This window comes from Arthrobacter sp. TJ-170 (assembly GCF_058269305.1).
The window spans coordinates 172,390-226,132 of record NZ_JBZCNL010000007.1; the positions used below are offsets into that span (position 1 = coordinate 172,390).

Sequence of the window (53,743 nt, forward strand, 5' to 3'; positions counted from 1 at the left end):
CGGATTCTGTCCCCACCGCGCCGTCCTCCCGCCCTTCTCCGGATGAAACCCCGTCGGCGGCATTCACGACGGAAGGAACGACGGCGGCGCCTCCTGAGGAGGTCACGGCGTCAGCGGCACCGACGGCGGCCCGTACGGTTCGCCGCGGTCTTCCCCGGGTTCCCGGAGGCGAGCCATGGCCCCCCGCCGGCCGTCTGCGTGCGACCCTTCCGCCAGCGTCGGCTGGGGACCCCGTTCCCCAGGCCAAGAGTGCACCTGCTCCGGCAGCCGAGCCCGTCGATCGCCCCGAGGTACCTGCCGCTGCTGCATCCACGACTGAACCGACACCAGCATCCGACTCCTCCAGCGCTGCTCCTGCCGCAGCAAGGGTAGGGGCGGGCTCCACGCGGCTGCTGCGTCGCGGACTGCCCCGCGTCCCGGGTGGCGAAGCCTGGCCGGCGGAGGCGGCTGTCGTCGTCGAACCGGCACCCGAATCCGCAGGACCCGCTCCCGCTGCCGCGGCAAGCGTGCCGGCGGGCCCCACGGGGAGCGCCGCATCAACTGAACCGGCGCCTGCTGTATCCGCTCCAACCGAACCTGTGCGTGCTGAACCCGAGGCGGTCGAACCCACGCCAATCGAACCCGCCCCTGCAGCAACCCAAGCCCAGCCGGCACCGAAACCGCCGGTCCGCGATGACCGGACTAAAGTCGCGCGGTCGCGCCGTGCGCCGAGCTGCACAGCCAAACTGCTTCTCGGAGCAGGAGGACTCCTGGTGGTTGCGCTGGCGGCGGTGTTCTTTACCCGGTGGCTCGTCACTCTCGGCTTCATACAGGACTTCCTGGCGACGTATCCAGGTGAAACGCCCCTGCCTGTCGGCACTGAGCCCGGTTTCCCGGCGTGGGTGCAGTGGCAGCACTTCTTCAACTTCTTCCTGATTGTCCTCATCATCCGATCCGGCCTGCAGGTCCGCAGGGAAACACGGCCGCCGGGATACTGGACGCCGAAGTGGTCCAAGGGCGGCGATGGAAAGATCAGCATCAATCTCTGGTTCCATCAGGCGCTCGACATCCTGTGGCTCCTGAATGGGCTGATATTCGTGGTGCTGCTGTTTATTACCGGCCACTGGGCGCGGCTGGTGCCCACCACCTGGGAGGTGTTCCCCAACGCCCTATCGGCGTTGATCCAGTACCTTTCGCTGGACTGGCCCACCGAGAACGGCTGGGTGAATTACAACAGCCTCCAGATGCTCGCGTACTTCGTCATCATCTTCGTTGCAGCGCCGCTCGCCGCGATTAGCGGCGTGCGCATGTCAGGCGCCTGGCCGAAGGACGCCAAGACCCTGAACCGGCTCTACCCGGTCGAGTGGGCGAGGGCAATCCATTTCCCAACGATGCTCTTTTTCGTGGCCTTCATCATCGCCCACGTGGCACTGGTATTCGCCACAGGTGCACTACGCAACCTCAACCACATGTATGGCGGACAGGATGCCGTGAACTGGGCAGGTTTCTGGATCTTCTTTGTGTCATTGCTGCTCGTGATCGGTGCCTGGGTCGCAGCCCGACCGGTTGTGCTGGCGCCGATTGCCGGACTGTTCGGGCGGGTCAGCTCGCGCTGATGCGGCCCGGGTGAAATGCCTAGCCCCGCGACCGGAACGTCTTGATCTGGCGGAACCTCCGCACCAGACTGTCGCGGCGCGAAGCCCCGGATTCCGACGACGGGTCAGCCGTGAGCTCGATGTGCCGTTCGCCGTAGTTCCAGAGCAGCACGTCGTCCAGCAGGCGGTCTGGGCCGGGCGAATAGCGGTGATCGAGAGCGCGCCGAACGGACGTGATGGTGTCGGCCTGCAGCAGGGAGGCGAGGGCCGTCGTCGTTGTCAGGCCGTGGGCGGACAGCAGCTCGGCGGCCCAGCGCCAGTCATCGTCGGATTTGCGGTCCACGTGAGGCAGCAGCGTCTGCCACACCTCACGAATTCGGTCCGGTGACAGCTCCACGCCTCCCTCGCGCTCCGGATCCCAGAACCCCGTGACCTTTTGATACCGCGAATGCAGATCCGCAAAGGTTGATTCGACGCTCTCCAGCATGGCCGCCGTGGCGGTGAACTGCCGGTCGAAATAGGGGCTCCATGCCTTCGGGTTGAACGACTTGAAGCGGATGTCATGCTCAATCTCGGACCAGGCGTGGGCCAGGACCGTGCGGATCTGCGTCTCGAACAGGTAGCTGCCGGAATCGGAACCAAGCAGCTGCTGGTAGGCGCGGACGGCGTCGTTCTGGATGGTCCGCAGGATCAGGTGTCGACTGGAGTAACCGTAGGTACCCGACTCAATGGAGCCGATGTCCTTTTCACGGTCACCGCGGCAGTCGAACTCGTGCCGCTGGCGCTTGACGAGGTTGGCGGCGATGTCCACCTCATGGGGCAGCGTGGTGATGACGCGGACGCCGACGAGGTCCGTCAGGTTCCGCAGCGGGTCCGGGAAAACCAGGCTGGGCGGCCCGTCACTATCCACCAGCATCCGCGAAGCCTTGTCCCGGAACGACTCGACGCTCTTGGTGCGCGCCGTGACGAACAGCGGCCGGAGGTCCGTGCCGGTGAAGATGCCCTCGATTCTTTCCCGGGCATCCGCCGCAACAGCCTCAAGCGCAGGCCGGACACGCTGATACTCCCGAACGCTCTCCTCGACGGCCGGCCGCAGCCGCTCGTCCAACTCATCCCATGCACTCACCAACCCATCTAAACACCCGCCGCGGACACCGGCTACGCTGTCGAGGATGATCGGCCTCCCGCGACGCGCAGTCCTCGGCGCGGCACTGCTGGGCGCGACCGCCGTCGCGGGTTGCGATTCCGGGCGCTCAGCGGGTCCAGGAGAGGACACCAAGGAAGCCATGGCACCCAAGCGCTACACGTATGGCACAGACCCCAGCCAGTTCGCCGAGCTTTACCTGCCGGCCGGGCAGGCACGGGACGGCGTCGTCGTCATTATCCACGGCGGGTTCTGGCGCAGCCGGTACACGCTGGACCTCGGCGCCCCGCTCGCCGAAGACCTCAGCTCGCGCGGTTTCGCCTGCTGGAACCTCGAGTACCGGCGCGTGAGTAACGGCGGTGGCTGGCCGCAGACCTTCGAGGATGTCGCCGCTGGCATCGACCTGCTCGCTGCCGCCGCACAGGAGCACAGCCTCAACACCAGCACGACGACGGCGCTCGGCCACTCCGCGGGAGGCCACCTTGCGGTGTGGGCGGCCGGGCGGTCGTCGCTGCCGGGGGACGCACCGGGAGGCGGCGTGCCGGCGGTGCCGATCACCGGCGTCGTCAGTCAGTCCGGGGTGTTGAACCTGCAGCGGGCCCACGAGGAGAAGCTGGGCAACGGAGCCGTGCGGGATTTTCTTGGTGAACCGGACGGAGAGAAGTACCGCCTGGCGGATCCGATGACGGCACTTCCGCTTCCGGTGCCGGTGCTTGCCCTTCACGGGGAGGAGGACACCACTGTTCCGCTCAGCCAGTCACAGTCGTACGTCGAGGCCGCGCAGGCAGTTGGGGCGCGGGCGGAACTCGAGCAGATCCCCGGAGACCATTACGCGATGATCACCCCGGGCACGGATGCGTGGGCGCGCGTTACGGCCGCCGTTGAGCGTCTCACATAGCCGTGTTAATGGGGATTTCACGGAAGTGTGAAATCCTGCACCAATGAGCGAGCGATCCCGCTTCCATCGGGTAGCCCACCGCACCGGCCTCGAAATCATCGGCTGGACCCTTGTCGTGCTCGGAATCGCCGCTTTGGTGCTGCCAGGACCGGGCCTGTTGATGCTGGTCGGCGGCCTGGCAGTCCTGTCGCAGCAGTATGTCTGGGCTGAGCGTAAGCTGCACCCGGTCAAGAAACAGGCCTTCAAGGCGGCCAGGATCGGTGTGAAAACCTGGCCCCGGATAGCCGTCAGTGCGCTGGGAGCCCTGGGGTTCATGAGCCTCGGGATAATCTGGATGCTTCAGCCGCCCATACCCGACTGGTGGCCGTTCAACGGAGACTTGTGGTTGTTCGGCGGGTGGGGCACAGGGCTGAGTCTCGTGTTGTCCGCCATCATTGCGCTGACGCTGCTCGGCTACAGCATCCACCGCTTCCGGTAACACACTTCAACCCGTCCCCGGTGGCGCAAAATGCTAGGTTGAGACGTGCTCACAGTAATCGGCGAAGCCCTTATCGACGAAGTCATCAGCGACACCGCCCCACCGCGTGCCCACGTCGGAGGGAGCCCACTCAACGTAGCCGTGGGGTTGTCCCGGCTCGGCCACCCAACCCAGTTCCTCGGCCGGTTCGGGGACGACGAATTCGGCCGCCGGATACATCAGCACCTCTCCGACAATTCCGTCCTTGCACCGCTGCCGCCGGACCCCCACCCGACCAGCGTGGCATCAGCGAGGCTCGACCCCGTTGGAGGAGCCAATTACACCTTCAAACTAACGTGGGAATTGCCGGACCTGACCGCCCGGAATGAAATTTTCAACGGAACCACCCTTGTACACACGGGGTCCATCGCCTCCATGCTGGCTCCCGGCGCGCATGATGTCCTGACCGCTATCCAGTACGCTCGGCCCTTCGCAACGGTCACCTATGACCCGAACTGCCGGCCGAGCATCATCAAGGACGCAACCTACGCCCGGGAGCAGGCGGAGAAGTTCGTCGCCCTGGCGGATGTGGTCAAAGCTTCCGATGAGGATCTCGAGTGGTTGTATCCGGGACAGGACCACCGCGAATCGGCGCGCCGGTGGCTGGGGCTCGGCCCCGCCGTCGTCGTGGTCACGCGCGGTTCCAAAGGTCCGTGGGCGGTTGTTGACCGCGGGGAGTGTGAGGTTTCGGCGGCGGCGACATCCGTGGTGGACACGGTAGGCGCCGGTGACTCCTTCATGGCGGCGCTGCTCAGCGCTATCGTGGACCGGGAGTTGGATGGGGCCCAGCGACGGAATGAGCTGCGCGAGCTGTCCGTTGAGCAGATGCGAGGCGTCCTTGCGTTCGCCGCTGCGGCTGCGGCAGTGACGGTGTCACGCGCGGGTGCCAACCCGCCCACGAGAGATGAACTGAGAGCACAAGGAGTGTACGCATGACCCGCGATCCTTACGCAGATCTTCCCGACGTTCCGTCGTTCGAGCTTACGAGCAGCGACATAGCGCACAACCAGCCCCTGGACATCAAGCATGCGTCGGGGCGCATGGGCGCCGGCGGTCAGGACATCTCACCGCAACTGAGCTGGAGCGGGTTTCCGGAGGAAACCAAGAGCTTCGCCGTCACGGTCTATGATCCGCATGCGCCGACGGCCAGCGGCTTCTGGCACTGGGCCGTATCCAACATTCCTGTCAGCACCACATCCCTGCCCTCCGGTGCCGGCACAGAGGACGGCGCTGCGCTGCCTGTGGGGGCTGTCCAGTTGAAGAACGACGCCGGCTTCCCCGGCTTTGTGGGCGCGGCACCTCCGCCCGGGCATGGTCCGCACCACTATCACGTAGTCGTTCACGCGGTCGACATTGAACAGCTCGATGTGCCCGCCGAGGCCTCGAATGCCTACCTCGGCTTCAATCTTTTCTCCCACACCCTCGGACGCGCGCGTATCGTGGGCACCTACGAGCACTAGGATCGCCAAGGCCCTCGGGAGGAACGTCATGTTGATTCTGTTTGGATTCAAGACCGCTGTGAAGGAACTTTTCCGCCGGCAGGCTGTCTGTCCGAACTGCGGCCAGAACGCGTCCCAGCGCGTTGATGAGCGCGCCTCGAAGTTCACCGTCTTCTTCATCCCGGTCTTCACTACCAGTCGTCGTTACTCGCGGACCTGCGCGTACTGCGGCATCACCTCAGAGGTATCCAGGGGCGAGAAGAACGCTCTGGCTTCATCCGGCGCGCGCTGACCCGGTGCCGCTTGGGTAGGCTGGATACCTACCCAAGCAAGGAGTTTGCGCATGCGTTTGGTCGCCAGCGACATGGACGGCACCATCATCGGGCACGACGGGCGGATTTCTGACCGGACAGTGCGTGCGTTCGAGGCATGTCTGGCTGCCGGCATCGAGGTGGTGTTCGTGACCGGACGTCCGCCGCGCTGGCTCAAGCCCCTACGGGACCTCGGCTTCAAGGGAACTGTCATCTGCTCCAACGGCGCGCTGACCTACGACCTCGGCCGGGAGGAAGTCGTCGCGTCGCACCTGCTTGACGATCAGAGCATCTTCGAGGCCCAGGACATCATCCGGAAGCTCTACCCGGCAGTACGGTTCGCCGCCGAAACCGTGGACAACTTCCTGATCGAGCCCGGTTTCGCGGAGCCAGGGTCCGTTGAGCTGCTCGGTGCCGCTGAGCCGCGGCCGCTGCGTGAGTCCCTCAGCGGCTCCGGTGTGATCAAGTTCCTGGCCCGTGAGCGGGACATCACTCCGGATGAGTTCCTGCACGGGGTGGCGCCCGCCGTTGAACACCTCGTCGCTACAACGCACTCGGCGCCGAGCGTGCCCCTCCTGGAGATGAGTTTGCCGGGAATCAACAAGTCCGTCACGCTCGCCAAGTATGCTGCCGAACTGGGCGTCGACCAGGCGGACGTCATCGCCTTCGGTGACATGCCCAATGACATCCAGATGCTTGGGTGGGCGGGCCACGGCTACGCCATGTCTTCCGGCCACCCCGATGCACTCGCCGCGGCAAATCTTCGCGCACCCGCGTTCGATGACGACGGCGTGGCGCAGGTCCTTGAGGAACGGCTCGCTGCGCTGAAGTCGGCCTGAATCTCCGTGGGCAAGCCGTACCTGGAGAATGCAGGCCCTATTGCCTTCTCACATCGCGGCTTTTCACTGGACGGCCGGGAGAACACCCTGTCCGCCATGGAGGCGGCCCTGGAGCTGGGCTTTCGTTATCTGGAGATAGACGTGAGGACCACCCGTGACGGCGTCGTCATGGTCTTCCACGACGAGCGCCTTGAGCGCGTCACCGACGGCGCCGGCCGGCTCGCTGACCACTCCCTGGCGGAACTGGACTCCGTGCGAGTTCGCGGGAATGAGCGCATTCCCACCCTTGCCGAGGTACTTGAGCGGTGGCCGTATGCGCGGTTGAACGTGGATATCAAGGACGGTTCCTCCGTGCAGCCGTTTGTTGATGTGATTGAGGCGGCCGGAGCTCATGACCGGGTGCTGGTTGCCTCGTTTTCCGACCGCCGTCGTCTGCGGGTACTGAAGCGGCTGAGCCGGCCGACGGCGTCGTCCGCTGGTATGGCCGTGAACGCGGTAATCAAGGTGCTGTCCGTGCCCGGCCTCATCCGCTGGGTAGCTCGGGTGGCCCGTGTCGACTGCCTGCAGGTTCCGCGGTACTACCGCGGACTTCCGGTGGTGACCAGCGGCTTCATCAGGCGATGCAAGGCTGCGGGGATTCCGGTTCACGTGTGGACGATCAATGAGCGGTCCGTGATGGAAACCCTGTTGGAACAGGGCGTGGGTGGTCTGGTGTCCGATCGTGCGGACACACTGGCTGCCGTGATGCGCGCGCTGGGGCACTGGCCAGCCGATTGTTAGTGCACTAACGTTTGCCGTTATGCTTTGCGGTGGGTGATTTGATGACCATCGCGGGAGGCTTGGAAAAATGACGGGCAAAAAACCGTTGTCACATCGGTTTATGAGCGCCACGGGTAAACTGCGGATGTTCTTCGGACCCGCAGACCAGGGCGGATTGGACGGACCGATCAAATACGCCGACGGTGCCGCTCATCAACAGCGCCAGCAGGAACTGAAGCAGTGGGATGTTGTCCGAAACGCTGATGGCTCCACGTACCTGGTGAAGCGCGATGGAGGGCGGGAGTGACGGCCTCTCGGGAGTTTCTCGGGGAGGCTTCCCAGGAAATTTCTGAGGGGGAGGACCTGCTCCTTGAACGGCAGTTGTGCTTCGCCCTGTCAGTGGCCTCACGGAGCGTTATCGGCGCTTACCGGCCGGTGCTGGAGCAGCTCAACCTCACCCATCCGCAATATCTCGTGATGCTCGCCCTGTGGGAGAACAGTCCCCGGACTGTCCGTGAGCTCAGCGACACGCTCGCCATGGAGCCGGCTACTCTCTCGCCGATGCTCAAGCGGCTCGAAGCCAGCGGTCTGGTTACCCGCGAACGGGTCGTCGGCAATGAGCGTGCACTCGCCGTCGGCCTCACCGCTGAGGGAGGCGCACTGCGCAAACGAGCGCTGTCTGTACCGGGGACCATGTTGGCGAAGCTGGGCCTCTCCCGCGAGCAGGCGGAGGAGCTTAACCTGATGATGCGTGAAGTGATTGCCGCTGCGCAGCGCGCCTGAGGGTGCTAGAGAACCGGTTGCGTGACCGTCTGCAGGTATCCGAGGGCGTGTGGGCCGTACTCGCGCATGGACTGGTCATCGGCGTGTATCAGCAGACGCAGCCAGGAGGCGTACCTGTTGAGGCGGCCGAGCTGTAGTGCCGGTTCCAGGGCCTCGCGGAGCCGGGGCAGCGGTGCGTAGCCCGTCCACCGCTCAAGGTAGGCGGTGAGCACCCTTCGGATGCGGGCGTCCTCAGGGCCTGCATCCCAGTTCTCCATCATGACGCCGAGCGGAACGTAGAGAGAGCTGAACGGATGGGCCCAGTAGGAGTCACCGAAGTCGAAGAACCGCAACGGGTCCGTACTCGAACCCGGTATGAAGGCGTTGTTCGGGTGGAGGTCGTTGTGCTCGAGGGACAGCGGCACGCCGAGGGCATTCAGCTGCGCGGCTGCGTTCTCGATCGCGGGCACGCCGCCGTAGATCCCGTCCGCCTGCTCGGCATTGAGGTGCAGCGGGTGCTCCTCCGGCAGGCCCGTATGGAGGAGGAGCTGGTTGCTGACGAAGTTGCCCGCGATGCCGGGCTTCAGAGATGCCAGCCCCGCCTCCATCAGCTTCTTGCCGTGCGGAGCTACTTGCTGTTGCAGCTCAGCGAAATCAGTCACCACCCGGGCCCACAGGGCGTAATCCGTTGACTTGAGGGTGGCGAGGGTGGCTCCGTGATCCGGCGAGATCATCCAGCCCCTGGTCGGCTCGATGGCCAGCGGCGGAACGACATACTCCGGGGCGATCCCGGCCAGAGCCGCCACGATCGACGCCTCCTGGAACTGCCCCGGGTTGTTCTCCTTGAACCAGAGCCGTCCGTGGTCTGTGGGAACGGTGAGCTGTACCGACCAGAACCGGATCCTCGGCTCACTCACAGGTCCCGTCTGCTCAATGTTGACAGTCCCCAGGACCTGCGAGACCCAGGATTGCACCTGCGATTGCCAGGCAGGGCTTTTCCATAGTTCGGTGGGATGAAGGGCGGGGGAGGTCACCGGATCATTCTGTCACCGTCATCTTGCGCGTTCCGGATTGCCCAACTCTCGGCCTGTTGTGTCTGGCTTTGTGCCGGGTAGCGGCTGTCCGTGCTGGTCCCAGAGCGGTAACCTCCCGTAGAGCCCGTGCAAAACCGGCACGCGTTATGGCCCTGTAGTGATCTTTTCAGCCGCAGGGCTTCCACGTCTTGCCGCCGGGCGCGTAGCAGCGTGGTCCGTTATAACCGGGATACGGGTTTTGTTCAGCGGGCGGGACCGGCGCCGGCGCTGGTGGCACGTACGGAGCGGGCGCTGGAGCTGGAGGTACGTAGGGCGCCGGGGCGGGAAGATTCCGTATTCTCTCTGCTTCAGCCCTGGCTGCTGCTTCAGCGGCCAGTCTTGCCGCCTCCGCTTGTGCGGCCGCTTCGGCGGCGACCCGGCGTGCTTCTGCTTCTGCTTCAGCTGCCACACGCTCCGCTGCTTCATTCTCAGCTTTTCGCTCCGCCGCTTCTTTCAAGGCTGCATCCTCCGCGGCCTTGAGGCGCGATGCATCCTGTTTCACCTTGTCCAGCGCTCCGCGACCAATGTCGATGGACGTCATGAGTCTGGCAGCGAGGGAAGAGGTTGCCGCCGTCCCCAGGGCGGCCCAGCGAACCGAGTCTTCCCCTGCTTCCACTGACGCATGCAGCGCTTCGGCCGTTGCCAGAGCTGCAGCAATTGCGGCTGCGCTTGCGGCCGCACCAGCAGAAGTTGAGGCGACTGGTTGTTCGAGAGCGGCCGTCACCGAGTCAACCGTCGCAGCCACCTCTGCGGGGAGTGTGCATTCAGCCTCAGCGCTGAATACCCCCAGTTCTGCTTCCTGTGCTTTGCTTTGAGCGGCTTTGACAGTGTCGTAGTACTTTTTGTTCGGCTCGAAGATGACTGCCGACCCCAGGCCTTGGCGGGCGATCTCGGCGTTGACCAGCGTCCGGTCCTCCAAAAATACGGCAGCAAGTGTTCGGCCGTATTGATCTTCCCGCTCGATGTCGAAATCCAGCCCCACTTCGGTGCCTGGCGGAAGCGTGTCCTCAAGGAAGGCGGTCGCCTCCGGCCCGAAGCACTCTATCGCCTCGTCAGGGTGCTTGGTTTCCGGGGTGTCGATGTTGAGCAGGCGGACAGTGGTCTGGACGTCTGCAATGCTCACGACCAACGTATCGCCGTCGACAACGCGCACTACGCGACCAGTAGTCGCATCTGCAGATGGGCTACACGCTGTGACGGACAACGCGCCGATGGCAGCAGCGATTGCACACCATTTGTTGCCAACCGGTGTGAACACGGTTCCCCCAATAGTTCAAGTTTCAAGTACGAGTTCCTCGATCATACGGGCAGTCGCGAGCCGTTGGATCCTTCGGGACCTCACTCTGCCAGGGCAGCGTCGACCGCAGCCCGCGCGTGGATCGACGTCGTTGGGTAGAGGGGGATGTCCGCATCTGACTGCGAGATCAACAGTTCTATTTCCGTACAGCCGAGGATGACGCCCCCGGCGCCGCGGGATGCAAGTTCGGCGATGATGCGCCGGTGTTCCTTCCGAGAATCGTCCGAGACGATACCGATGCACAGTTCTTCGTAGATGATCCGGTGAACCGTGGCGCGGTCTTCGGCATTCGGGATAAGCACCTTCAGCCCGTGGGCGGACAGTCCGTCGCGGTAGAAGTCCTGCTCCATAGTGAAAGCCGTCCCGAGCAGGCCCACCGTCGTCGTACCGGCCGCCGTTACCGCGGCGGCCGTCGCGTCGATGAGGTTGATGAAGGGGATGGTCACGGACCGCTCGATTGCGGGCGCTACCTTATGCATGGTGTTGGTGCACAGCACGAGAAGCTCGGCGCCGCCGCGTTCAAGTTCGACGGCGGCGGACGCCAGCGCGGCACCGGCCTCCTCCCAGTCCCCTCGTGTCTGTAATTCCTCGATCGATGCGAAGTCGATCGACCTGAGCAGACAGTCCGCTGAGTGGAGGCCACCGAGGCGGTCCCTGACCATCTCATTGACCAGGCGGTAGTACGCGGCTGTGCTCTCCCAGCTCATACCTCCCAGCATTCCAATGCGCAACATGGCCCCATCATGGCAGTCTCCCGGAGCGGTGTCAGTCCCCACTCACACAAACGGCCCACCTCCCGCGAGGGAGATGGGCCGGCTGCCTGGAACGCGAGTTGCTAGTTAGCGTCCATCACGGATGCCGTCGACGTCATCCGTGTCGATCTGCTCCTTGCGGACTTCCTCGGTGACGGTCTGCTGCTCGGTGACGGTTTCCTTGTCCAGACGGACCCGCTCGACCGGCACAGTTTCCTTGTCCACGACTGCGCGCTCCTCATGGAGGACGACCTCGTGCTCTTCCTCGCTGATGTCGGGGCCGGCGAGGGCTTCATCCCGGTTGGCGTCGGTGATCGGTTCACGCTCGATGCGGACCTCTTCGCGCTGGACCGGGACCGTCTTGGTGACATTCTCCGTGACGACGAACTTGCGCAGCCGGGCGCGGCCGGCTTCACGGCGTTCGGTGCCCACGCGGAGCTGCTCTTCCGAGCGGGTCATTGAATCGTCCGTGGTCGGGCCGGAGGTGTCATGGCCGACCGTGGCGCGGTCCGAGTCATAGTCACCGGTGGTTCCGGTGCTGTAATCGGCCGTGTCGGCGTCGTAGGTCCCGGTCGAAAGGCCGTAGTAGCGGTAAAGCTCCGCCTCTTCCTGCTCACTCAAGTGACCGTCAGGAGCAACATTGGGAGCGTCCTTGATCTTGGCCTTGGAGTATCCGACGCGGACGTCGTTGCCCTCAAGTGTTGCGCCTTCGAGCGGTGCGAAGGACTCGCTGGAACCGAAGAGCCCGGTGTTGACGGTGACCCAGCTGGGGTTGCCGGTGTGATCGTCGACGTAGATCTGGCCGACGGAGCCGACCTTGTCGCCGTCGTTATCGATGACCTTGCCGCCGGATTCGAGGATCTGGGAAATGTTGTCCTGGGAAATCATGGTGTTCTCCTTTATCAGTTGTGGTGCATTTCGTACTGGATGGGAGTGCTTGGGTCAGACGCGGTGTGCGCCGGATTCGGTTGAATCGGTCCTGGCTTTCGCCTGCTCAGCCACACCCTTGAGCTGCTGTGATGCAGACGGTGAGTTTTGCGCTTCGGCCTTGACCCGGGGAGCTTCCTCTTCAGCTTTATTGAGGTAGGTCTCCCAGCGCTGGGACATGGGCTTGATCAGCCCGCCGCCAACACCGACGATGATGACTCCGACGATCGCTGAGAGCACGGCAATCAGGATCGGGGTGGTCACCGTAGTGGCGATTTCCACCTGGTTCAGGGCTGCGATGATGCCGATGCCGAGGATGAAGATGCTCGCGATGTTGGCGAGGATCTTGCCGTAGGAAAGTCCGCCGAGGGCGTTCTGGATCAGGCTCTTGACCGCAGCGGCGATTGCTGCGGCGATGATCACGATGATGATCGCGACGATGATCTTCGGCAGGAATGCGATGATGCCGCGCAGGAGGTCGCTGACCGGGTTAGGTCCAAAGACTCCGAAGGCGAACTGCAGCACGAAGAGGACGAGGGTGTAGTAGAGGATCTTCGCGATGATGTCGCTCGCATCGAGAGATGACTTCGCCAACGCCTTCTTCACTCCGCCGCGCTCTACGGCCCGATCGAAGCCAACCCGCTCCAGAAGCTTGGACAGCGCCTTCGAGATTGCTTTCGCGATGATCACGCCGACAATCAGGATGACCAAAAACAGCAGCAACTTCGGAATGAATTCGACGACGGTGGCTAGGCCACTTCTGAGGGTTTCTTCCATCTATGCCTCCGAGCTGATGAGCTTTAGCGAGCGTTGTGCTCCTCGCCGAGTTGGTGTGCACTCACCTTAACCACAAATCCACTCAAATAGGAAGCATGCTTATTACTAGGGTGCCGTCATAGATGATTGGTTTACACGCTGCGCCGGTAGTGCTCGAATGGATACGAGCGGTCATGGTCCGGTTCAGCAGCTAGCCGGTTATGTTGCTCATCACCGGAACAGGTGTTGCTGCCGGCTACCTGCGTGCGAAAGGCATGGGGGAACCCCGCGACGCTGATTGCGCATCTGTAAGGGTGCGGAGCCGCGGCGATATGGTGTTCCGACCGGAGCCGGCGGCCAGATCGAGTAGTGTGCCAACACATGTTCTGGCCGTCGGTTCTCTCGCCTCAAGAGGCCTTGGTCACCGGTGGTTCGGCGCAGACAGCGTGGAGGATGGGTACTTGAATCACCCGAGCTTCGATGGGCGGCTTCCGTGGTCTTCGGCCTCAAGCTCATCGGGGCCGGCCACGTGCTCGCTGCCGCGAAGCCGCGCGATTCCGCTCATTCCGTGGAAAATTATGAGCGCCGCAGCCGTGCCCAGGGCAATCCCCTCGAAGGTCAGGGCGCCAACGGTCCAGGTGAAGTTTGCAATGCCCACCACGAGGGCGACGCCCGCTGTCGAGAGGTTGATCGGGTTGGAAAAATCGACCTTGTTCTGCACCCAGATACGCACCCCGAGGATGCCGATCATGCCATAGAGAACGACGCCGGCACCGCCCAGTACCCCTGCGGGAACCGTAGCGATCAGTGCACCAAACTTCGGGAAGAGGCTGAGGAGAACAGCGATTACGGCGGCCACCCAGTAGGCAGCGGTCGAGTAAACCCTGGAGGCGGCCATAACGCCGATGTTCTCGGCATAGGTCGTTGTACCGGAGCCTCCGCCAGAACCTGCAAGGACGGTGGCCAGGCCGTCAGCCATGAGAGCGCGCCCTGTGACGGGGTCGAGGTCCCGGTTAGTGATGGCAGCAACTGACTTCACATGGCCGATGTTTTCGGCCACCAACACGAGAACCACCGGCACGAACAAGCCCACGACGGAAAGATGAAACACCGGCGCCATGAACGGCGGCAGTCCGAACCAGGCGGCGTCGTTGATGGCGGTGAAGTCCACCTCGCCCCGCAGCACTGCCACGAGGTATCCGACGAGGACGCCGATAAGGATGGACAGGCGTCCCAGGATCCCCTTGAAGAGCACCGTGGCCAGCAGGATTGACACCACGGTAACGAGCGCAGTCAGGGGAGCCTGTTCGAAGCTAGTTCTAGCGGTCGGGGCGAGGTTCAGGCCGATCAGGGCAACGATCGCACCGGTGACGATCGGCGGCATCAAGACCTGGATCCACCGCGCGCCTGCCGAGTGCACCACCAGACCGATCAGCGCCAGCACGGCGCCGGCCATGATAACGCCACCCAGTGCCCCCGGAGGGCCGTGCTGGCTTTGCGCAGCGGCAATCGGCGCGATGAACGCGAAGCTTGATCCCAGGTAACTGGGCACCCGACCCGCCGTAATGATGAGGAAGAGCATGGTGCCGAGCCCGGAGAAAAGCAGGGTGGTGGACGGCGGGAAGCCGGTCAGCAGCGGGACGAGGAACGTGGCGCCGAACATCGCAACCACGTGCTGTGCACCAATGCCCACGGTACGGGGCCAGCTCAGCCTCTCATCCGGTGCCACGAAGCGCCCCGGCCGGACGTTCCGCCCGTCTCCGTGCAGCGTCCAGTTCGTTCCGATTCTGCTCATGGCGGGGCCTTCCAGAGATGGTGGGATCTCCGGAAATCTTACCCTGCACTTTTTGTCGCCAATCTGCTGCTAAACGCCGATGAGACAGCAGATAGGCGACAAAAACTTCGGCGGACTAGGCGATGACTCCGTCCACCAGAGCTTTTGCTTCTTCCTGCACACGCTTGAGGTGCTCCGCACCGAGGAACGATTCGGCGTAGATCTTGTAGACGTCCTCGGTTCCGGATGGGCGTGCGGCGAACCACGCGTTCTCGGTGGTGACCTTGAGGCCGCCGATCGGTGCACCGTTGCCGGGCGCTTCCGTCAGGCGCGCGGTGATATCTTCGCCCGCCAGCGTGGTGGCTGTGACGTCCGACGGCGACAGCTTGCCGAGCGCGGATTTCTGCTCCCGGGTGGCAGCGGCGTCGATACGCGCGTAGACCGGAGCTCCGAACCGCTGGGTGAGACCCTCGTAATGCTGGGATGGTGTGCGTCCCGAGACGGCGGTGATTTCGGACGCGAGGAGCGCGAGGAGAATGCCGTCCTTGTCGGTGCTCCAGGCGGATCCGTCGTGCCGGAGGAAGGACGCCCCGGCAGATTCTTCTCCGCCGAACGCAACCTGCCCCGATAAGAGCCCTGGTACGAACCACTTGAAGCCGACGGGAACTTCTTCGAGCACCCGGCCAAGGTCCGTCGCCACCCGGTCAATGATCGACGACGACACGAGGGTCTTGCCGACCATCGCGTCGGAGCGCCACTGCGGACGGTTCCGGTAGAGGTAATCGATTGCGACGGCGAGATAGTGATTGGGATTCATCAGGCCGGCATCCGGGGTGACGATGCCGTGCCGGTCGGCGTCGGCGTCGTTGCCTGTGGAGATGTCGTAGTCACCCGCGCGCGCAATCAGCGACGCCATGGCGTGCGGTGAAGAGCAGTCCATGCGGATCTTCTCGTCCCAGTCCAGCGTCATGAACGCCCACTGCGGATCGACGGCGGGGTTGACGACGGTGAGGTCGAGGTTGTGCCGCTCCCCGATCGCACCCCAGTAATCAACTGACGCCCCGCCCATCGGGTCAGCGCCGATACGCACGCCGGCGCTCCGGATGGCCTCGAGGTTCAGCACGTTGGGGAGGTCCTCGACGTAGTGCTGAAGGAAGTCGTAGGCGCTGATGGAATCGGCCTGTTGCGCCTGGGCAGTGGGGATTCTCTTGACGTCGCGGAGGTCGTTCTCAAGCAGTTCGTTAGCGCGGGCGGCGATCCAGTTGGTGGCGTCAGAGTCCGCAGGACCACCGTGGGGAGGGTTGTATTTGAAGCCGCCGTCAGCAGGGGGATTGTGCGACGGCGTGATGACGATGCCGTCCGACTGGTCCGTCCGTGACCCGTTGTAGGCCAGGATGGCGTGCGAGAGTGCCGGAGTGGGCGTGTAGGCACCGCGGGCGTCAATCCGCACCGCCACGTTGTTCGCCGCGAGTACTTCAAGGGCGGTGTTCTGTGCGGGTTCGGACAAGGCATGCGTGTCCTTGCCCATGAAGAGCGGTCCGGTGATGCCCTGACCGGCCCGATACTCGACGATCGCCTGCGTGATCGCGGCGATGTGCCCCTCGTTGAAGGACGACTTCAGCGACGATCCGCGATGACCGGAAGTGCCGAAAGCCACTCGCTGCGCCGGGTCCGACAGGTCGGGTTTGGAATCGAAATACGCGTCCAGAAGGGCGCTTACATCAACAAGGTCGCTGGATTGGGCAACGGTGCCTGCTCGATTAGCCATGGGTCCAGCATGCCATCACGTCCGACAAGTCAGCAGAAATGACTGGAAATTTCGCCGAACCGAGCAATTTCTGTTGATTGAATCGGGATACGACGGCTCAAAGTTCGTTCCATGATGCACATGATGCACATAATGCAGAGATGGCAGGCAAAGCAGGCGACGATCCTTCCGGCCACCCGGTCCCTACGCTTTGGCGGTTTCTGGACGAGCTCCTGCTGCAGGCGAATGAACCGGTGTCGTGGTCCGGGCCTCGTTGGTGGTGGGCCGGGCCACTGGATGTGGAGGGACTCGCGCTCGCCTCCGTGCAGGCGGTCGCCACGGCCCTTGCCTATGGTTCATCGTCCAACGGGCGCCGGCTCGAAGTTTCGTTCACGTCATCGGGGGTCAGTGCCTGGTTCGATTCCTTTACTCACCTCCGAATAGCAGGTTCACCGATCCAGGGGTTCGGGCCGCTGTCCGGGTTCCGCCGGGCTGCCGACGGGTGGGTTCGCATCCACGGGAACTATCCGCACCATGAGCGTGCACTTCTGGATGTGCTCGGTGTGGTCGCGGCCGCTGATGTCGACGCCGCCTTGCGGGAGCTACCGGTCGGCGTCATAGAGGACGCCGTCACCGCTCGAGGGGGGACTGGCCTCGGCTGTCAGGACGCCACAGGAGTGGAGTGCGACCCCGGCAGGGCAAGCCGTTGCCGGCGAGCCGTGGATGGGACTCTCGGTCGCGGCCAGCCCTGAAGTGCCGCGCGGTGTACGGGCTGGGATCTTCGGTGGTGACGGAGGGCTGATGGAAGGCCTTCGCGTCCTGGACCTCACGCGAGTTATCGCCGGTCCCTCAGCGAGCCGACTCCTCGGTGCACTGGGTGCGGACGTTCTGCGGGTGGACCCGCCGGCGTTCCCCGAATTGGAACACCAGCACGTGGAGACCGGCTTCGCCAAGCGAAGTGCCGTGGCCGACCTGAATAACCCGGAGGCCCTCGCACGCTTGCGGGCCCTCTTGCCCGCGACGGACATAGTGCTTAGCGCGTACCGCGGTGGGGCGCTGGCCCGGTACGGGTTGGATGTCGCAGCGTTACGGCAGGACTTCCGCGGGCTCGCTGTTGTTTCCCTCGATGCCTGGGGAGAACACGGGCCGTGGTCTGACCGGAGAGGATTCGACAGCATCGTTCAAGCCGCAACCGGCATCGCCCACGTCTACGGGACCGGCTCCGGGCCGGAATTCAAGCCGGGAGCCCTCCCGGTTCAGGCGCTCGATTACGCAACCGGGCTCGGGATGGCGGCCGCCGCCGTCGCACTTGTCTCTGCCCGCCGTCGAGGGCTGTGCGGTTCCGCGCATCTTTCTTTGGCGCACACGGCAGCTGAACTGCTACAGATCCCGACGCCGGACCATGCGCAGTCGGTGGAGCTGGAGCCGATGCTGCGGCGGGCAGCCAGTGATTATGGCGAGCTGGTCTACGTTCCACCACCGCTGGTGGTCAACGGAAGGCAGCTTGAGTACCCGCACCCTCCCCAGCGCTACGGGGGAGCTGCTCTTCATTGGCTCTAGTCAGGTGATCACGGAACTGTGAGGACGACGGGCCCTGCCTCACCGGGCCCGCCGCACTCCTCGGATCCGCCGACGCGACGCCATTCCAGCGCGAACTCTTCCTCGGTGAGGACCTCACCAGCCGTATCGAGAGCCCGCACCGTAACGTTCTCCGGAGCCGTCATGCCGACGTCGATTCTCCAGCGGTCACTCTCTATGCGGGTTGAAAGGAAGGGCCCGATTGTTCGCCCGGTGGCGTCCGGAGCAGCACCCGGGGAACCGCCTTGTTCCCCGCCCGTCCCACCTTTGGCATCAGGGGTAAGGGAACCAGCTGGAGGAGTGGGCCCTTTCACGGGTTGCGGTGCCGGACTCGAACAGACGCCGTCAACACAAGCCTGCACTTCCCCAACACGGGAGTGGTTTCCCTTTAGCTCGACGAGCAATATGTTCGACCAGCCGATCGCCGGGCATGCAATGTGTGCACTGCATGCCGCTATGACCAGGGTGAACGCAAGTGCCAGGACGAGTCCGTATTTCCCCACAGGCCCAGTGTGGCACCGCCCCGCCCTAGTGCACACGCCTGGCGGGCGGTACGTTTGAAAAACCCGTCAACGAAAGGTTGTGTCATGAGCGATAACCCCACAAGCGACGAAATCGACGAAGCAGACGACGAAAAATTGGAGCGGGACGCGGACAAGGCTGCCGACGCTCTGGATGAATCCGGTTACGGCGGGCCCGGACCGGAGAATGAAACCGGCAAGAGCAAAGACGGCTCCTAGGCCCAGCACAAGCCAAACGACGACGGCGCTCCCCGAAAGAACCGCGCCGTCATCGTTCCTGGAAAAAGGGTGCGCTCAAGCAGTTAGGTTCGTCGGTTTTGCCCGAGGTGGTCTTCGAGCTGGGCCGAAACGGTGAGAAGTTCTGCTTCAGCGCTGGGCCGGCCGATGAGCTGAATGCTCATGGAGAGTCCGCTGGCCGTGGTGAATACGGGTACCGAGATGGCGGGCAGGCCACACACGTTAACCATGGACGTGTACGGGGAGTACTGGCACTGGCGCATGTAGTCGGTGTCCGCATCGGCGTCGGTGTACCAGCCGATCGGGCGGGGCGTCATGCCGAGCGCGGGCGTTACGATGAGATCAAACGCGGAGTACTGCTGGATCGTGTCCTGTTCAAATTGCCGGAGGATGTCGACGGCGGTCGCCAGATCGGTTGCCGACTTGCGTTGCGCGCGGCGCCGCAGGGTGCGGGCCAGCGTTGTGAGGTCCCCTTCCCGGGCGGACGGAATGCGCGCGACGGCAAGCCCGGCCGTCCACACCGATTGAAAAGCCTCGTGGTACCGCGGGTCGTATCGGAGGTCCGCCTCGACGACGTCGTGCCCCACCGCGCTGAGCGCCTGGATGCCCGCCTCGAAGCTCAGCTTCGCGTCGTCGTCGAGTTCGATGGGAAAAGCTTCAGCGAAGGGAGAAACGGTGCTCACGCCGATCCTGAACCGTCCTTCCGCCCGGACTGCCGCGTCAAGGAAGGGGCCGTGTGCGGCCGCGCTGGTTGCGTGGTAATTCGGTTCGTCCACCATGGCGTCGAGCAGCAGGGCGGCGTCCGCCGTCGTCCGTGCAAGCGGCCCGGCCACCACAAACTGGCCGAGGTCGCTCTGTCCCGAACCGGAGGGGACCCTGCCGCGGTTCGGCTTGAGGCCGATGAGCCCGGTGGCGGCAGCCGGTATCCGGACTGAGCCGCCGCCGTCCGTACCCGGTGCGAACGGAATCAGTCCAGCCGCAACGGCTGCGGCGCTGCCACCGGAGGAGCCGCCCGAACTCAGCGCGGGATTCAACGGATTGCGCGACGGCGGCGCGATCAGGTTCTCGCTGTAACAGCTAAGCCCGAACTCGGGCACCTGTGTCTTTCCCACACTGACCGCTCCTGCACGGCGAAGAACGGCCACGAGCGGTGAGTCCGCGGCGGCCACCGTATGCTGCAGCGCGGCGCTGCCGTGCGTAGTCACAACGCCAACGACGTCGGTCAGGTCCTTGTGAGCCAGCGGCAGCCCGTGAAGCATTGGCAGATTCCCACCGGATGCTTGCCGCTGGTCCGCGTCCTCCGCTTCCGCCATTGCGGCATCGGCGGTCACCGCAATGAAGGCGCCCAGCTCCGGATTCCGGGTCTCGATCCGCTGCAGGTAGTGCGAGGTGAGCTCCCGCGAGCTCAATTCGCCGTTCCGGAGCCGGTCCCGCTGGTCAAGGGCAGTCAGCTCATGCAGGGAGCTCATAAGGATGCCTTCCGCACTGATGGGTTGAGTCCGGTCCCCACTATAGGCTTGGTTCAAGTTGGGGAATCGAACGAAGAATATGAACGGGACTGGCAATGAGCAACAGTGAAAACGTGTCCATTGAGGCGATCGGCGAGGACACCGCCGTACTGGACGTACGCGAGGACTATGAGTGGGAAGCGGGGCATATTGAGGGTGCCCTGCACATTCCCGTGGACCAGATCCCGGCCCGGCTCGATGAACTGGATCCGGATGAGGACCTGCACGTCATCTGCCGCACCGGTGGCCGCTCTTTCCGGGTAACCGAATGGCTGGTGGCCAACGGATACTCGGCCGTGAACGTCAGCGGCGGGATGGATGCCTGGGTCGAGGCGTCGAAGCCGATGGTCTCCGAAACCGACGCCGAGCCCCGCGTCCTATGACTGCATACGCGTACCTGGGCCCCGAGGGCACCTTCACCGAAGCTGCCCTCCTCCAGGTCCCCGGGGCCGAGCACGCCGACCGGGTACCTGCAACCACGGTGAATTCGGCGCTCAATATGGTGCGGGAGGGCCGGGTGGAAGCTGCCATGGTTCCGATCGAGAACTCGGTCGAAGGCGGCGTGTCAGCCACTCTCGACGCGATCGCAAACGGGGAACCGCTGCGCATCATCCGCGAGGTGCTTGTCCCTATTTCCTTTGTGCTGGTCGCCCGCGTCGGCGTGGAACTGAACGATATCCGGTTCGTGGGGACGCACGGCCACGCCTGGGCGCAGTGCCGGGGGTGGACGGAGCAGAACATTCCATCTGCGGAATATGTGCCGACCTCTTCCACTGCAGCCGCCGCCCACGAGCTGCTTGACGACGGCGCCGGCCACGACGCTGCAATTTGTTCTCCGCTGGTCGCCAACCGGCTCGGCCTCCGCGTACTTGCCGAGCACATCGGCGACGTTGGTGATGCGGTGACGCGATTCATCCTGGTCAGCAAGCCGGATTCCCTGCCGGAGCGGACGGGTGCGGACAAGACCACGCTGGTGATCCCCCTCCCTGAGGACCATCCCGGCGCCCTGATGGAAATCCTGGACCAGTTCGCAGCACGGGGGGTCAACCTCAGCAGGATCGAATCCCGCCCCACCGGCCTGTTTCTCGGCGACTATTTCTTTAGTATCGACGCCGACGGGCACGTCGCCGATGCGCGGGTCGCTGACGCACTGCAGGGGTTGCACCGGATCAGTCCCGGCTTGCGCTTCCTCGGCTCATACGCTCGTGCCGACCGGCGCGAATACGAAGTAGCCCGGCACACCTCGGACCAGGCATTCCGGGCGGCGCAGGAGTGGGTTGACTCCCTGCTGCATTCCCCCACGCCGGACGCCGGGGACATAGGCTAGTCTTCCCCCGCCGGGGCCGATCAGAGGAGGCGGCGTGCCGCGACTGAGACGCAGTGACAGCAACAAGCCCGGATATGCGCGTCGCCGCCATGGAAAAGGTTTCAGCTACCGCAATCAGTCCGGCGAGCCCCTGGAATCGGACGAGATCGAGCGGATCAGGGAACTCGTGATCCCGCCTGCCTGGCGTGATGTCTGGATCAGTCCATACCCGAACGGGCATATACAGGCAGTAGGCACGGACGACGCCGGGCGCCGCCAATACATCTATCACCCTGCCTGGCGGGAGAAGAAGGACCGCGAGAAATTCGACCGCGCACTGGAGTTCGGCGAAAGGCTGCCCGGCGCCCGGCGGGTCATCACCCAGCATCTGCGCAGCAACGGCAGCGGCAAGGAACGTGCCCTCGCTGCGGCACTGCGAATTGTGGACACCGGCGCGCTACGCATCGGCTCGGCTCAGTACGCTGCGGAAAACGGCTCCTTCGGGGTAACGACACTCCGCACGGACCATGTCACGATCAACGGGCCGATGGTCACGCTCCGGTTCCCGGGCAAGAGCGGGCAGCAGTGGGACACCACAATCGAGGATCAGGACCTCGCTGCGGCCCTGCGCCCGATGGTGCGCAGGGAGGACGCGGGGACCATGTTGGCGTACCGGACGCCGGACGGGTCCTGGCACTCTGTGGATGCAGCTCAACTCAATGAGTTCCTCCGTCAGGTCACAGGTGGAGGGTTCACCGCGAAAGACTTCCGCACCTGGCAGGCCACCGTCGTGGCATCCATGGAGCTCGCCCGAATGGACCTGAAAGCGACCAGCCGAACGGCGCGGCAGAAGGCAGTCGCTGCGACCATGCGATCCGTCGCCGAGCACCTGGGCAACACTCCGGCGATCGCCCGCAGTTCCTACGTGGACCCGCGCGTGGTTGATCGCTTCATGTCCGGGGAGGTCATTCCGGTGGCGGGCTACTCAGCGTCGGAGAAGGCTGTTCGCGAGCTGCTTAAAGACTAGGAATCCTTTCCTCGGGCTCTACTGCTAAGTAGGCTGATAGAGAGCGCCCGGCCAGTGGCGCGACCCTTGATGAAAGGCAGGCACCATGAGCGAGCAGCCAGACAACAGTGAGGTCAACCCGAATAAGGGTGACGGATCAACGTCGGACCCAAACTGGCACGGCGACGCTGGAGACCAGGCCAATGACCTGCGCTTCGCAGAGGAGCAGCAGCTGATCAACAGCCAGGCGCAGAACGAGGACACTGAGGGAGTTGCGGCGGGCGGCCGCGGTGGATACACCAATGCCCAGCGCGCTGGTGACGCCGGTGATTACACCGAAGGCCAGGACCAGCCGGATGAAGGCGAGTACACCGACGTCGACGGCACCACGGACGCCGACTCAGACCTGCAGGGCGAGTACACAGACGCTGACTCCGTGCCTTCTCTCCAGGAGGGCGGAGACGCGGAGGGGACTCAGCGTCCCTAGTTCGCTGCAGAATCGCTGAACATTCCCGCTGATGGTCCGGTCGCCCTGCCAGGGACCCGGACCATCAGTGCGCCCGGAACCACACTGACGCTGAGCGCTGTGACATCGCCGGAAGTGTCACCGTCGAGCTGTGTTCCCGTTGCCTCCGAAACCTCGACGTCAACCCGCTTCACCCGGTGGTAGGTAATTACCGGGATTGGACCGGGGTGGCGGAAGAGAATCTTCGCTGCAACCCAGAGCCAGCCGAGGATACTGCGCGGACTGGTGATGACCACGTCGAGGTAGCCGTCGTCGATCGAGGCGTCCGGAATGAACGTAATTCCTCCCGGCAGCCTCGCGCAGTTCGCGAAGAGGACGCTGTGGACCTTGCGCGTCTGCGCCGGTTCGCCGCCGAGGCTGATGGACATTCGCTGCCGCTTGCCGGGCAGGCTCCGCACACCCGCCTCGCTGTACGCCAGCCAACCGAACTTCCTCTTCAGCGTGTCCTTGGTGGCGGCAACCACCACCGCATCAAGCCCGACGCCGCCCATCACCAGGAACGTGTGTTCACCGCTCACGCCGGTGCGCTCGTTGCGTAGCTCGACCCGGCCCATGTCGATCCGCCGGGCGGCACCATGGAGTGCCTGCTGTACGCTGCGGGGTACGTCATTCACGGCGATACCGAGGTTGCGGGCCAGCAGGTTGCCGGTCCCGAGCGGCAGTAGTCCGAGGGCGGCATTGCTGTGAACCAGGGCGGCCGCCACGGCACGGACGGTGCCGTCGCCGCCGGCAGCAATAACGACGTCGCAGCCCTCCTCGACCGCCCGTCTTGCCTGGGCAGCGCCGGGCTCCGCCACTGTGGTTTCCAGTACTAGGGGAGGTTCCCAGCCGGCGTCGGAACAGGCCTGCTCGACCTGCTCGCGCGCGAGCGGAGCGCTGATCTTGACCGGGTTGAGGATCAGTGCCACCCGCTGACGTTCACCGGTTATCTGGAGCGCGGCACGGGGTTCTTCCCAGTGGGGGGAGCGTTCGCGGCGCAGCTTTCGTACTCCCCACCAGCTGAACGCTGACGCGGCTGCGGCGATAACCGCAAGGGCGACGATAATCCACTCGAGGGGCATGATTTCCCCAGACTATCCTTCCGCGCGGGAGTGCGGGCGCGCAGGTCGCGTTCGGTAGTCTTGGGGAGTGATCGACGTAAACGAACTCCGCGACAATCCTGAAAAGTTCCGCCTTTCCCAGCGTTCCCGGAAGGCCGATGAGTCTCTGGTTGATGCGATCATTGCGGCAGATTACCGGCGTCGTGAGGCTGTCACGAGTGCAGAGTCACTTCGTGCCGAACAGAATTCCTTCGGCAAGCGGGTCGCCAAAGCTCAGGGCGAGGAAAAGCAGGCGCTTCTCGCAGAGGTCAAGGAACTGGCCGCATCCGTGAAGGCTGCAGCGGCGGAAGCCGAGGAAGCGAAGGCAGAGGCTGACTCCCTGTTGCGTCGGTTGCCCAACGCCATCCTCGATGGCGTGCCGGCCGGCGGGGAAGATGACTTCGTCGTCATCAAGACCGTAGGAGAGCCGCGGCAGTTCGACTTTGAACCGCGGGATCACCTTGAAATCGGCGAGCTTATCGGTGCAATCGATATGGAACGTGGCGCCAAGGTGTCCGGGTCCCGTTTCTACTTCCTCAAGGGCGTGGGAGCGCGGCTTGAGCTTGCGCTCCTGAATATGGCCATGGACCAGGCAGTTGCGGCCGGATTCACCCCGATGATCACGCCCACGCTGGTGCGCCCTGAAACCATGCAGGGCACCGGCTTCGATATTGCCCACGATGCGGAGATCTACCGCCTCCCCGAAGACGACCTCTACCTGACGGGTACGTCCGAGGTTGCACTCGCCGGGTACCACTCCGACGAAATCCTGGACTTCTCGGTCGGGCCGCTCCGGTATGCGGGGTGGTCCTCGTGCTACCGCAGGGAAGCTGGATCCCACGGCAAGGACACCCGCGGAATTATTCGCGTGCACCAGTTCAACAAGGTGGAGATGTTTACCTACACCACGCTTGAGGAATCGCACGCGGAACACGAGCGCATGCTCGCCTGGGAAGAGGAAATGTTGGCGAAGGTCGAGCTGCCCTACCGGGTGATCGACACGGCAGCCGGTGACCTCGGGATGTCAGCGGCGCGCAAGTTCGACTGCGAGGCCTGGGTGCCCACGCAGAACGCGTACCGCGAGCTGACGTCCACCTCGAACTGCACCGGCTTCCAGGCGCGCCGGCTGAACATCCGTGAACGCGTGCAGGGCGCAAAGTCCACCCGCGCAGTCGCGACGCTGAACGGAACGCTTGCTACGACGAGGTGGATCGTAGCCATCCTTGAGCACCACCAGAACCCCGACGGTTCGGTGAACGTGCCGGCGGCGCTGCGACCCTATCTGGGTGGGCTTGAGCTTCTCCCGGTGCTGTAGGCTCGCTGTTTCCCTGCGGTTCCTGCTGGTTTCTACATTTGTCCGTAACCTCACGTTTGCCTAGCTGTGACCAAAAACTTTCCCGCGCGTACGCGGTTTCTGGTTCACTTTAACGATGACAACTACATTTCACGCTGGCACCGAGGACCAGCAGCAGATAACACGAAAACTCATTGCGCTCGACGTTGACGGAACCCTGGTGGATCACGAGGGCCAGATGTCGGACGAGGTCCGCGCGGCGGCCAGCGCCGTCGTCGAAGCGGGCCATGAAACGGTGATCGCGACCGGCAGGTCACTCGGGGCAACGCTGCCGATCATCCAAAAGATCGGCCTCACGCGCGGACACGCTGTGTGCTCAAACGGCGGTGTCACCCTCCGCATCGATGTGGACGAGTTCGAAGACGGTTACGAGATAGTCAACCGGGTGGTTTTCGACCCGCGGCCGGCCCTGGTGGCGCTCCGGAAGAGCCTTCCCACAGCAAAGTTCGCCCTTGAAGACGACGAGGGCCGCTTCCTTTCGACGGAACGGTTTCAGGACGCGAGCTTCGGCGCGGAGGCGGAGAGCGTGGACTTTGATCGCATGCTCCGGGCACGCGCAGTACGCGTGGTGGTCTTCAGCACCGACAGTACGGCGGAGGAATTCGGCGACGCCGTCGAATCGATCGGCCTTCACGGAGTCACCTACTCGGTGGGCTGGACGGCCTGGCTGGATATCGCGGCCGCGGGCGTCACAAAGGCCAGTGCGCTTGAGCTGGTGCGCCGCAGAGTCGGTGTTGACCCGTCGGATACGGTTGCCATCGGTGACGGCCGCAATGACATCGAGATGCTTTCCTGGGCGGCTCGCGGCGTAGCCATGGGCCAGGCCCCGGAAGAGGTGCTCGCCGCCGCGTCGGAGGTGACGGCGTCGGTGTACGACGACGGCGCGGCCAAAATTCTGCGCTCCCTCGCCCGCGGGGCCCAGAACGAGCGTTAGACGCTCGCGTAGTTCGAATGTGCGCTAGTACGCCAGTGCTGCCGGCGGGAGCGCTACCGGGCCGTACGCCAGGTCAAGAAGCCTGGCCGCCGCGGGACGGGTAGCCCACTCTTCCACCCAGTGGGACCGGATGACGGCCTTGCTCACCGCCTGTGTTGTGATTCCCAGTTCCTGTGCGATCAGTTTCTGCTGCCCCCGCGCTCCGGGCGTCATGAGGTCGAGTACGTTCCACTCGGCGTCCGTTCGCGTGTAGACAATCTGCCCCAGCAACCGGAGCACCGCTTCGGCTTCGGCCGCGACTTCCGAGTCCGGCCCCTCGATCGCCAGCGGGATCCGCTCGCCGGTTTTTTGAGCCCGGTTCACAGCTCTGCGGGAGTACACGAGCCCGTACCCTTCAGCGTCCGTGATCCGCTCGGGGATAGGCGAGTGGACCTCTCCGACCCCTATTCCCACATGCCAGCGGCGGAACCGGATTGCTTTGAGGGCTACATCTACGGCCACCTTGGCACTGCCGACAACGCCTTGCAGTTCGTCTCCCACCGAGCGCTGGAAGGGCACGACGGCGTCGATGAAACGGAATTCACGCAGCAGTTCGGGCACCAGGTCGCCCACCTCGCGGGAGTCGCGCTGGTTGATGGTCACCACGAACAGCATGACCCCAGTATGACGGAGGAAGCCCCTGAATCAACCGATTTGCGTTGATTCGGAGGCTTCGATGTGCCGTATCCGCGGGGGACTAGCGGCCCTGCGGCTGAACGTCGGCGTTGTCCGCGTCGGTCTCAACGGCACGGCCCTGCGGCTCGTCCTCTTCGCTGGGCTCGCCGAGAGCCTCGAAGCGCTTCAGTGACGCCTCGACCTCCGCCTCTGCAGCCTCACGGCCCTCCCAGTCAGCGGCTTCGACCCACTTGCCCGGCTCCAGGTCCTTGTACTTGCGGAAAAAGTGCTCGATTTCGTCGAGCAGGAACTTGGAGACGTCCCCGAGGTCCTGGATGTGATCGAAGCGCGCATCAACGGGGACGCACAGCACCTTTGCGTCGCCGCCGCCGTCGTCCACCATGTTGAAGACGCCGATGGGGCGCGACTCAACGAGAACGCCCGGAATGAGGTCGAAGTCCTGCAGGAGCACCAGGGCGTCCAGCGGATCGCCGTCCTCCCCGAGGGTGTTCTCAAAGTAGCCGTAGTGCGTGGGGTACTGCATCGAGGTGAAAAGCACCCGGTCCAGGCGAAGCCGGTGGGTCTCGTGATCAATCTCGTACTTGACGCGTGATCCCTTGGGGATCTCGATGGTTACGTCGAGCTTCATGGCCATGTGGAACTCCTGCAGTCAGCGGTAGGAAAGCGATGGGACGTCAGTGGGGCACCGCGCGGCAAACGACGCTGCCGGAACGTAACTCAAACGTGTCGATCCAGCGTGACCACCACCCACGGCCCCGATCTACTGTTAAAGATATAGGCCGCCGCCGACATCATCGATTCATGACCGGCGGCAGTCGATCGGATTTTGGGGAGAGGGCCACATGAAGCGCAGCGCCAGGGTCTTCACTGCCCTCTTGCTTGCCGTCGTGCTGGGAGTCCTGGCGATTCCATTCGGCCTGCATTACGGTCCGCAGATCGCCGAACTGGTCGCCGCTCCGCACGCGGACGCCGAGCCGGAGATTCCGCGCATCCAGCAAACGCCCGACGACGTCGCGGCCCCCGCACTCGTCAGCCAGCTGAGCGCGCAGGCGCCGATGCCCACGCCGGAGGCTCTCGCTCCGCTGCTCACCACGGCACTGGAGGTTCCGGGCGGTACCCCCGTGGCCGGCGTCGTTCTGGATGCACTGACCGGAGAGGTCCTCTTCGACCAGGGAGGCAGCGAACCGCAGCTGCCGGCGTCGAACATCAAGATCCTCACTGCTACCGCGGTGTTGGCGAAACTCGAGCCCGACCACCGCCTGACCACGTCCGTCCTTGCGGGAGGCACGGGAACGGAGGATGTCCTGGTGCTGCGCGGGGGAGGGGACGTGCTGCTCGGATCGGGCGAGTCGAACCCGGAGAGCGTGGTCGGCCACGCCGGCCTCGCAACGCTCGCCGAGCAGACCGCGTCAAAGCTCGCGGGCCAAGGCCCGTACCGTCTCGTCCTCGACGACACGTTCTTTGTGGGCGACGTCCTGAACGCCAGTTGGCGGCCCGGCGATGTGGAGGCCGGCGAGATTGCGCCGATTTATCCCCTCGCCGTCAACTCCTCCTGGCTCGACGAGTCGAAGCAGTCGGGGGCTAGGGCGCCGGATGCAGCCCTCGCCGCCGCCGCGGCGTTCCGGGAGGCGTTGATCGCTGCCGGGGTGGAAGTGCAGGAGGGCATCGAGCGGCAGGCCGCCGCCGACAATGCCGTGGTGCTGGCGTCGGTCGAATCAGCCACCGTCGAAGCGCAGGTCGAGCACATGCTCCTGACCTCCGACAACTATCTCGCGGAGGCACTGGCCCGTCTTGCGGCGCAGGCCAGCGGGAGGCCGGCGTCGTTCGGAGGCGGACTGGAGACGATCGCGGAGGTCATCGAGCGGCTGGAGGTGCCGACCGAGGGCATGGTGCTCGGCGACGCTGCGGGCCTTTCACCGCGAAACCGCATCGCTCCCCGCCAACTGGCCGACGTGATCCGCACGCTGCTCCGGTCGGACAGCCGTTCGCTGAGGCATGTGCTGCATGGCCTGCCTGTGGCCAGCCTGTCGGGAACACTGACCGAACGCTTCAACGACGGCGAGGCCCCTGCCTTTTCCGGAGCAGGCCTGGTGCGGGCCAAGACGGGGACCCTCAACGCCGTGACTGCGCTGAGCGGTCACGTGGTTTCGGCCGACGGCCGCCTGCTGGTCTTCTCATTCATCGCGAGCGGCCTCGACGGCACCACCGAGCCGGCGCGAGGCGCGATGGACGCCGCCGCGGCCGTCCTCGCCACCTGTGGCTGCCGGGAGCCCTGAATCGAGGGCTGACCGGATGCCCCTCAAGCGGCCTCCCAGACTAATGTGGTCGAATGGCCACCATGGACAGCAACGCCCCTTTTCAGCTCGTCAACTGGGATCTCGCCGCGACTTCCGCCGCGAAACTGACGCCGCCGGGTCCGAAGCTCAGCGCCGGAGAGGTTCAGGCCGTCGTGGAGAACCTCCGGGAACTGGCCGACCTTTCGGTTGAGCACGTCCACCGCATCACGGGGCTCGAAGCCGCCCGGGACCTGCGGGACTCGGATTTGATCATCGTCGACCGCGCGTCGTGGGCCAAGGCGAACACCCAGAGTTTCAAGACGCTGATGGCACCGGCACTTGAACACCTCCTGGAAACCAAGGCGGAGCAGCTCAAAGCCGCGAACGCCGCACTGGGCGGCACCGTCACGGGTGCGCAGATGGGTGCGATTCTCGCCTTCCTCGCCAGCAAGGTCCTCGGCCAGTATGATCCCTTCGTCGCCTCCTCCCGCGGGAAGGGAGGGCGTCTGATGCTTGTGGCGCCCAATATTGTGTCCGTGGAGCGGGAGTTGAACCTCGAGCCCGCCGACTTCCGGCTGTGGGTGTGCCTGCACGAGCAGACACACCGCGTGCAGTTCGCTGCCGCACCGTGGCTCAGGGACCACATGATGGAGCACATCTCCCAGCTCACCGTCGGGCTGGCCGACAAGGCCGATACGCTCGCCGAACGGCTCGCCAACGCGCTGAAGTCCCTCCCGTCGGGGAGCCGGCAGGACAGCCAGGAACAGAACGACGACGGTGTGCCGGAAGGCGACGGCGGGATCCTGTCGCTGCTCCAGGAACCCGAGGACAAGGCCCGGCTCTCCCACCTCACTGCTGTCATGAGCCTGCTCGAAGGGCACGCCAATGTGGTGATGGACGCCGTTGACTCCAGCGTCGTGCCCACCGTGAAAACTATCCGCCGCCGGTTCAATGCCCGAGGCAAGTCCCGCGGACCGGTGGAGAAGTTCATCCGCCGGCTCCTGGGCCTGGACGCCAAAATGCGCCAGTACAGCGATGGAGCCCGCTTTGTCCGTGCGGTGGTGGACGCCGTGGGCATGGAGGGGTTCAACCGGGTATGGGAGCGGGCGGAGAACCTGCCGACCGAGAAGGAGATCCACGCCCCCGAGGAGTGGATCAACCGGATGGGGCTGTGAGCCGCCGGCCACGACTGAGCTCTACCGTCGGCACGGCACGGAATCTCGTCCGCGCTGCGCTGGAGGAAGCCGGGGTCGCCCACGGATCGCTCATCCTCGTCGCTTGCAGCGGCGGCACGGATTCGCTCGCACTCGCCGCGACGGCCTCCTACTTCGCGCAGAGCGGGCAGTACCGGGTGGGTGCCGTCGTCGTCGACCATGGGTTGCAGCCTGACAGCGCGGAAGTGGCGGCGAAGGCCGGTGAGCAGCTGTCGGGACTGGGCCTCGAACCGATTGAGGTGCGCCGGGTCGAGGTGGCCACCGCGGGGATGGGTCCCGAAGCGGCAGCCCGAACCGCGCGCTACGAGGCCCTCGACGCCGCCGCGGCAGAGCACGGAGCGTCCGCCGTCCTGCTCGGCCACACCCTCGACGACCAGGCCGAGCAGGTGCTGCTTGGCCTCTCCCGTGGTTCCGGTACGCGATCGCTCAGCGGCATGCCGTCGCGCCGGGGCGTGTACCTGCGTCCGTTCCTTGCCCTGCGACGTACAGAGACTGAAGAGATCTGCCGGGTCAGCGTTGTTGAGCCGTGGCATGACCCCACCAACGCCGACCCCGCGCTGACCCGCTCCCGCGTCCGCACCCAGGTGCTGCCCTACCTTGAGGACACGCTGGGTCCCGGCATCGCCGAGTCCCTGTACCGGACGTCCCGGATCCTCGCGCAGGACGCCGCCTACCTGGAAGAACTCGCACTGGCTGAATACGGCCGGCTCCGGAGGAAACCGGACAACACCGCGCACGACGACGGCACCCTCCTCTTGTCCGAGGACGCCCTTCGTGCCCTGCCGCCTGCGCTGCGGCAACGGGTCCTGGCGCTCGCCGTCGTCGAACTTGGCGGGGTGCAGCCCAGTTTCGAGCGGTTACTGGCCGCCGAGAACCTGCTCCGGCGCAGGGGATCGGCGGGTCCTGTGCAGCTTGGCGGCAAGGTGAGCGCCTACCGGCAGGTCAGGGGACCCCGCGTTCCCCAAGGTGACCCAAGCTATGGCAGTCTTGTCCTTAGAAAAAACCTCTAAATTCGGGAGTAATTGGTGGATTCACACGACGTCCAGTCCGACCTCAAGCACGTTCTCTACACCAAGGAAGAGATCCAGCAACGGGTGCAGGAACTGGCCGCGGACATCGACCGTGACTACGCCGACCGGGACGTGCTCATCGTGGGTGTGCTCAAGGGAGCCGTGATGGTAATGGCGGATCTTGCCCGGGCCCTGCACTCGCACGTCACCATGGACTGGATGGCCGTATCCTCCTACGGCTCGGGAACCCAGTCCTCCGGCGTCGTCCGAATTTTGAAGGACCTTGAAACGGACCTCATGGGCAAACACGTCCTCATCGTGGAAGACATCATCGATTCGGGTCTGACGCTGTCCTGGCTCAAGGCCAACCTGCTCTCGCGCGGACCGGCATCGGTGGAGATCTGCACCCTCCTCCGCAAGCCGGACGCCGCGAAGGTCGCCATCGACGTGAAGTACGTCGGCTATGACATTCCCAATGAGTTCGTGGTGGGCTACGGTCTGGACTTCGCCGAGAAGTACCGCAACCTGGACTTCATCGGTACGCTCGCGCCGCACGTTTACGAGTAACCCCTGCCCCGTCCTGTACGCCCAGAGGGAACTTTCCACCGCGGGTGCGCGTGGATTCTGCAGAGAATGTAAAGCTGGTACACACGTTCGGGGCGCACCGCATTAGGCGATCCGCAGTTGCGGACGAGGGCCATTTGGCAGTTAAGCAGGAGGGACAGGGCACCCAGCCCTGAGTTGAATGAAATTCAAGAACTTTTTCAGAGGACCCATTTTCTGGATAGTGCTGGCGGTTGCCGCGCTTCTGGTCATCCTGCCCTCTGTGTTCGACACCAGCGGTGCCCGCGTGGACACGAACGTCGGCCTGGAACTCCTCGCCGACGATCAGGTAGAGCAAGCCAAAATCTACGACGGCGAGCAGCGCGTCGATCTCACGCTGCGCGAGGACTACGAGGACCTCGGGCGCAGCGTTTCCTTCTTCTTCAGCGAGGCCCGCGCCGAGGACATCGTCGACGCCATCAACGGCTCTGAGGTCGAAGGCTTCACCGACCAGCCGGTTGAGAACAACTGGTTCACGAGCATTCTCGGCCTGATCCTTCCCATCCTGATCCTCGGTGCCATCTTCTGGTTCCTGCTGAGCAGGATGCAGGGCGGCGGATCCAAGGTGATGCAGTTCGGCAAGTCCAAGGCAAAGCTCATCAGCAAGGACATGCCGCAGGTGACTTTCAACGACGTCGCCGGCGCGGATGAAGCCGTCGAGGAACTCCATGAGATCAAGGAATTCCTCCAGGAGCCCGCCAAGTTCCAGGCTCTCGGTGCAAAGATCCCCAAGGGCGTGCTTCTCTACGGCCCTCCCGGCACCGGTAAGACCCTCCTCGCCCGGGCCGTGGCCGGTGAGGCTGGAGTGCCCTTCTACTCGATTTCCGGCTCGGACTTCGTGGAGATGTTTGTCGGTGTGGGTGCGTCGCGAGTCCGTGACCTCTTCGAGCAGGCCAAGTCGAACGCTCCGGCAATCATCTTCGTCGATGAGATCGACGCGGTCGGACGCCACCGTGGTGCCGGCGTGGGCGGCGGCAATGACGAGCGCGAGCAGACCCTGAACCAGCTCCTGGTTGAAATGGACGGCTTCGACGCGAACACCAACGTCATCCTCATCGCAGCGACCAACCGTCCTGACGTCCTGGATCCGGCTCTGCTGCGTCCGGGACGCTTTGACCGCCAGATCGGTGTCGAGGCACCGGACATGGGCGGACGCCATCGCATCCTGCAGGTCCACGCGCAGGGCAAGCCGATGGCGCCCAACGTTGACCTCCAGTCGGTAGCGAAGAAGACCCCCGGGTTCACCGGTGCTGATCTCGCGAACGTGCTGAACGAGGCAGCGCTGCTGACTGCGCGCTCCAATGCCCAGCTTATCGATGACCGGGCGCTTGACGAGGCTATCGACCGCGTCATTGCCGGGCCGCAGAAGCGCAGCCGCGTCATGAAAGAGCTGGAGCGTAAGATCACGGCCTACCACGAGGGCGGTCACGCCCTGGTTGCCGCGGCGCTGCGCAACACCGATCCGGTCACGAAGGTCACCATCCTCCCCCGCGGTCGCGCCCTGGGCTACACCATGGTGCTGCCCGCCGATGACAAGTATTCGATCACCCGCAACGAATTGCTCGATCAGCTCGCATACGCCATGGGCGGCCGCGTGGCTGAGGAGATCGTTTTCCACGATCCCTCGACCGGTGCGTCAAATGACATCGAGAAGGCCACGGCGACGGCACGGAAAATGGTCACACAGTACGGCATGAGTGAGCGCATCGGCGCAGTGAAGCTGGGACAGGGCGGTGGTGAACCGTTCCTTGGCCGGGATATGAGCCATGAGCGCAACTACTCCGACCACATCGCGTACATCGTCGATGAGGAAGTGCGACGCCTCGTCGACAACGCCCATGACGAGGCTTACGCAATTCTTACCGAGAACCGAGACGTTCTGGACCGGCTGGCGCTCGAACTGCTTGAGCGCGAGACGCTGAACCAGGCTGAAATTGCGGAGGTCTTCGCCGACATCCGCAAGCGCGACGCACGCAGTATCTGGCTCTCGAAGGACAGTCGGCCCGTGCACTCGTTGCCGCCGGTGGTCACCCCGAAGGAACGCGAACAGGCGGAGGCTGCCGGAGAACCGGACCCGGACAGCGTTCCGCCACAGGATCAGATCGCCGACGCAAACCTGCCAAGCGACTTCGACGTCTCGAGTGATAACCTGCCGCAGCCGGAAACCGAACCGGATGACAAGGGCGGAACAACCGGGAACACCGCAGATGGTGGCGCCAACGGGCCAGGTTAAGTCTCGTAACGACTAGCTGGACGGCTAAAAGGGCCGGGATAGGATTCTTGGCGTGACCGATTTTGATGATCAGATGGTTGAGGCCGCTCTCGCGGCCAGTGGTTCCGTGGTGGACCAGCCTAGAATCGAGCGAGCCGTTCGGGAGATCCTTGCCGCTATCGGAGAGGACCCGGACAGAGACGGTCTGGTGGAAACGCCACGACGGGTGGCCCGGGCGTATGCGGAATTCTTCGCGGGTCTCCAACAGGACCCCAAGGACGTCCTCTCCACCACCTTTGAGCTGGACCACGAAGAGCTGGTCCTCGTGAAGGACATTCCGTTCTACTCCACGTGTGAGCATCACCTCGTTCCGTTTCACGGTACGGCCCATATCGGGTACATTCCCTCTGAGGACGGAAAAATCACTGGCCTGAGCAAGCTGGCGCGGCTGGTCGAGATTTTCGCACGGCGCCCGCAGGTCCAGGAACGCCTCACTACGCAGATCGTGGATGCGCTGATGGAGCATCTGCAACCAAAGGGCGCCATTGTGGTCATCGAATGCGAGCACATGTGCATGTCGATGCGCGGCATCCGCAAGCCGGGGGCGAAAACCGTCACCTCGGCAGTACGCGGGCAGGTGCGGGAAGCCGCCACGCGCGCCGAGGCCATGAGCCTGATACTCGGAAGATAGGACACAGCAACTCTATGGATTCACTCGCGGCAGCCCCAGGGACCGGACCGGCAACATCACCTATTCCCGTCCTGCGGCCAACCCGGGTCCGCAAATCTTTCGCAGATTTGCCTACCGACCGGGCGCTGGTGATGGGGATCCTGAACGTCACCCCCGACTCCTTCAGTGACGGAGGCAAATTCGTCACGACGGATAACGCCATCGCCGAGGGGCTCCGGATGCACTACGCGGGAGCCGACATCGTAGACGTCGGCGGCGAATCGACGCGCCCGAACGCAGACCGCATCACGGTGGAGGAGGAGCAGAAGCGCATCCTTCCCGTTGTCGCCGCACTGGTGAAAGCCGGTGCGCTGGTCAGCGTCGACACCATGCATGCTTCCACTGCGGCGAAGGCCATCGACGCCGGTGCCGCCATTGTCAATGACGTCTCCGGGCTGGACTTCGACCCCGAAATGCCGGACCTGATCGCTGAACGCGGAGTGCACTATGTCCTCATGCACCAGCGGGGTAATCCCCAAACAATGGATTCACTCGCCAGTTACGACGACGTCGTTGAAGAGGTGATTTCGGAACTCACCGCTATCCGGGACAAGTTCTACGCGGCCGGAGTATCCCCCGAGCAGATCATCATCGATCCAGGAATCGGGTTCGCCAAGAAGGAAGACCATAACTGGGCGCTGCTGCGCTCACTGCAGCGGTTCGAAATCCTCGGTCACCGCATCCTGGTCGGCGCCTCCCGCAAGCGGTTCCTCGGAACACTGCTCAGCTCTGCGGGGAAGGCCGCCGGTCCCAGCGAACGCGGGGATGCCAGCGTCGCCGTCACCGCGCTAGCTGCTGCCCACGGCGCGTGGTGCGTCCGCGTACATGACGTCGCACCGAACCTGGATGCGGTCAAGGTCGCCGCAGCCTGGACGAGGTAGGCGGGTCATGTCACACACCCTCCCCGCGCGGCAGGACACAATCTCCCTGACGGGGATTACCGCCGTCGGGCACCACGGGGTTTTTGAACATGAACGACGTGATGGACAGCCGTTCACCGTGGACGTTGTGCTGTATCTCGACCTGCAGCCGGCAGGACAGAGCGACGACCTGACCCGGACCGCCCACTACGGCGAACTCGCCGAACAGGTGACTGAACTCATCACGGGTGATCCCCTGAACCTGATCGAAGCACTCGCGGAGCGCATCGCCGCCCATATCCTTGCGTCCTTCGCGGTGAACGCCGTTGAGGTGACCGTGCACAAACCCAAGGCGCCCATCGAGGTGCCCTTCGGGGACGTCGCCGTCTCCATCTACCGGGAACGCACATGAGCCCGAGTGTGCGCGCCATCCTCGCGCTGGGCAGCAACCTCGGCGAGAGCAGGGATACACTCTCCCTCGCCGTCGCGGACCTCGTTGACTCGCCGAACGTCCGGCTGCGGGAAGTCTCTCCCATTGTGCAGACCAAGGCAGTCGGCGGCCCGGACCAGCCGGACTACCTGAACATGGTGGTCGAGGTGGAAACGGATCTCGGACCGTATGAGCTGCTGGAACATTGCCAGGCGGTCGAGAACAAGCATCACCGGGTGCGTACCGTCCGGTGGGGACCCCGCACGCTCGACGTCGACATCATCACGTACGGCGACCTCGTGTCGGACGATGAGAAGTTGACCCTTCCGCATCCGCGCGCAGCTGGGCGCGCCTTTGTGCTGCAGCCCTGGGCGTGGATGGACGGGTCGGCCACCCTTGCCGGTCGCCCGGTCTCCGAGCTCGTCCAACAGGCGGAGGACCTTCCCGGGCTCGTTCCGTTCGAGGGGGTCTGAGCAGAGCCGTGGCCTCGATCAGAATCGCCTGGCTTGTTCTTATCGGGTTGGTGTTCGGCGCCGCGGGATGGCTGATCAACTGGTGGGCCACCCGGAATGGATTCCCGACGCCGTCGCTTCCGCTGAGCTCGCTTCTGACCATGGCGGCCGTCGTCGCCGTAACCCTTGTGTTCGGCCTCCGGGTGCGGCGCTGGCGTGCCGGCAACCGCAAACGGATCCTGGACCCCATACTGGCCGCGCGCACGGTCGTTCTCGCGCAGGCAACCGCGTATGCCGGTGCACTGACCACGGGGTGGCACGTCGGTGTCCTCGCGGACCAGTTGACGCTGATTGGCGTGCGCAGCAACCTCGGTCCGGTATGGGGTTCGCTGGCAGTGATCGCCGGTGGCATAGTCATGATTGGAACCGGTCTGATCGTGGAGAGTTTCTGCAAGCTTCCCCCTGACGACGACGCCGGATCCACATCATCGGGGGAGAGCGGCGAGGGGGAGTATGCGTAGGGAACCAATAGATCCGACCGGAATCGAATGGACCCGGGTCTCGCCGAAGTACCTGTGGGTCCGCCTCGCGGGGTGGGCGATCGGCAGCCTCATTTTCCTGGTCATCGTTTCGGTGCCGCTCGTGCTGTTGCTGACCGGGGTGCTGCCGCGTTTCCCGTCGCTGCTCGCATGGCTGCTGCCCGCCGTCGTCGTTGTTTTCGCTGCGTGGCGCGGTCTCCTGCTGCCCCGGCAGGTGCGCGCTATCGGCTACGCGGAACGCAACGAGGACCTGTTGATCCGTCAGGGGATCTTCTTCCAGCGCACCATGGTGGTGCCCTATGGGCGCATGCAGTACGTGGACGTTGCTGTAGGCCCGGTCGAGCGGGCCCTGGGCCTGTGCACCCTCAAGCTGCACACAGCATCTCCGGGCACCAATGCCGAAATTCCCGGGCTTCCTTCCAGCGAGGGAGCGCGTCTGCGCGAGCAGCTCTCGGCGCGCGGTGAAGCGAAGCTGGCGGGGCTGTGACCGGCTCAGCCCCTGACCCGGAAATGCTGTCCGGCTCCCCGGATGAATGGAAGCGCGTCCACATCATCTCGCCGCTGGTCCGGGGCTGGATCGCGATTGCGGCTCTGATTTTCTTCGGGGGACGTGACTGGTTCGAAGGTTTCCTGATAGGGGAGCCGAGGGGATTTCGGGGAGAAGCAGCGGGCAGTCTGCCCATTGCGATCGCGCTCGCGGTGGGCGTTGTGCTGCTCATCGCCGCCGGGTTCTTCCTCTCCTGGTACTACACGCGCTACCAGGTGACCGAGGAGCATGTCCGGGTGAACTCGGGCGTGATTTTCCGCCAGAACCGGCAGGCCCGGCTGGACCGGGTCCAGGCCATTGACGTGGTGCAGCCTTTCCTCGCAAGGGTCTTCGGACTCGCGGAACTGAAGTTCGATGTAGCCGACGCCGGTGAATCGGCTGTGCGGCTCTCCTTCCTGAAGCTCGGCGAGGCCCAGCAACTGCGTGCAACCATCCTGGCCCGTGCTGCCGGCGTCGCCGTCGACCCCGAGCACCCGCAGGACATTCCCGAAGCGCCCGAACGTGAGGTCCTGGCTCTCACCCCTGCACGCGTCCTGGGCGCAGCCGCCTTATCCGGCAACACGGTGACGGTCCTTCTGAGTTTCATCGCTGTGGTGGTATTCGCAATCGTCCTGGACACCGGGGTGCTGCTCGCCGGTTTCGTTCCGATCCTGATCGGAGTGATCAGCGGTTACTGGAACGTCCTGAACACCGGGTTCAACTTCCGGGCGGCCATATCCCCGGACGGCATCCGGATCCGTTACGGTCTTCTGGACACACGAACCCAGACAGTGCCGCCCGGACGGGTCCAGGCAGTCGGCGTGGTCCAGTCACCGTTGTGGCGCCTGAAGGGCTGGTACAAGGTCACCGTGAACGTTGCCGGTTACGGCGCCTCCGCGAGCGGTGAGGCGCAGGCACGTGCCACCCTCCTTCCGGTGGGAACACTCGATGAGGTTCTTCAGGTCATCGCGCTGGTTCTTCCCGATCCCGGCACCGATTCGCCGGTCGAGGTATTCTCCGCTGGGCTCGCCGGGCGCGATTCCCACGCCGGATTCATCACCACTCCACGGCGTGCCCGGCTGATTGCACCGTTGGCATGGCGACGCAACGCAGTGGCGGTGACGCGGACTGCGCTACTGGCGCGCTCCGGTGCATGGTGGCGGCAGCTCGCCGTCATACCGCACGAGCGCACGCAGTCACTGGCCCTGCACCAGGGGCCGCTGGCGCGCAGATTCGGCGTTGCCGACCTCATCTTCCACACCACTCCGGGACCGGTGTCGCCCCGCGTCCGCCAGATCGCCGAGCAGGATGCGTGGCAACTTTTTCAGGACCAGGCAGTGCGGGCAGCCGATGCCCGCCGACGCAGCCGTCCCGAACAGTGGATGCGGCCTGTACAGGCGGAGGAGGCGGTCGAAGAGCCGAGCGAATCGCCTGAAACGCCCGTCATGCCCCCACCGCCGTCCTATCTGGAAGGTCCAGCCCATGAGCGTCCCTGAGTATCCGGCCCGTCGGACAGGAGCATCGCGCCGGAAGCCGGGGAGGCTGGGTGTCGGCGTGATCGGCGCAGGCAGGGTCGGTGCGGTACTTGGCGCCGCGCTGCGCGCGGCTGAACACGCCGTCGTCGGGGTCTCTGCCGTCTCTGAGGCCAGCAGGGAACGGGCCGAAAACCTGTTGCCCGGCGTCCCGGTGCTTGAGATTCCGGAAATCATCGAGCGCGCGGAACTGGTCCTGCTGGCAGTGCCCGACGACGCCCTCCCGGACCTCGTCTCCGGCCTCGCGGCCGTGGGCGCATGGCAGCCCGGGCAGCTCGTGGCCCACACCTCGGGCCGGTTCGGTACGGCGGTGCTCGAGCCTGCGCGGAAGCTTGGCGCCATCCCGCTCGCGCTGCATCCGGCGATGACGTTCACGGGCCTGAGCCTGGACCTAACTCGGCTGCCCGACTGTACCTTCGGCGTCACCGCACCCTCTGCAGTCCTTCCCGTGGCGCAGGCACTCGTGGTGGAGATGGGGGCGGAGCCGGTGGTCATCGAGGAGGAGGACCGGGTCCTGTATCACGCGGCGCTGGCGCACGCGTCGAATCACCTGGTCACCCTCGCCGCCCAGTCAACCCAGTTGCTCGCGGGCATCGGAGTGGACCGGCCGGACAGGCTGCTGGGGCCGCTGATGCGTGCCTCCCTGGAGAACGCCCTGGCTGCAGGTGAGGGCGCGCTGACCGGTCCCGTTGCACGCGGTGACGCCGGGACGGTGGCGGCGCACGCGGCTGCTCTCGCCGATGCGCCCGAAGACATCCATCTGGCCTACACCCGGCTGGCTGCCGTGACCGCCCGCCGCGCCGTGGAGCGGGGGGTGCTCACCGCGGAACAGGCACGGGTGATCGCCGACGCACTCGCGGTGCCCGGGCAGGAAGGAATCGAATGAGCCCACAGGTTCTCACGACCGCCGCTGAACTACGCGCCGCTACGGTCCAGCTGCTGGGCGCTGCAGGCCCCGCTCAGGCCAGCCTGGGCCTTGTTCCCACCATGGGCGCCCTGCACGAGGGCCATGCTGCGCTCGCCCGCGCGGCCAAAGAGGAGAACGACGTCGTTGTTGCCACTATTTTCGTGAACCCCCTCCAGTTCGGCGACCCCACCGACCTTGAGCGCTACCCGCGGACGCTCGAGACCGACGTCGAACTCCTCGGAGAGTGCGGAGTGGACGTGGTGTTCGCGCCGTCCAGGGATGAGGTGTACCCGGGAGGCGAGCCGCTGGTTCGGGTCTCGGCCGGACGCCTCGGGGAAAAATTCGAGGGTGAGTTCCGGCCGGGACACTTTGACGGCATGCTCACCGTCGTGGCCAAGCTGCTGCACCTCGCGTGGCCGGCCGCGGATGCAATCTACCGGGCCTACTTCGGGCAGAAGGACGCCCAGCAACTGGCCCTGATCCGCAGAATGGCCCGCGACCTCAACTTCCCGGCCGACATCCGGGCGGTGCCTACAGTCCGGTCGACCGAAGGGCTGGCCCTCTCAAGCCGGAACCGGTTCCTGAGCGAGGAAGAGGCGGACGCAGCCCTGGTTCTGTCCCGTGCATTGCGCCTGTTGGCAGGGCGCGCTTCCCGTTGTGAACCGCTGGACCTGGATTCCGCCGTCGCGCTGGTTCAAAGTCAGCCGCTCGTGAAGCTGGAGTACTTCGACGTGGTGGACCCCAACACCCTGGAGCCGCTCGCCTTCAGCTGCAGGGAGGCTCCCTTCTCGGGGGAGGGCCTGGCCCTGATTGCCGCCCGTGTGGGCAGCGTCAGGCTCATCGACAACCAGCCGTTGAAAGCGGTCCCGGCGGGAGCGCAAGGCCGAACCGGTAACCTTAGATACCGTGACCACTGAGCAGATCCTCACCACCGAAGAATTCAACGAGCAGATGCGCATCCGCATGGAAAAGCGCGCACGCCTGCTGGAGCGCGGTCACGAACCGTATCCGGTCAAGCCGGAGAGGACCGCCTCTCTGGGTGAAATCCGCGAACGCTTCACGCACCTGGAGCCCGGCGATTCCACCGGTGAGAACGTCAGCGTGGTCGGTCGGGTGGTCTTCCTCCGCAACACCGGAAAGCTCTGCTTCGCCACGCTCCAGGAGGGTGACGGTACGCGCCTGCAGGCCATGCTGAGTCTCGCGGCCGTGGGTGAGGAATTATTGGCGGACTGGAAGGCAACTGTTGACCTCGGCGACCACGTGCAGGTCACCGGCGAGGTGATCAGTTCGCGCCGGGGTGAACTCTCCGTCATGGCTTCGAGATGGCAGATGGCGTCAAAGGCGCTGCGTCCCTTGCCCACATTGCACGCAGGCGTCAATGAGGAGACCCGTGTACGGCAGCGCTACGTTGACCTCCTGGTGCGTGAGGAAGCGCGGCAAATGGTCAGAACGCGGGCAATGATCACCCGCAGCATCCGCGAGACACTCCACTCCCGTGAGTACATCGAGGTCGAGACGCCAATCCTCCAACTGATTCACGGCGGCGCGGCGGCAAGACCATTCGAGACGCACGTGAATGCGTTCGACCAGAAAATGACCCTCCGCATCGCGCTGGAGCTCTATCTGAAGCGCGCAGTTGTTGGCGGGATCGACCGCGTCTACGAAATTGGGCGGATATTCCGCAATGAGGGTGTTGATTCCACGCACAGCCCGGAATTCACCATGCTGGAGTGCTACGAAGCTTATGCCGACCAGTTCGTGATGGCTGAACGAATGAAGGAGATCATCCTCAATTGCGCAGACCTCCTCGGATCGAGGCAGATTGAAACCGAGGCCGGGACCATTGACCTGGACGGGGAATGGCGCTGGCTCGGGGTTTACCCCGGACTCTCCGAAGCAGTAGGCCGTGAAATCACTCCGGAAACCGGCAAGGAAACGCTCCTGGAGATCGCCGGAGAGCGAAACATTTCAGTCGATCCCGCCTGGGGCGAGGAAAAGCTGGTCCTGGAACTCTTCGGAGAAATTGTCGAACCGACTTTGTTGCAGCCGACGTTCGTCTACGATTACCCGCCCTCCGCGCAGCCACTGGCTCGACAGCACCGGGATCAGCCACACTTGATCGAGGCATGGGATCTGATCATCGGAGGCATGGAACGGGGTACGGCGTTCTCCGAACTCATTGACCCGGTGATCCAGCGCGAGCGCCTCACCGAGCAATCGCGACGGGCAGCCGCCGGTGATGAGGAAGCCATGCAGCTGGACGAGGACTTCCTTCGCGCCCTCGAATACGGAGCACCGCCGATGGGTGGGATTGGATTGGGGATCGACCGCCTTGTCATGCTTTTCACCTCCGCCGGAATCCGGGAAACCATCCTTTTCCCCCTGTTGAAGCCGGAGCTTGGATAATTCATGGAGTATTTGGCTGTTCTCCTGCCCTCCCTTGCGGTTGGCGTCATCTTCTACTTCGTCATGAAGGCGATCTTCAACGCGGACCGCGCGGAGCGTGAAGCAGAATCTGCGGAACGGAGCAGCAGGGAGAATGCAATTACAAAACCGCCGCCGTCGCAGGATGATGTACCGGGGGAGCAGTAAAGCCCTTCGGGGGACTTTTTCTCTTTGACGTTTGGCTTTAATACGGACGATAATTGTTGTTGAATACCTGTCCGAGCCGATAGAGGAGATTATCGTGGCGCAGAAAGTCAAAATCATTCTGATTGACGACCTCGATGGCGGCGAGGCAGATGAAACCGTGAGGTTCGGCCTCGACGGTACCCAGTATGAAATAGACCTCTCCTCAGCGCACGCTGAGGAACTGCGGAGTGCTCTCTCAAGCTACGTTTCCGCTGCCCGGCGGGAGAGCCAGCCCAAGCAGCGCCAGAATGCTCCTGCTGCGCGGAACCAGGAAGCGGCCCAGATCCGTGAATGGGCCAAGGCGAACGGGTACAACGTTTCCGCACGGGGCAGGGTCAATTCCGAGATTATTGAGGCATACCGGGCGGCCCAGCGCTAGTCCGTTCGCCAGCGGTCCGGGCTTCCTGCCGCAAGCGGGCTATCTCGCCTGTGGCGAACACGCCCCACAAGCCCTTCCTAGGCACGTAGCATCGAATTACGCGTTAGCTAGGAGTGTGCCTCATGTTTGAGAGATTTACGGATCGTGCCCGTCGAGTTGTAGTGCTGGCCCAAGAAGAGGCCCGCATGCTCAACCACAATTACATCGGCACCGAGCACATCCTGCTTGGGCTAATTCACGAGGGTGAGGGCGTCGCCGCAAAGGCGCTCGAATCACTCAGCATTTCCCTGGGAGCGGTGCGCGAGCAGGTGCAGGAGATCATCGGGCAGGGCCAGCAGGCTCCCTCCGGTCACATCCCCTTCACTCCGCGTGCCAAGAAGGTGCTTGAGCTCTCTCTGCGTGAGGCGCTCCAGCTCGGCCACAACTACATCGGCACAGAGCACATCCTCCTTGGCCTCATCCGTGAGGGCGAGGGTGTTGCTGCGCAGGTGCTGGTCAAGCTCGGCGCTGACCTGAACCGCGTCCGCCAGCAGGTCATCCAGCTGCTCTCCGGCTACCAGGGCAAAGAGCCCGTGGCGTCCGGCGGTCAGCAGCAGGAGGGCACTCCTGCCGGTTCCGTTGTCCTGGACCAGTTCGGCCGCAACCTCACTCAGGCTGCCCGCGAGGGCAAGCTGGACCCGGTTATTGGGCGCGAGCTTGAGATGGAACGCGTCATGCAGGTCCTCTCGCGCCGCACCAAGAACAACCCGGTGCTCATCGGCGAGCCCGGTGTCGGCAAGACCGCCGTGGTGGAGGGCCTGGCACAGGCCATCGTCCGCGGGGATGTCCCCGAGACCATCCGGGACAAGCAGCTCTACACCCTCGACCTCGGTTCGCTCGTTGCCGGTTCCCGCTACCGCGGTGACTTCGAAGAGCGCCTGAAGAAGGTTCTGAAGGAGATCCGCACCCGCGGCGACATCATCCTGTTCATCGATGAGATCCACACCCTGGTCGGTGCCGGCGCAGCTGAAGGCGCTATCGACGCCGCTTCCATCCTGAAGCCCATGCTCGCCCGTGGCGAGCTGCAGACCATCGGCGCCACCACGCTGGATGAATACCGCAAGCACATCGAGAAGGACGCCGCACTTGAGCGCCGCTTCCAGCCAATCCAGGTCCAGGAGCCTTCGGTAGCGCACGCCATCGAAATCCTGAAGGGGTTGCGGGACCGCTACGAGGCGCACCACCGGGTCTCCATCACTGATGCCGCCCTCGCTTCCGCTGCGAACCTGGCTGAGCGCTACATTTCCGACCGGTTCCTGCCGGACAAGGCCATTGACCTTATTGATGAAGCCGGAGCGCGTCTTCGTATCCGTCGTATGACGGCCCCGCCGGAGCTCAAGGAGATCGATGAGCGCATCGCCGACGTGAAGCGGGAGAAAGAGTCCGCCATCGACGCCCAGGACTTCGAGGGTGCCGCCCGCCTGCGCGATCGTGAGCAGAAGCTCCACGACGAGCGCGTGGACAAGGAGCGCCGCTGGAAGTCCGGCGGCCTGGATGACATCGCTGAGGTTGATGAGGAACTGATTGCCGAGGTCCTCGCCAACTCCACCGGCATCCCCGTCTTCAAGCTCACCGAGGAAGAGTCCTCTCGTCTGCTCAAGATGGAAGATGAGCTGCACAAGCGGGTCATCGGCCAGGATGACGCCATCAAGGCGATCTCCCAGGCCATCCGCCGTACCCGCGCCGGCCTCAAGGATCCCAAGCGTCCGGGTGGCTCATTTATCTTCGCCGGTCCTACCGGCGTCGGTAAGACGGAGCTCGCCAAGGCGCTGGCCGAATTCCTCTTCGGCGACGAGGACGCCCTGATTACGCTGGACATGTCGGAGTACTCGGAGAAGCACACGGTTTCGCGTCTCTTCGGTGCGCCTCCCGGGTATGTGGGTTACGAAGAGGGCGGCCAGCTCACCGAGAAGGTCCGTCGTCGTCCGTTCTCCGTGGTTTTGTTCGACGAGGTGGAGAAGGCACACGCTGATCTTTTCAACTCGCTGCTCCAGATCCTGGAAGACGGCCGCCTGACCGACAGCCAGGGCCGCGTGGTGGACTTCAAGAACACCGTGATCATCATGACCACCAACCTCGGTACCCGGGATATCTCGAAGGGCGTCATGACCGGCTTCCAGTCGGGCACCGACACCAACACGAGCTATACCCGAATCAAGGCGAAGGTCACCGAGGAGCTCAAGCAGCACTTCCGCCCAGAGTTCCTGAACCGTGTCGATGACACCGTGGTGTTCCCGCAGCTGACCCAGGACGAGATCATCCAGATCGTCGACCTGTTCCTCGAGCGTCTCAGCAAGCGCATGGCGGACAAGGGCATGAGCATCGAGCTCACCCCCGCGGCCAAGGTGCTGCTCGCAACTCGCGGCTACGACCCGGCGATGGGCGCGCGGCCGCTGCGCCGGACCATCCAGCGCGAGATCGAGGACCAGCTGTCCGAGAAGATCCTCTTCGGAGACATTAAGTCCGGAGAGATCGTCGCGGTCGACGTCGAGGGCGAGGGCGACGAAGCTCGCTTCACCTTCGTGGGACGCGGCGCCCCCAAGGAGATCGAGGACGTGCCGCCGGCTATCGAGGCGGTCGTTCCCGAGTAAGCCGGAACTTCATCAAGTGGTCATGCCCGCACCGGATTGCCGGTGCGGGCATGACCGCTTTAAGCGCGGACTTCGCACGGCTTTATGAGCGCGCCCCGCACGGCAGGGTTGTGAAGTGGCCCACATCGGGTGGTAAAGATGGTTCATGACTTCCGCATCCGATTCGCCCACCCCCGCGAACCCCGACTCTGCCTTCCATGACCTGGATCGCTTCGTGGCCCTGCCGCGCCTGAGCGGGCTCTCACTGAGCGCCGACGGCACACGCCTGGTTACCTCGGTGGCTACTCCCAATCCCAAGGGCACGGCGTACGCGTCTGCCCTCTGGGAGCTCGATCCGGCTGGTCGCCAACCAGCCCGACGCATCACCCGCAGCTCAAAGGGCGAATCGGGTGCCGCCTTCCTTCCAGGCGGTGACCTGCTGTTCACCTCCGCCCGGCCGGACCCGGAGAACTCGGACGAAGAGCCCATCGCGGCGCTCTGGAAGATTCCTGCCGCAGGCGGCGAAGCCCGTGTTGTGCATTCCCGAACGGGAGGAGTGCAGTCGGTCATCGCTGCAGCGGAGGCGGACGCCGTCGTCGTGGTGGCGGAGGTTTTGGCGGGATCGACTGACGAGGAGAATGACGAGGAGCGCCGTAAGGCACGCAAGGAAGCAGGCGTCGCCGCGATCCTGCACACGGGCTATCCCGTCCGCCGCTGGGATGCCGATCTGGGCCCGGCAGAGCCCCGCTACTTCCTCGCCGAGCACGGCGAGCAGGGCGAGACGCAGCCGGTCACTGTCGACGACGAACCTCCCCTCACGCTCCGCAACGTCACCGGGGACATCGGAACCGGCCTGCGGAACGCCACTCCCCGCATCAGTCCGGACGGCACGTTCCTGCTCACCTCGCAGACAGTGCCCGTCAGAGGAGGAGACCAGCGCTCGGTGCTCGTGCGCATCGATGCTGCAACCGGGGACCGCACCGTCATTCTCGATCATCCTGACTTCAATTACGACGCCGGCCCCATTAGCCCGGACAGCTCCACCGCCGTCGTAGTGGTGCGGCACCGGACCGGACCGGATTCTCCGCCCGATGTAGAGCTCGGTCTCCTTCCCGCGACCGGCGGACAGCTCACGCCGCTCGCGCCCGACTGGGACCGCTGGCCCGATCCCGCGGCATGGCTGCCGGATGGAAGCGCACTGGTGGTTACCGCCGACGAGGACGGCGCGTCCCCGGTCTTCACCATCAACGTCGCCACAGGCCAGGTCAGGCGGGTAACGGCGGACGCGGCGTCGTACACCGACGTCGTCGTCTCACCAGGTGGGGCAACGGCCTACGCGCTGCGCAGCTCCTATGAGTTCCCGCCGGAGCCGGTCCGGATTGAGCTGGCCACAGGAACGGTTTCGGCACTTCCCGCCCCGAGTGAGCGCCCGGCCCTTCCCGGAACGCTTGAGCGGGTAGAGACCACAGGGGCGGACGGGCACCCGGTGAAGTCCTACCTCGTACTGCCGGAAGGCGCCAGTGACTCCAATCCGGTGCCGCTGCTGCTCTGGATCCACGGAGGGCCGCTGGGCTCCTGGAACGCGTGGACGTGGCGCTGGTCGCCGTGGCTGCTGGCGGCGAAGGGGTACGCGGTGCTGCTGCCGGATCCGGCACTTTCCACGGGGTACGGGCAGGCAATGATTGAACGTGGGTGGGGTGCGTGGGGAGACGCGCCCTACACGGACCTGATGGCGGCAACAGACGCAGTAGTTGCCCGCGATGACATCGATGAGAGCCGGACGGCGGCGATGGGCGGTTCCTTCGGCGGCTACATGGCCAACTGGGTGGCTGGGCACACCGACCGCTTCAACGCGATCGTCACCCATGCCAGCCTGTGGGCGCTGGACCAGTTCGGCCCGACCACTGACGCCTCGTTCTATTGGGAGAAGGAGATGACGCCCGAGATGGCGCTCGCCAACTCTCCTCACACCCACGTCGAAAAAATCAGCACGCCGATGCTCGTCATCCACGGCGACAAGGACTACCGTGTGCCGATCGGTGAGGGCCTGAGGCTCTGGTACGAGCTCCTGTCCCGATCACAGCTTCCCGCTGGGCCTGACGGAGAGACCGAACACCGGTTCCTCTACTTCCCGGATGAGAACCACTGGATCCTCAAGCCGCAGCATGCAAAAATCTGGTACTCCGTCGTCGAGCACTTCCTTGCCCGTCACGTACTGGGCGAGAAGGTGGATCTGCCTGCTGAGCTCGGACTGTAGAAGCCTCGCAGGTCTCTAGACTGGATCGGGTGAGCCAATCCTTTAGTATCCGCCGCGCGACCACCGCTGACGTGCCCATCATCAAGCAGCTCGTGGCCCCGCTTGCGGAGGAGCGCATCCTGATCGCCAAGGAAACGGTCGCCTATTACGAGGGCCTCCAGGAGTTCAAGATCGCCGAAGACAACGGCGGCGGCGTGCTGGGGTGCGGAGCCCTCCACGTCATGTGGGAGGACCTCGCGGAGATTCGTACCCTGGCAACCGCTGAGGCGGCGCGGGGCAGGGGAGTGGGCAGCGCCATCGTTACTGCGCTGCTGGAGGAAGCACGCGCCGTCGGAGTGCGGAGGGTTTTCTGCCTGACCTTCGAGGAGGCGTTCTTCCGCCGCCACGGGTTCCGGGTGATGGAGGACCAGTCGGCCGTGGACCCGGTGGTCTACTCGGAGCTTTTGCGCTCGCATGACGAGGGCGTGGCGGAGTTCCTGGACCTGGCGCGGGTGAAGCCGAACACCCTCGGCAATACCAGGATGATCTGCGATCTCTAAGGACCCACCTGGCCAGAGACGGGCAGTTCTCGATAAACTAAGGGTGCTTGGTATTTGAAGGCCAGGTGAGTCCTCCCAACTGGGGGACGGAACGTCGACGAAAGGCGGAACGCCATGGGTGCGGACGACAAGACACAGAACAAGGCCGAGAAGTTGGGCGGCAAGGTCCGGGAAGGTCTGGGCAAGGCTACCGGTGACAAGAAGATGGAAGCCGAAGGTCAGCAGGACCAGAGCAAGGCCAATCTCAAGGACGCTGGCGAAAACATCAAGGACGCCTTCAAGAAATAGTCGGCATCGGATTCGGCGCCTTTAGACCATCACCTGTGGGAAGGACCCTTGTGGGTCCTTCCCACAGCTGTGTCTGACGGTTAGGGCCCGGGAGGGTCTGGGCAACCGTCGCTGCCGCAGAGTACTGTTCAAGTACCCTTGCGGCCTGCCGGGTGTGGCCTTTTCCGTATCAGGACACGAAGCGGGCCGATCAATGGCGAACCGGTTATCCACCCGTCGATCACCGTCAAGGAGAGTCGCATGAAGAAGCTCATCAATGACCCGCAGTCAGTGGTAACTGAATCCGTCGAGGGATTCGGGGCCGCCCACGCTGATCTGGTCGAGGTGCATTCTGACCCGCTGTTCATCACCCGCAAGGACGCACCGGTGAAAGGCAAGGTCGGCCTCGTCTCGGGCGGCGGCAGCGGCCATGAACCCCTGCACGCCGGGTTCGTGGGCCGCGGAATGCTCGACGCTGCCGTCCCCGGCGCGGTGTTCACCTCGCCCACCCCGGACCAGATCATTCCGGCCACACTTGCCGTTGATGGCGGTGCCGGGGTGCTCCACATCGTCAAGAACTACACAGGAGACGTCCTGAACTTCGAAACCGCGGCGGAGATGGCGCAGGCCGAGGGCGTCGAGGTCCGGTCAGTGCTGATCAATGATGACGTCGCTGTGGAAGATTCGCTCTACACCGCCGGACGGCGGGGCGTCGGCGGGACGGTGCTCGTGGAGCGGATAGCAGGGGCAGCGGCGGAGCGCGGTGATTCGCTCGACGGCGTAGCTGAGATCGCCCAACGCGTCAACGACAACGTCCGATCGATGGGCGTGGCGCTCTCCGCCTGCACGGTCCCGCATGCAGGCGTACCCAGTTTCGAGCTGACCGAGGAAGAGATCGAGATCGGCATCGGTATTCACGGGGAGCCCGGCCGGCACCGGATCGCCATGGAGAACGCGGACGGCATCACGGATCGCCTCCTGGAGCCCATTCTCAGTGACCTGAAAGCTTCCGAGGGCGACCGCGTGCTGCTCTTCGTCAATGGCATGGGCGGCACCCCGGCCAGCGAGCTTTACATCGTGTACCGTCGTGCGCGGCAGGTGCTCGGTGAACGCGGCATCTCAGTGGAGCGATCCCTCGTAGGCAACTACATCACTGCCCTCGAGATGGAGGGAGCATCAATTTCCGTGCTGAAGCTCGACGATGAAATGGTGGAACTCTGGGACACGCCGGTGTGGACACCGGCTTTGCGATGGGGAGTGTAAATGGCGTTGACTGCGCAATGGGCTGAAGCCTGGATCCGGGAATGTTCGCGTGTCCTCACGGAACATCGCTCTGAGTTGATGGAGCTGGACCGTGCGATCGGTGACGCCGACCATGGCGAGAACATGCAGCGCGGCTTCGCTGCTGTGGCGGCCAAGCTCGACGACGGCAGCCAGGACACCCCGGCGGCGGTATTCAAGCTGACGGCCATGACCCTGATGTCCACCGTGGGCGGGGCTGCCGGCCCGTTGTACGGCACCGCCTTCCTCCGCGCGGCCACGGCGCTGGGCGACGCAGCCGAGATCGATCCTCCCGCCGTCGTCGCTTTCCTCACCGCGGCTCGCGACGGAGTGGTGGCGCGCGGCAAGGCCGAGTCGGGTGACAAAACCATGATCGATGCCTGGACCCCGGCCGTTGAGGCGGCCGAAACGGCGCACTCGGCGGACGTGTCGAGCGTAGAGGTGCTGGAAGCTGCAGCCAATGCCGCACAGGCGGGTGCCGCTGCCACAGAGCCCCTCATCGCCAGGAAGGGCAGGGCCAGCTACCTGGGTGAGCGCAGCGCCGGTCACCGTGATCCCGGTGCACAGTCCACCGCGCTGATCCTCCAGGCGGCGGCTGACACTGCGAGGCCGGAGCAATGACGGTCGGTCTGGTGATTGTCTCGCACAGCAGCAAGATCGCCGAAGGAGTAGTCGAGCTCGCTGCGCAGATGGCGCCCAACGTCCAGATGGTAGCTGCCGGCGGCACCAGCGACTCACCGTCCCGCATCGGCACGAGCCTCGAGAAGGTGCAATCGGCACTTGAGGAAGCAGACCAGGGCGACGGCGTCGTAGTCCTCACCGACCTTGGATCGGCTGTGATGACGGCGGAAATGACGCTCGAGTTCCTGCCGGCAGAGGCCAGATCGCGGATCCGGTTACCCCGGGCTGCGCTGGTCGAGGGCTCTGTCGCGGCAGCCGTGCAGGCGGAGTCCGGCAGCACAGTGGACGAGGTTGCTTCGTCCGCCGAACGCGCCATCGTGTCCATAGACCCTGAAGCTCTCGAGCCGTTCGTGTCCCACGGGGCTGCGGCTCCCGGCCCGTCGGCACAGCCGGAGGAGCCAACGGGACCCCCTGTGACCGGTGCGTGGACGCTGCTGAACAAGATGGGCCTGCACGCCCGCCCTGCGGCTGTGATCGCAAGGGCGTTGACGGATATGGACGCTGAAGTGAACGTCAACGGCGTCGACGGCAAATCAGTGATGCTGCTGATGTCGCTCGCGCTCGGCGAGGGGCAGGAGCTGAAGGCGGAGGCCACCGGCCCCCAGGCGCAGGAAGCCATTGAGTACATCGGCGGTGAAGTGAAGGCGGGCTTCGGGGAGCTCTAGCGGAAGTTTTATGCAGCTCCGGTGGCTTCCCAGATGGAGAGCCGCCGTAGCTGCACGAAAGTTCAGGGGTTCAGGCGGTGTCCGGTGTTCAGGCGGTGAGCGCGCCGTCGTCGAGCGTGAGAGACAGTTGTAGAGCCTCGCCAGGGCAATCGGGGCCGTTCGGATAGACCCTTTCCGGTGTGCCCGAGGTGCGGTAATACTTGCCGTCGAATATCACCGTCACGCCAACCTCTTCGACGTCCAGCTCATCAACATTGACGAAGCCAACCAGGGTGCCGTCTGGCCGCACGCTTGCGGAGCAGCTGCCCTCCGGCTCGGCGGAATCGCAGCCGAGATCGACCGTCTCGCTTCCCGGGCGAAGTTCCAGGTCGTAGGTCCGGCATCCATCGGTGCAGACCTCGAGCACAGGGTCCAGGATTGCGTCCGCCATGTTTTCTGCGACGGTGACTGATATGCCCGGTTCGGCACCAATCTCCGTGCACGCCAGTGGGGCCGTGCCGCCGCCCACGCAGGCTGTACACAGCACGACGCCGGTGATTCCAGGTGCTGCCCGGAAGCCTCCCATGGAAGCAGGATAGGCGCTTTCCCGTCGGCCGCCGGAAACGATCAGATACCGATCCGCTCCCGGCCCGGAGCTTTACGCAGTTCTGGCGACTTCCGGACGGTTGAAGCCGCCAAAGGTGCGGAAAACTTCCGGGGAGGTTAGGCGGGGAGCCGGAAGCCGCGCGGTGTTTCCTCGGCCAGTCCGTCCGCGAGAAGACCGTCGAGGGCGCGCTCGAGCTGTTCCAGCGGCGCGTTCAGCCCATACAGCTTCTCGAGCGCCGCAGGTGTGCCGTGCGCCAGGTCAACCGGGCGCTCGTGGATCAGGGGCCGAGGCACCGGTGTCTCGGCGTGCCGAAGGACGTGCATGATCGCGCCGCGCACCTGACGGTCAGTGCCCGCCCACGATTGACCCTTCGGCACATACGTGGGAGCGGGCTTTCCCGCCGCTACCCAGGCGCAGCGGTCGATCACCGGGCAGCGCTCGCAGGCAGGAGCCCGCGCGGTGCACACCAGTGCCCCCAACTCCATCACTGCCACGTTCCAGCGCACGGCGGCGGCGGCGTCGTCGGGCAGGAGGGTTGCAGCCCGCTTCATTTCGGCTGCATTCAGCGACGGCGCGGGCAGTGCCGCTCCAACCACCAGCCGCGCGTGCACGCGGCGGATATTCGTATCGACCACCGTTTCCCGGCGTCCGAAAGCGAAGGCAGCGACGGCGGCAGCGGTGTAGGTGCCGACGCCCGGCAGCGCGAGCAGATCCTCATACGAGCCGGGTACCTCACCCTCATGGCGAACGACGACGGCGGTCGCCGCCGCATGCAGGCGCAGGGCCCTTCGCGGGTAACCCAGACGGCCCCAGTGCCGCAGAGCTTCCCCCGACGGTGCTGCGGCAAGGTCTGCCGGTGTCGGCCACCGGGTCATCCAGTCCTCCCAGACGGGCAGAACCCGCGAGACCGGAGTCTGCTGGAGCATGAACTCGCTGACCAGAACTCCCCAGGGCGTGCGGGAGGGGAGTCGCCACGGGAGGTCGCGGGCCGCGTCGTCGAACCAGTTGCTCAGGCGACCATGCAGCACGGCGGTGTCCACGGGGAGCTCCAGAGATTTGGGAAACGGGCAGGATCCACCCTATCGAATGCTCGTATACCCGGACTCGAGGGAGACGCCTTGAGTGACCTTCAGCAACCGTGTCAGCGATGGTCGAAAAGTGAGCCGTTTTGTGGGTTGAAAAGTGAGCCACTTTGACCCTGGTTATTCTGCCGTATTTTCCGGTCTTGTCGAGGGTAGGGACTCTGCCTGGGTGTGTTTGAGGC

58 protein-coding genes (1 of these 58 cut by a window edge) are annotated in these 53,743 nt (G+C 64.5%); 43 read left to right on the forward strand and 15 right to left on the reverse strand.

The features are described from left to right. Positions 1–1,595: the 3' portion of a cytochrome b/b6 domain-containing protein gene (locus AC4D1W_RS13835; protein WP_490899115.1), read on the forward strand. It extends 178 nt beyond the left edge of the window; 1,595 of the gene's 1,773 nt are visible here — the last part of the coding sequence; the start codon falls outside the window, past its left edge; it ends in the stop codon at positions 1,593–1,595. Positions 1,596–1,614: 19 nt separating this feature from the next. On the opposite strand, the gene AC4D1W_RS13840 is transcribed toward AC4D1W_RS13835, so the two are convergent. Further along, positions 1,615–2,703 carry a GTP pyrophosphokinase gene (locus AC4D1W_RS13840; protein WP_490899116.1) on the reverse strand — a complete coding sequence of 363 codons (1,089 nt, stop codon included), beginning with the start codon at positions 2,701–2,703 and terminating at the stop codon, positions 1,615–1,617. Between the two features lie 43 nt (positions 2,704–2,746). Between AC4D1W_RS13840 and AC4D1W_RS13845 the strand changes: the two genes are divergently transcribed. From AC4D1W_RS13845 to AC4D1W_RS13885, 9 genes are all read left to right on the forward strand, one after another. Further along, positions 2,747–3,616, forward strand: a complete 870-nt coding sequence (locus AC4D1W_RS13845; RefSeq protein ID WP_490899117.1) for an alpha/beta hydrolase family protein — start codon at positions 2,747–2,749, stop codon at positions 3,614–3,616. Between the two features lie 43 nt (positions 3,617–3,659). Continuing rightward, entirely contained in the window at positions 3,660–4,094 is a 435-nt protein-coding gene (locus tag AC4D1W_RS13850) for a PGPGW domain-containing protein (protein WP_490891100.1), read from the forward strand. Between the two features lie 45 nt (positions 4,095–4,139). Next, a complete protein-coding gene (locus AC4D1W_RS13855; protein ID WP_490899118.1) occupies positions 4,140–5,069 on the forward strand; it encodes a carbohydrate kinase family protein in 930 nt (309 codons plus the stop codon). Further along, the gene (locus tag AC4D1W_RS13860) at positions 5,066–5,593 is read left to right on the forward strand and encodes a YbhB/YbcL family Raf kinase inhibitor-like protein (protein WP_490891104.1); all 528 of its coding nucleotides are present in this window, start codon (positions 5,066–5,068) and stop codon (positions 5,591–5,593) included. The genes AC4D1W_RS13855 and AC4D1W_RS13860 overlap by 4 nt, the downstream gene beginning before the upstream one ends. Before the next feature lie 28 nt (positions 5,594–5,621). Further along, entirely contained in the window at positions 5,622–5,864 is a 243-nt protein-coding gene (locus AC4D1W_RS13865) for a zinc-ribbon domain-containing protein (protein ID WP_490899119.1), read from the forward strand. A 51-nt stretch (positions 5,865–5,915) separates the two neighbouring features. After that, complete coding sequence (locus tag AC4D1W_RS13870; RefSeq protein ID WP_490891107.1) at positions 5,916–6,722, forward strand: HAD family hydrolase; 807 nt, start codon at positions 5,916–5,918, stop codon at positions 6,720–6,722. Positions 6,723–6,728: 6 nt separating this feature from the next. Continuing rightward, positions 6,729–7,502, forward strand: a complete 774-nt coding sequence (locus AC4D1W_RS13875; RefSeq protein WP_490899120.1) for a glycerophosphodiester phosphodiesterase family protein — start codon at positions 6,729–6,731, stop codon at positions 7,500–7,502. A 100-nt stretch (positions 7,503–7,602) separates the two neighbouring features. After that, positions 7,603–7,788, forward strand: a complete 186-nt coding sequence (locus AC4D1W_RS13880) for a hypothetical protein (protein WP_490891109.1) — start codon at positions 7,603–7,605, stop codon at positions 7,786–7,788. Beyond that, entirely contained in the window at positions 7,785–8,264 is a 480-nt protein-coding gene (locus AC4D1W_RS13885; protein WP_490899121.1) for a MarR family winged helix-turn-helix transcriptional regulator, read from the forward strand. Before AC4D1W_RS13880 ends, AC4D1W_RS13885 begins: the two co-directional genes overlap by 4 nt. Before the next feature lie 5 nt (positions 8,265–8,269). Here AC4D1W_RS13885 and AC4D1W_RS13890 read toward each other — a convergent pair whose 3' ends face one another. From AC4D1W_RS13890 to pgm, 7 genes are all read right to left on the reverse strand, one after another. Next, positions 8,270–9,277: a phosphotransferase family protein gene (locus tag AC4D1W_RS13890; protein ID WP_490891111.1), complete on the reverse strand. Its 1,008-nt coding sequence runs from the start codon at positions 9,275–9,277 to the stop codon at positions 8,270–8,272. Between the two features lie 166 nt (positions 9,278–9,443). Continuing rightward, positions 9,444–10,439, reverse strand: coding sequence for a thermonuclease family protein (locus AC4D1W_RS13895; protein ID WP_490899123.1), 996 nt, complete (start codon positions 10,437–10,439; stop codon positions 9,444–9,446). Between the two features lie 215 nt (positions 10,440–10,654). Continuing rightward, a complete protein-coding gene (locus AC4D1W_RS13900; protein WP_490899124.1) occupies positions 10,655–11,347 on the reverse strand; it encodes an aspartate/glutamate racemase family protein in 693 nt (230 codons plus the stop codon). Between the two features lie 105 nt (positions 11,348–11,452). Continuing rightward, positions 11,453–12,253 (reverse strand): DUF2382 domain-containing protein, encoded by an 801-nt coding sequence (locus tag AC4D1W_RS13905; RefSeq protein WP_490891116.1) that lies wholly within the window; start codon positions 12,251–12,253, stop codon positions 11,453–11,455. 54 nt (positions 12,254–12,307) lie between these two features. After that, positions 12,308–13,069, reverse strand: a complete 762-nt coding sequence (locus AC4D1W_RS13910; protein ID WP_490891118.1) for a mechanosensitive ion channel family protein — start codon at positions 13,067–13,069, stop codon at positions 12,308–12,310. 445 nt (positions 13,070–13,514) lie between these two features. Beyond that, positions 13,515–14,843, reverse strand: coding sequence for a uracil-xanthine permease family protein (locus AC4D1W_RS13915; protein WP_490899125.1), 1,329 nt, complete (start codon positions 14,841–14,843; stop codon positions 13,515–13,517). A gap of 115 nt (positions 14,844–14,958) precedes the next feature. Further along, the gene (gene pgm / locus AC4D1W_RS13920) at positions 14,959–16,590 is read right to left on the reverse strand and encodes a phosphoglucomutase (alpha-D-glucose-1,6-bisphosphate-dependent) (protein WP_490899126.1); all 1,632 of its coding nucleotides are present in this window, start codon (positions 16,588–16,590) and stop codon (positions 14,959–14,961) included. 140 nt (positions 16,591–16,730) lie between these two features. On the opposite strand from pgm, the gene AC4D1W_RS13925 reads away from it, so the two are divergent. Together AC4D1W_RS13925 and AC4D1W_RS13930 are read left to right on the forward strand one after the other, a co-directional pair. After that, positions 16,731–17,321, forward strand: coding sequence for a hypothetical protein (locus tag AC4D1W_RS13925; protein WP_490899127.1), 591 nt, complete (start codon positions 16,731–16,733; stop codon positions 17,319–17,321). 49 nt (positions 17,322–17,370) lie between these two features. Beyond that, positions 17,371–18,129: a CoA transferase gene (locus AC4D1W_RS13930; protein ID WP_490899128.1), complete on the forward strand. Its 759-nt coding sequence runs from the start codon at positions 17,371–17,373 to the stop codon at positions 18,127–18,129. A gap of 8 nt (positions 18,130–18,137) precedes the next feature. Here AC4D1W_RS13930 and AC4D1W_RS13935 read toward each other — a convergent pair whose 3' ends face one another. Continuing rightward, positions 18,138–18,650 carry a hypothetical protein gene (locus AC4D1W_RS13935; protein ID WP_490899129.1) on the reverse strand — a complete coding sequence of 171 codons (513 nt, stop codon included), beginning with the start codon at positions 18,648–18,650 and terminating at the stop codon, positions 18,138–18,140. 84 nt (positions 18,651–18,734) lie between these two features. Between AC4D1W_RS13935 and AC4D1W_RS13940 the strand changes: the two genes are divergently transcribed. Continuing rightward, positions 18,735–18,887, forward strand: coding sequence for a hypothetical protein (locus AC4D1W_RS13940; protein ID WP_490899130.1), 153 nt, complete (start codon positions 18,735–18,737; stop codon positions 18,885–18,887). Between the two features lie 83 nt (positions 18,888–18,970). Here AC4D1W_RS13940 and AC4D1W_RS13945 read toward each other — a convergent pair whose 3' ends face one another. Further along, positions 18,971–20,374: an amidase gene (locus tag AC4D1W_RS13945; RefSeq protein WP_490899131.1), complete on the reverse strand. Its 1,404-nt coding sequence runs from the start codon at positions 20,372–20,374 to the stop codon at positions 18,971–18,973. Between the two features lie 95 nt (positions 20,375–20,469). Here AC4D1W_RS13945 and AC4D1W_RS13950 point away from each other — a divergent pair, with 95 nt between their 5' ends. From AC4D1W_RS13950 to AC4D1W_RS13965, 4 genes are all read left to right on the forward strand, one after another. Next, entirely contained in the window at positions 20,470–20,796 is a 327-nt protein-coding gene (locus AC4D1W_RS13950; RefSeq protein WP_490899132.1) for a rhodanese-like domain-containing protein, read from the forward strand. After that, positions 20,793–21,740, forward strand: a complete 948-nt coding sequence (gene pheA / locus AC4D1W_RS13955) for a prephenate dehydratase (protein ID WP_490891128.1) — start codon at positions 20,793–20,795, stop codon at positions 21,738–21,740. Before AC4D1W_RS13950 ends, pheA begins: the two co-directional genes overlap by 4 nt. A 34-nt stretch (positions 21,741–21,774) precedes the next feature. Further along, complete coding sequence (locus AC4D1W_RS13960; RefSeq protein ID WP_490891129.1) at positions 21,775–22,746, forward strand: DNA topoisomerase IB; 972 nt, start codon at positions 21,775–21,777, stop codon at positions 22,744–22,746. A gap of 85 nt (positions 22,747–22,831) precedes the next feature. Continuing rightward, positions 22,832–23,212, forward strand: a complete 381-nt coding sequence (locus AC4D1W_RS13965) for a hypothetical protein (protein ID WP_490891130.1) — start codon at positions 22,832–22,834, stop codon at positions 23,210–23,212. Here AC4D1W_RS13965 and AC4D1W_RS13970 read toward each other — a convergent pair. Beyond that, on the reverse strand, positions 23,209–24,312 hold the full coding sequence (locus AC4D1W_RS13970; protein ID WP_490899133.1) for a diacylglycerol/lipid kinase family protein: 1,104 nt from the start codon (positions 24,310–24,312) through the stop codon (positions 23,209–23,211). The two genes, AC4D1W_RS13965 and AC4D1W_RS13970, sit on opposite strands and share 4 nt — an antisense overlap. A 67-nt stretch (positions 24,313–24,379) precedes the next feature. Between AC4D1W_RS13970 and serS the strand changes: the two genes are divergently transcribed. Together serS and AC4D1W_RS13980 are read left to right on the forward strand one after the other, a co-directional pair. Then, complete coding sequence (gene serS / locus AC4D1W_RS13975; RefSeq protein ID WP_490899134.1) at positions 24,380–25,645, forward strand: serine--tRNA ligase; 1,266 nt, start codon at positions 24,380–24,382, stop codon at positions 25,643–25,645. A 115-nt stretch (positions 25,646–25,760) separates the two neighbouring features. Further along, positions 25,761–26,618 carry an HAD family hydrolase gene (locus tag AC4D1W_RS13980; protein WP_490891133.1) on the forward strand — a complete coding sequence of 286 codons (858 nt, stop codon included), beginning with the start codon at positions 25,761–25,763 and terminating at the stop codon, positions 26,616–26,618. Positions 26,619–26,642: 24 nt separating this feature from the next. Here the strand turns inward: AC4D1W_RS13980 and AC4D1W_RS13985 are convergent, their stop codons facing one another. Further along, on the reverse strand, positions 26,643–27,269 hold the full coding sequence (locus AC4D1W_RS13985) for a hypothetical protein (RefSeq protein ID WP_490891385.1): 627 nt from the start codon (positions 27,267–27,269) through the stop codon (positions 26,643–26,645). A gap of 85 nt (positions 27,270–27,354) precedes the next feature. Next, a complete protein-coding gene (locus tag AC4D1W_RS13990; RefSeq protein WP_490891386.1) occupies positions 27,355–27,921 on the reverse strand; it encodes an inorganic diphosphatase in 567 nt (188 codons plus the stop codon). Between the two features lie 214 nt (positions 27,922–28,135). On the opposite strand from AC4D1W_RS13990, the gene dacB reads away from it, so the two are divergent. The 24 genes from dacB (at position 28,136) to dhaM (ending at position 51,893) form a co-directional block, all read left to right on the forward strand. Beyond that, on the forward strand, positions 28,136–29,569 hold the full coding sequence (dacB, locus tag AC4D1W_RS13995; RefSeq protein ID WP_490899135.1) for a D-alanyl-D-alanine carboxypeptidase/D-alanyl-D-alanine endopeptidase: 1,434 nt from the start codon (positions 28,136–28,138) through the stop codon (positions 29,567–29,569). Between the two features lie 53 nt (positions 29,570–29,622). Beyond that, positions 29,623–30,744, forward strand: coding sequence for a zinc-dependent metalloprotease (locus AC4D1W_RS14000; protein ID WP_490891135.1), 1,122 nt, complete (start codon positions 29,623–29,625; stop codon positions 30,742–30,744). Next, positions 30,741–31,793, forward strand: a complete 1,053-nt coding sequence (tilS, locus tag AC4D1W_RS14005) for a tRNA lysidine(34) synthetase TilS (RefSeq protein WP_490899136.1) — start codon at positions 30,741–30,743, stop codon at positions 31,791–31,793. The genes AC4D1W_RS14000 and tilS overlap by 4 nt, the downstream gene beginning before the upstream one ends. Positions 31,794–31,808: 15 nt before the next feature. Continuing rightward, positions 31,809–32,360: a hypoxanthine phosphoribosyltransferase gene (gene hpt / locus AC4D1W_RS14010; protein WP_490891137.1), complete on the forward strand. Its 552-nt coding sequence runs from the start codon at positions 31,809–31,811 to the stop codon at positions 32,358–32,360. A 178-nt stretch (positions 32,361–32,538) separates the two neighbouring features. After that, positions 32,539–34,629 (forward strand): ATP-dependent zinc metalloprotease FtsH, encoded by a 2,091-nt coding sequence (gene ftsH / locus AC4D1W_RS14015; RefSeq protein WP_490891138.1) that lies wholly within the window; start codon positions 32,539–32,541, stop codon positions 34,627–34,629. A 52-nt stretch (positions 34,630–34,681) separates the two neighbouring features. Beyond that, on the forward strand, positions 34,682–35,299 hold the full coding sequence (gene folE / locus AC4D1W_RS14020) for a GTP cyclohydrolase I FolE (RefSeq protein WP_490891139.1): 618 nt from the start codon (positions 34,682–34,684) through the stop codon (positions 35,297–35,299). 14 nt (positions 35,300–35,313) lie between these two features. Then, the gene (gene folP / locus AC4D1W_RS14025; protein WP_490891140.1) at positions 35,314–36,219 is read left to right on the forward strand and encodes a dihydropteroate synthase; all 906 of its coding nucleotides are present in this window, start codon (positions 35,314–35,316) and stop codon (positions 36,217–36,219) included. Positions 36,220–36,226: 7 nt separating this feature from the next. After that, on the forward strand, positions 36,227–36,610 hold the full coding sequence (gene folB, locus AC4D1W_RS14030; RefSeq protein ID WP_490899137.1) for a dihydroneopterin aldolase: 384 nt from the start codon (positions 36,227–36,229) through the stop codon (positions 36,608–36,610). Then, positions 36,607–37,101 (forward strand): 2-amino-4-hydroxy-6-hydroxymethyldihydropteridine diphosphokinase, encoded by a 495-nt coding sequence (folK, locus tag AC4D1W_RS14035; protein WP_490891143.1) that lies wholly within the window; start codon positions 36,607–36,609, stop codon positions 37,099–37,101. The genes folB and folK overlap by 4 nt, the downstream gene beginning before the upstream one ends. 8 nt (positions 37,102–37,109) lie before the next feature. Further along, a complete protein-coding gene (locus tag AC4D1W_RS14040; protein WP_490891144.1) occupies positions 37,110–37,601 on the forward strand; it encodes a DUF3180 domain-containing protein in 492 nt (163 codons plus the stop codon). Further along, positions 37,594–38,106, forward strand: coding sequence for a PH domain-containing protein (locus AC4D1W_RS14045; RefSeq protein ID WP_490899138.1), 513 nt, complete (start codon positions 37,594–37,596; stop codon positions 38,104–38,106). Before AC4D1W_RS14040 ends, AC4D1W_RS14045 begins: the two co-directional genes overlap by 8 nt. Then, positions 38,103–39,641 carry a PH domain-containing protein gene (locus AC4D1W_RS14050; protein ID WP_490899139.1) on the forward strand — a complete coding sequence of 513 codons (1,539 nt, stop codon included), beginning with the start codon at positions 38,103–38,105 and terminating at the stop codon, positions 39,639–39,641. The genes AC4D1W_RS14045 and AC4D1W_RS14050 overlap by 4 nt, the downstream gene beginning before the upstream one ends. Further along, positions 39,628–40,563 (forward strand): Rossmann-like and DUF2520 domain-containing protein, encoded by a 936-nt coding sequence (locus AC4D1W_RS14055; RefSeq protein WP_490891146.1) that lies wholly within the window; start codon positions 39,628–39,630, stop codon positions 40,561–40,563. Before AC4D1W_RS14050 ends, AC4D1W_RS14055 begins: the two co-directional genes overlap by 14 nt. Then, positions 40,560–41,501 carry a pantoate--beta-alanine ligase gene (gene panC, locus AC4D1W_RS14060; RefSeq protein WP_490899140.1) on the forward strand — a complete coding sequence of 314 codons (942 nt, stop codon included), beginning with the start codon at positions 40,560–40,562 and terminating at the stop codon, positions 41,499–41,501. The genes AC4D1W_RS14055 and panC overlap by 4 nt, the downstream gene beginning before the upstream one ends. A 34-nt stretch (positions 41,502–41,535) precedes the next feature. Continuing rightward, positions 41,536–42,990, forward strand: a complete 1,455-nt coding sequence (lysS, locus tag AC4D1W_RS14065; protein ID WP_490899151.1) for a lysine--tRNA ligase — start codon at positions 41,536–41,538, stop codon at positions 42,988–42,990. A 3-nt stretch (positions 42,991–42,993) separates the two neighbouring features. Further along, a complete protein-coding gene (locus AC4D1W_RS14070) occupies positions 42,994–43,176 on the forward strand; it encodes a hypothetical protein (RefSeq protein WP_490891148.1) in 183 nt (60 codons plus the stop codon). Between the two features lie 94 nt (positions 43,177–43,270). Beyond that, entirely contained in the window at positions 43,271–43,594 is a 324-nt protein-coding gene (locus AC4D1W_RS14075; protein WP_490891149.1) for a histone-like nucleoid-structuring protein Lsr2, read from the forward strand. A 122-nt stretch (positions 43,595–43,716) separates the two neighbouring features. After that, positions 43,717–46,224, forward strand: a complete 2,508-nt coding sequence (locus AC4D1W_RS14080; RefSeq protein ID WP_490891150.1) for an ATP-dependent Clp protease ATP-binding subunit — start codon at positions 43,717–43,719, stop codon at positions 46,222–46,224. A 145-nt stretch (positions 46,225–46,369) separates the two neighbouring features. Beyond that, positions 46,370–48,460, forward strand: coding sequence for a S9 family peptidase (locus AC4D1W_RS14085; protein ID WP_490891152.1), 2,091 nt, complete (start codon positions 46,370–46,372; stop codon positions 48,458–48,460). Positions 48,461–48,489: 29 nt separating this feature from the next. Beyond that, on the forward strand, positions 48,490–48,999 hold the full coding sequence (locus AC4D1W_RS14090; RefSeq protein ID WP_490891153.1) for an amino-acid N-acetyltransferase: 510 nt from the start codon (positions 48,490–48,492) through the stop codon (positions 48,997–48,999). A 114-nt stretch (positions 49,000–49,113) separates the two neighbouring features. Further along, positions 49,114–49,287: a CsbD family protein gene (locus tag AC4D1W_RS14095; protein WP_490891154.1), complete on the forward strand. Its 174-nt coding sequence runs from the start codon at positions 49,114–49,116 to the stop codon at positions 49,285–49,287. 240 nt (positions 49,288–49,527) lie between these two features. Next, positions 49,528–50,529, forward strand: coding sequence for a dihydroxyacetone kinase subunit DhaK (gene dhaK, locus AC4D1W_RS14100; RefSeq protein ID WP_490899141.1), 1,002 nt, complete (start codon positions 49,528–49,530; stop codon positions 50,527–50,529). Beyond that, a complete protein-coding gene (gene dhaL / locus AC4D1W_RS14105; protein ID WP_490891156.1) occupies positions 50,530–51,168 on the forward strand; it encodes a dihydroxyacetone kinase subunit DhaL in 639 nt (212 codons plus the stop codon). After that, positions 51,165–51,893 (forward strand): dihydroxyacetone kinase phosphoryl donor subunit DhaM, encoded by a 729-nt coding sequence (gene dhaM, locus AC4D1W_RS14110; RefSeq protein WP_490899142.1) that lies wholly within the window; start codon positions 51,165–51,167, stop codon positions 51,891–51,893. The genes dhaL and dhaM overlap by 4 nt, the downstream gene beginning before the upstream one ends. Positions 51,894–51,981: 88 nt before the next feature. Here the strand turns inward: dhaM and AC4D1W_RS14115 are convergent, their stop codons facing one another. Together AC4D1W_RS14115 and AC4D1W_RS14120 are read right to left on the reverse strand one after the other, a co-directional pair. After that, positions 51,982–52,458, reverse strand: coding sequence for a hypothetical protein (locus AC4D1W_RS14115; RefSeq protein WP_490899143.1), 477 nt, complete (start codon positions 52,456–52,458; stop codon positions 51,982–51,984). Positions 52,459–52,595: 137 nt separating this feature from the next. Then, positions 52,596–53,519 carry an HhH-GPD family protein gene (locus AC4D1W_RS14120; RefSeq protein ID WP_490899144.1) on the reverse strand — a complete coding sequence of 308 codons (924 nt, stop codon included), beginning with the start codon at positions 53,517–53,519 and terminating at the stop codon, positions 52,596–52,598. Positions 53,520–53,743: the final 224 nt, after the last annotated feature.

Excerpts from the sequence above, each read along its gene's own strand:
- AC4D1W_RS13845 (WP_490899117.1), top strand. The coding sequence starts at position 2,747 with ATGATCGGCCTCCCGCGACGCGCAGTCCTCGGCGCGGCACTGCTGGGC.
- AC4D1W_RS13850 (WP_490891100.1), top strand. The coding sequence starts at position 3,660 with ATGAGCGAGCGATCCCGCTTCCATCGGGTAGCCCACCGCACCGGCCTC.
- AC4D1W_RS13860 (WP_490891104.1), top strand. The coding sequence starts at position 5,066 with ATGACCCGCGATCCTTACGCAGATCTTCCCGACGTTCCGTCGTTCGAG.
- AC4D1W_RS13865 (WP_490899119.1), top strand. The coding sequence starts at position 5,622 with ATGTTGATTCTGTTTGGATTCAAGACCGCTGTGAAGGAACTTTTCCGC.
- AC4D1W_RS13870 (WP_490891107.1), top strand. The coding sequence starts at position 5,916 with ATGCGTTTGGTCGCCAGCGACATGGACGGCACCATCATCGGGCACGAC.
- AC4D1W_RS13880 (WP_490891109.1), top strand. The coding sequence starts at position 7,603 with ATGAGCGCCACGGGTAAACTGCGGATGTTCTTCGGACCCGCAGACCAG.
- AC4D1W_RS13900 (WP_490899124.1), bottom strand. The coding sequence starts at position 11,347 with ATGTTGCGCATTGGAATGCTGGGAGGTATGAGCTGGGAGAGCACAGCC.
- AC4D1W_RS13905 (WP_490891116.1), bottom strand. The coding sequence starts at position 12,253 with ATGATTTCCCAGGACAACATTTCCCAGATCCTCGAATCCGGCGGCAAG.
- AC4D1W_RS13910 (WP_490891118.1), bottom strand. The coding sequence starts at position 13,069 with ATGGAAGAAACCCTCAGAAGTGGCCTAGCCACCGTCGTCGAATTCATT.
- AC4D1W_RS13915 (WP_490899125.1), bottom strand. The coding sequence starts at position 14,843 with ATGAGCAGAATCGGAACGAACTGGACGCTGCACGGAGACGGGCGGAAC.
- pgm (WP_490899126.1), bottom strand. The coding sequence starts at position 16,590 with ATGGCTAATCGAGCAGGCACCGTTGCCCAATCCAGCGACCTTGTTGAT.
- AC4D1W_RS13925 (WP_490899127.1), top strand. The coding sequence starts at position 16,731 with ATGGCAGGCAAAGCAGGCGACGATCCTTCCGGCCACCCGGTCCCTACG.
- AC4D1W_RS13930 (WP_490899128.1), top strand. The coding sequence starts at position 17,371 with ATGGAAGGCCTTCGCGTCCTGGACCTCACGCGAGTTATCGCCGGTCCC.
- AC4D1W_RS13940 (WP_490899130.1), top strand. The coding sequence starts at position 18,735 with ATGAGCGATAACCCCACAAGCGACGAAATCGACGAAGCAGACGACGAA.
- AC4D1W_RS13945 (WP_490899131.1), bottom strand. The coding sequence starts at position 20,374 with ATGAGCTCCCTGCATGAGCTGACTGCCCTTGACCAGCGGGACCGGCTC.
- AC4D1W_RS13950 (WP_490899132.1), top strand. The coding sequence starts at position 20,470 with ATGAGCAACAGTGAAAACGTGTCCATTGAGGCGATCGGCGAGGACACC.
- pheA (WP_490891128.1), top strand. The coding sequence starts at position 20,793 with ATGACTGCATACGCGTACCTGGGCCCCGAGGGCACCTTCACCGAAGCT.
- AC4D1W_RS13965 (WP_490891130.1), top strand. The coding sequence starts at position 22,832 with ATGAGCGAGCAGCCAGACAACAGTGAGGTCAACCCGAATAAGGGTGAC.
- AC4D1W_RS13970 (WP_490899133.1), bottom strand. The coding sequence starts at position 24,312 with ATGCCCCTCGAGTGGATTATCGTCGCCCTTGCGGTTATCGCCGCAGCC.
- AC4D1W_RS13980 (WP_490891133.1), top strand. The coding sequence starts at position 25,761 with ATGACAACTACATTTCACGCTGGCACCGAGGACCAGCAGCAGATAACA.
- AC4D1W_RS13990 (WP_490891386.1), bottom strand. The coding sequence starts at position 27,921 with ATGAAGCTCGACGTAACCATCGAGATCCCCAAGGGATCACGCGTCAAG.
- dacB (WP_490899135.1), top strand. The coding sequence starts at position 28,136 with ATGAAGCGCAGCGCCAGGGTCTTCACTGCCCTCTTGCTTGCCGTCGTG.
- AC4D1W_RS14000 (WP_490891135.1), top strand. The coding sequence starts at position 29,623 with ATGGCCACCATGGACAGCAACGCCCCTTTTCAGCTCGTCAACTGGGAT.
- ftsH (WP_490891138.1), top strand. The coding sequence starts at position 32,539 with ATGAAATTCAAGAACTTTTTCAGAGGACCCATTTTCTGGATAGTGCTG.
- folP (WP_490891140.1), top strand. The coding sequence starts at position 35,314 with ATGGATTCACTCGCGGCAGCCCCAGGGACCGGACCGGCAACATCACCT.
- folB (WP_490899137.1), top strand. The coding sequence starts at position 36,227 with ATGTCACACACCCTCCCCGCGCGGCAGGACACAATCTCCCTGACGGGG.
- folK (WP_490891143.1), top strand. The coding sequence starts at position 36,607 with ATGAGCCCGAGTGTGCGCGCCATCCTCGCGCTGGGCAGCAACCTCGGC.
- AC4D1W_RS14045 (WP_490899138.1), top strand. The coding sequence starts at position 37,594 with ATGCGTAGGGAACCAATAGATCCGACCGGAATCGAATGGACCCGGGTC.
- AC4D1W_RS14055 (WP_490891146.1), top strand. The coding sequence starts at position 39,628 with ATGAGCGTCCCTGAGTATCCGGCCCGTCGGACAGGAGCATCGCGCCGG.
- panC (WP_490899140.1), top strand. The coding sequence starts at position 40,560 with ATGAGCCCACAGGTTCTCACGACCGCCGCTGAACTACGCGCCGCTACG.
- lysS (WP_490899151.1), top strand. The coding sequence starts at position 41,536 with ATGCGCATCCGCATGGAAAAGCGCGCACGCCTGCTGGAGCGCGGTCAC.
- AC4D1W_RS14070 (WP_490891148.1), top strand. The coding sequence starts at position 42,994 with ATGGAGTATTTGGCTGTTCTCCTGCCCTCCCTTGCGGTTGGCGTCATC.
- AC4D1W_RS14080 (WP_490891150.1), top strand. The coding sequence starts at position 43,717 with ATGTTTGAGAGATTTACGGATCGTGCCCGTCGAGTTGTAGTGCTGGCC.
- AC4D1W_RS14085 (WP_490891152.1), top strand. The coding sequence starts at position 46,370 with ATGACTTCCGCATCCGATTCGCCCACCCCCGCGAACCCCGACTCTGCC.
- AC4D1W_RS14095 (WP_490891154.1), top strand. The coding sequence starts at position 49,114 with ATGGGTGCGGACGACAAGACACAGAACAAGGCCGAGAAGTTGGGCGGC.
- dhaK (WP_490899141.1), top strand. The coding sequence starts at position 49,528 with ATGAAGAAGCTCATCAATGACCCGCAGTCAGTGGTAACTGAATCCGTC.
- dhaL (WP_490891156.1), top strand. The coding sequence starts at position 50,530 with ATGGCGTTGACTGCGCAATGGGCTGAAGCCTGGATCCGGGAATGTTCG.
- dhaM (WP_490899142.1), top strand. The coding sequence starts at position 51,165 with ATGACGGTCGGTCTGGTGATTGTCTCGCACAGCAGCAAGATCGCCGAA.
- AC4D1W_RS14115 (WP_490899143.1), bottom strand. The coding sequence starts at position 52,458 with ATGGGAGGCTTCCGGGCAGCACCTGGAATCACCGGCGTCGTGCTGTGT.